The sequence below is a fragment of the Thioalkalivibrio versutus genome (assembly GCF_001999325.1).
In the GTDB taxonomy this organism is placed as follows: domain Bacteria; phylum Pseudomonadota; class Gammaproteobacteria; order Ectothiorhodospirales; family Ectothiorhodospiraceae; genus Thioalkalivibrio; species Thioalkalivibrio versutus.
In genome coordinates this window covers 171,544-215,441 of record NZ_MVAR01000005.1, presented here as the reverse complement: position 1 = coordinate 215,441, position 43,898 = coordinate 171,544, and the positions used below count along the sequence as shown (strand labels likewise).

General features: G+C 67.3%; 33 protein-coding genes and 1 pseudogene (1 of these 34 running past the window's edge). 18 read left to right on the top strand and 16 right to left on the bottom strand.

Annotated features, from left to right (window positions below):
• Window positions 1-32: 32 nt before the first annotated feature.
• On the top strand, window positions 33-2,144 hold the full coding sequence (gene recD / locus B0684_RS02530) for an exodeoxyribonuclease V subunit alpha (RefSeq protein WP_018650268.1): 2,112 nt from the start codon (window positions 33-35) through the stop codon (window positions 2,142-2,144).
• Window positions 2,145-2,402: 258 nt separating this feature from the next.
• Here the strand turns inward: recD and B0684_RS02525 are convergent, their stop codons facing one another.
• Complete coding sequence (locus B0684_RS02525; protein WP_018169567.1) at window positions 2,403-3,050, bottom strand: ERCC4 domain-containing protein; 648 nt, start codon at window positions 3,048-3,050, stop codon at window positions 2,403-2,405.
• A gap of 207 nt (window positions 3,051-3,257) precedes the next feature.
• On the opposite strand from B0684_RS02525, the gene B0684_RS02520 reads away from it, so the two are divergent.
• Window positions 3,258-3,629, top strand: a complete 372-nt coding sequence (locus B0684_RS02520) for a Rossmann-fold NAD(P)-binding domain-containing protein (RefSeq protein ID WP_018169568.1) — start codon at window positions 3,258-3,260, stop codon at window positions 3,627-3,629.
• A gap of 301 nt (window positions 3,630-3,930) precedes the next feature.
• Here the strand turns inward: B0684_RS02520 and B0684_RS02515 are convergent.
• Together B0684_RS02515 and B0684_RS02510 are read right to left on the bottom strand one after the other, a co-directional pair.
• A pseudogene (locus tag B0684_RS02515) lies at window positions 3,931-6,440 on the bottom strand (putative bifunctional diguanylate cyclase/phosphodiesterase).
• Between the two features lie 17 nt (window positions 6,441-6,457).
• On the bottom strand, window positions 6,458-8,041 hold the full coding sequence (locus tag B0684_RS02510; RefSeq protein WP_018650266.1) for a methyl-accepting chemotaxis protein: 1,584 nt from the start codon (window positions 8,039-8,041) through the stop codon (window positions 6,458-6,460).
• A 306-nt stretch (window positions 8,042-8,347) separates the two neighbouring features.
• Here B0684_RS02510 and B0684_RS02505 point away from each other — a divergent pair, with 306 nt between their 5' ends.
• A complete protein-coding gene (locus B0684_RS02505; protein ID WP_018650265.1) occupies window positions 8,348-9,667 on the top strand; it encodes a DEAD/DEAH box helicase in 1,320 nt (439 codons plus the stop codon).
• Between the two features lie 475 nt (window positions 9,668-10,142).
• Window positions 10,143-11,372, top strand: a complete 1,230-nt coding sequence (locus B0684_RS02500) for a methyl-accepting chemotaxis protein (protein ID WP_018145889.1) — start codon at window positions 10,143-10,145, stop codon at window positions 11,370-11,372.
• Window positions 11,373-11,472: 100 nt separating this feature from the next.
• Here B0684_RS02500 and B0684_RS02495 read toward each other — a convergent pair whose 3' ends face one another.
• Window positions 11,473-13,026, bottom strand: coding sequence for a DUF255 domain-containing protein (locus tag B0684_RS02495; protein WP_018650264.1), 1,554 nt, complete (start codon window positions 13,024-13,026; stop codon window positions 11,473-11,475).
• A gap of 115 nt (window positions 13,027-13,141) precedes the next feature.
• Between B0684_RS02495 and B0684_RS02490 the strand changes: the two genes are divergently transcribed.
• From B0684_RS02490 to B0684_RS02470, 5 genes are all read left to right on the top strand, one after another.
• Window positions 13,142-13,606, top strand: coding sequence for a phosphate-starvation-inducible protein PsiE (locus B0684_RS02490; RefSeq protein WP_018169572.1), 465 nt, complete (start codon window positions 13,142-13,144; stop codon window positions 13,604-13,606).
• A 170-nt stretch (window positions 13,607-13,776) separates the two neighbouring features.
• The gene (locus B0684_RS02485) at window positions 13,777-14,565 is read left to right on the top strand and encodes a hypothetical protein (RefSeq protein ID WP_018650263.1); all 789 of its coding nucleotides are present in this window, start codon (window positions 13,777-13,779) and stop codon (window positions 14,563-14,565) included.
• Window positions 14,566-14,652: 87 nt separating this feature from the next.
• Window positions 14,653-15,751 (top strand): peptide chain release factor 2 gene (gene prfB / locus B0684_RS02480; protein ID WP_143592437.1). Its coding sequence is split into 2 segments (ribosomal slippage): window positions 14,653-14,724 and window positions 14,726-15,751, totalling 1,098 coding nucleotides; the frame shifts between segments, so codons are not numbered across the junction.
• 24 nt (window positions 15,752-15,775) lie between these two features.
• Window positions 15,776-17,266, top strand: coding sequence for a lysine--tRNA ligase (gene lysS / locus B0684_RS02475; protein WP_018650262.1), 1,491 nt, complete (start codon window positions 15,776-15,778; stop codon window positions 17,264-17,266).
• 320 nt (window positions 17,267-17,586) lie between these two features.
• A complete protein-coding gene (locus tag B0684_RS02470; protein WP_233123365.1) occupies window positions 17,587-18,447 on the top strand; it encodes a cation:proton antiporter in 861 nt (286 codons plus the stop codon).
• Window positions 18,448-18,501: 54 nt separating this feature from the next.
• On the opposite strand, the gene B0684_RS02465 is transcribed toward B0684_RS02470, so the two are convergent.
• From B0684_RS02465 to B0684_RS02455, 3 genes are all read right to left on the bottom strand, one after another.
• Window positions 18,502-18,972: a PepSY domain-containing protein gene (locus B0684_RS02465; RefSeq protein WP_018650260.1), complete on the bottom strand. Its 471-nt coding sequence runs from the start codon at window positions 18,970-18,972 to the stop codon at window positions 18,502-18,504.
• Window positions 18,973-19,223: 251 nt separating this feature from the next.
• Complete coding sequence (locus B0684_RS02460) at window positions 19,224-21,344, bottom strand: SulP family inorganic anion transporter (RefSeq protein WP_018650259.1); 2,121 nt, start codon at window positions 21,342-21,344, stop codon at window positions 19,224-19,226.
• Window positions 21,345-21,436: 92 nt separating this feature from the next.
• A complete protein-coding gene (locus B0684_RS02455) occupies window positions 21,437-22,015 on the bottom strand; it encodes a hypothetical protein (RefSeq protein WP_018169579.1) in 579 nt (192 codons plus the stop codon).
• 211 nt (window positions 22,016-22,226) lie between these two features.
• On the opposite strand from B0684_RS02455, the gene B0684_RS02450 reads away from it, so the two are divergent.
• Together B0684_RS02450 and B0684_RS02445 are read left to right on the top strand one after the other, a co-directional pair.
• Window positions 22,227-23,708, top strand: a complete 1,482-nt coding sequence (locus B0684_RS02450; RefSeq protein ID WP_018169580.1) for a sensor histidine kinase — start codon at window positions 22,227-22,229, stop codon at window positions 23,706-23,708.
• Complete coding sequence (locus B0684_RS02445; RefSeq protein WP_018650258.1) at window positions 23,705-25,102, top strand: sigma-54-dependent transcriptional regulator; 1,398 nt, start codon at window positions 23,705-23,707, stop codon at window positions 25,100-25,102. Before B0684_RS02450 ends, B0684_RS02445 begins: the two co-directional genes overlap by 4 nt.
• Before the next feature lie 16 nt (window positions 25,103-25,118).
• On the opposite strand, the gene glgB is transcribed toward B0684_RS02445, so the two are convergent.
• Entirely contained in the window at window positions 25,119-27,332 is a 2,214-nt protein-coding gene (gene glgB / locus B0684_RS02440) for a 1,4-alpha-glucan branching protein GlgB (RefSeq protein WP_077276950.1), read from the bottom strand.
• Between the two features lie 88 nt (window positions 27,333-27,420).
• On the opposite strand from glgB, the gene glgC reads away from it, so the two are divergent.
• The 3 genes from glgC to malQ are packed head-to-tail and all read left to right on the top strand — an operon-like array spanning window position 27,421 to window position 31,903.
• Window positions 27,421-28,686 carry a glucose-1-phosphate adenylyltransferase gene (gene glgC, locus B0684_RS02435; RefSeq protein ID WP_018169583.1) on the top strand — a complete coding sequence of 422 codons (1,266 nt, stop codon included), beginning with the start codon at window positions 27,421-27,423 and terminating at the stop codon, window positions 28,684-28,686.
• On the top strand, window positions 28,676-30,424 hold the full coding sequence (locus tag B0684_RS02430) for a glycoside hydrolase family 57 protein (RefSeq protein ID WP_018650256.1): 1,749 nt from the start codon (window positions 28,676-28,678) through the stop codon (window positions 30,422-30,424). The genes glgC and B0684_RS02430 overlap by 11 nt, the downstream gene beginning before the upstream one ends.
• Before the next feature lie 3 nt (window positions 30,425-30,427).
• A complete protein-coding gene (malQ, locus tag B0684_RS02425; RefSeq protein WP_018650255.1) occupies window positions 30,428-31,903 on the top strand; it encodes a 4-alpha-glucanotransferase in 1,476 nt (491 codons plus the stop codon).
• Between the two features lie 78 nt (window positions 31,904-31,981).
• Here malQ and B0684_RS02420 read toward each other — a convergent pair whose 3' ends face one another.
• From B0684_RS02420 to mtgA, 6 genes are all read right to left on the bottom strand, one after another.
• Window positions 31,982-32,572, bottom strand: coding sequence for a hypothetical protein (locus B0684_RS02420; protein ID WP_018169586.1), 591 nt, complete (start codon window positions 32,570-32,572; stop codon window positions 31,982-31,984).
• A 73-nt stretch (window positions 32,573-32,645) separates the two neighbouring features.
• Window positions 32,646-33,161, bottom strand: a complete 516-nt coding sequence (locus tag B0684_RS02415) for an MOSC domain-containing protein (protein ID WP_018169587.1) — start codon at window positions 33,159-33,161, stop codon at window positions 32,646-32,648.
• Entirely contained in the window at window positions 33,158-33,808 is a 651-nt protein-coding gene (locus B0684_RS02410) for a class I SAM-dependent methyltransferase (RefSeq protein ID WP_018650254.1), read from the bottom strand. The genes B0684_RS02415 and B0684_RS02410 overlap by 4 nt, the downstream gene beginning before the upstream one ends.
• A 26-nt stretch (window positions 33,809-33,834) precedes the next feature.
• Window positions 33,835-34,521, bottom strand: a complete 687-nt coding sequence (locus tag B0684_RS02405; RefSeq protein WP_018650253.1) for a zinc metallopeptidase — start codon at window positions 34,519-34,521, stop codon at window positions 33,835-33,837.
• 147 nt (window positions 34,522-34,668) lie between these two features.
• Window positions 34,669-36,981 (bottom strand): mechanosensitive ion channel domain-containing protein, encoded by a 2,313-nt coding sequence (locus tag B0684_RS02400; RefSeq protein ID WP_018650252.1) that lies wholly within the window; start codon window positions 36,979-36,981, stop codon window positions 34,669-34,671.
• Window positions 36,982-37,099: 118 nt separating this feature from the next.
• Complete coding sequence (gene mtgA / locus B0684_RS02395) at window positions 37,100-37,822, bottom strand: monofunctional biosynthetic peptidoglycan transglycosylase (RefSeq protein WP_018650251.1); 723 nt, start codon at window positions 37,820-37,822, stop codon at window positions 37,100-37,102.
• A 236-nt stretch (window positions 37,823-38,058) separates the two neighbouring features.
• On the opposite strand from mtgA, the gene B0684_RS02390 reads away from it, so the two are divergent.
• Genes B0684_RS02390 through B0684_RS02375 form a run of 4 tightly spaced genes read left to right on the top strand, consistent with a single transcriptional unit; the run spans window position 38,059 to window position 39,520 of the window.
• Window positions 38,059-38,388, top strand: a complete 330-nt coding sequence (locus B0684_RS02390) for a hypothetical protein (RefSeq protein WP_018650250.1) — start codon at window positions 38,059-38,061, stop codon at window positions 38,386-38,388.
• Window positions 38,381-38,794 (top strand): thiol-disulfide oxidoreductase DCC family protein, encoded by a 414-nt coding sequence (locus B0684_RS02385; RefSeq protein WP_018169593.1) that lies wholly within the window; start codon window positions 38,381-38,383, stop codon window positions 38,792-38,794. The genes B0684_RS02390 and B0684_RS02385 overlap by 8 nt, the downstream gene beginning before the upstream one ends.
• Window positions 38,769-38,945 carry a DUF2256 domain-containing protein gene (locus B0684_RS14065; protein ID WP_077276949.1) on the top strand — a complete coding sequence of 59 codons (177 nt, stop codon included), beginning with the start codon at window positions 38,769-38,771 and terminating at the stop codon, window positions 38,943-38,945. Before B0684_RS02385 ends, B0684_RS14065 begins: the two co-directional genes overlap by 26 nt.
• Complete coding sequence (locus tag B0684_RS02375) at window positions 38,942-39,520, top strand: histidine phosphatase family protein (protein ID WP_018650249.1); 579 nt, start codon at window positions 38,942-38,944, stop codon at window positions 39,518-39,520. The genes B0684_RS14065 and B0684_RS02375 overlap by 4 nt, the downstream gene beginning before the upstream one ends.
• A 39-nt stretch (window positions 39,521-39,559) precedes the next feature.
• Here the strand turns inward: B0684_RS02375 and B0684_RS02370 are convergent, their stop codons facing one another.
• Together B0684_RS02370 and B0684_RS02365 are read right to left on the bottom strand one after the other, a co-directional pair.
• Window positions 39,560-41,140 (bottom strand): TolC family protein, encoded by a 1,581-nt coding sequence (locus B0684_RS02370; RefSeq protein WP_018650248.1) that lies wholly within the window; start codon window positions 41,138-41,140, stop codon window positions 39,560-39,562.
• Window positions 41,133-43,898: the 3' portion of an efflux RND transporter permease subunit gene (locus B0684_RS02365; RefSeq protein ID WP_018650247.1), read on the bottom strand. It continues 309 nt past the right edge of the window; only the last 2,766 of its 3,075 coding nucleotides appear in the window; the start codon falls outside the window, past its right edge; it ends in the stop codon at window positions 41,133-41,135. The genes B0684_RS02370 and B0684_RS02365 overlap by 8 nt, the downstream gene beginning before the upstream one ends.

Sequence of the window (43,898 nt, the reverse complement as noted above, 5' to 3'; positions counted from 1 at the left end):
ATGGCGGCCGGTCCGGACCGGGAGGCGACGGCATGAGCACGGTGATGCCCACGGGACCCCTGGCGTCGGCGGAGGCCGTGCTCGAGCTGCTGCGCGAGTGGGAAGAGGCGGGCTGGCTGCGCGGCGTGGACCGGGCGCTGGTGCGCTTCCTGCACGAGCAGGCCCCGGCCGCGTCGCCGCTGGCCCTGCTGCTGGCGGCGCTGGCCAGCCATCAGGTCGGGCGCGGCCATGTGTGTCTGGAACTGGACGCATTGCTGCAGGCCCCCGACGCCACGCTGGCCCTGCCGCCGGAGGGCGAGCCGGGATCAAAGCCGCCGCCGCGACCTTCTTCGGTACTGCAGGGGGTATCCGTTGCGCAGGTTGCGGCGGCCCTGCAGGACAGTGGCCTGGCCGGACCGGGCGAGGCGGGTGGAACGCCGCTGGTGTACACCGGGGGGCAGGTCTATCTGCGCCGCTACTGGGAGAGCGAGCGCCGCATCGGCCAGGCCATCCGCGCGCGCCTGGCGGACCGCGAGGCCTGGCAGGGTGCGCTGGACGAGCAGGCGGCGCGGGACTGGCTGGATCATCTGTTCGGACCGCCGGCGGAGGCTGCCACCGATCCGGACTGGCAACGCCTGGCCTGTGCCCTGGCGGCCGGTTCCGGCTTCAGTGTGATTACCGGCGGGCCGGGGACCGGCAAGACCACGACCGTGCTGCGACTGCTCGCGTTGTTGCAGGGGTTGCAGGGTCCGGACGACCCGCTGCGCATCCGCCTGGCGGCGCCGACCGGCAAGGCGGCGGCGCGCCTGAATGCCTCGGTCAGCGGGGCGCTGGATCGCCTGGGGCTGGACCAGCTGCCCGATGGCGACGCGCTGCGTCGGAACCTGCCCGCCGAGGTGGTGACGGTGCACCGCCTGCTCGGGGCGCGCCCGGATACCCGGCACTTCCGCCACGGGGCGCGCAACCCGCTGGCGGTGGATGTGCTGGTGGTGGACGAGGCCTCGATGATCGACCTGGAGCTGATGGCGAGCCTGGTCGAGGCCGTGCCACGCACGGCGCGCCTGATCCTGCTGGGGGATCGCGATCAGCTCGCCTCGGTGGAGGCCGGCGCGGTGCTGGGCGAACTGTGCCACCGCGCCGGGGGCGGGCACTACACGCCGCAGACCGCGCACTGGCTGGAGGCCGTGACCGGGATGGCCGTGCCGGCGGCCATGCAGGATGCGGCCGGTCAGGCGCTGGACCAGCACATCGTGATGCTGCGCGAGAGTCATCGCTTCGGCGCGGACAGCGGGATCGGGCGGTTGGCCGCGGCGGTGAACACGGGCGAGGCATTGAATGGGCCGGACGGGGACGATGCCGTCCGGCAAAAGGTACTCGCTGGGCCCGAGGACCCGGCACTGGTGACGCTCGCGGTGGACGGGCGCGCGGACACGCCGGAGGGCGAGGCGGTGGGTTATGCGGGCTATCTCGAGGGCCTGCGGGCGGCGCGGCCGGCCCCGGCGGCCCCGCGCGCGGCCTGGGAGGACTGGGCGCGCGACGTGCTGGCGGCCCACGGGCGGTTCCAGCTCCTGTGCGCGGTGCGCCGCGGCCCGTGGGGGCTGGAGACGCTGAACCGGCGCGTCGCCGCGGCCTTGCAGGCGCGCGGCCTGCTCGAGGGGGACGCGGGACGGATGGACGGGCCGGGGGCCGGCGGACAATGGGTCGAGGGGCGCCCGGTGATCGTCACGCGCAATGACTACGCGCTGGGGCTGATCAACGGCGATATCGGCATTGCCCTGGCCGTCCCGGCCTGGCTGGCGCGTGGCGAGCCGGAGGCGGACTCGGATGCCACCAAGGGCGAAGACTGGGTGCTGCGGGTGGCGTTCCTGGCCGCCGGGGACGGCGGGCGTGTGCGCTGGGTGCTGCCCAACCGCCTGGAGGCCATCGAGACCGCGTTTGCCCTGACGGTGCACAAGGCCCAGGGGTCGGAGTTCGAGCACGTGGCCCTGGTGCTGCCGGACGCGGACAGCCCGATCCTGACCCGCGAGTTGGCGTACACCGCGATCACCCGCGCCAGCCGCTGGTTCAGCCTGCTGGAGCCACGTGCGGGCACGCTGGTTGCGGCCAGCCAGCGCCAGATCCGCCGTAGCGGCGGCCTGCGGCGGTGGCTGGGGAACGCGTCGTAACGCGTCGTAGAGTGCGTTGAGCATCGCGAAACGCACCGTTCACGGGACAACACCCGCCCTCTTGATGCGATTCGCTGCGCTCATCGGCATCCTACGTCCGTTGCCCGTGTCCGGGGTTGGCAGCATTGTCGGATGCGATGAGCCCCGCGACTCGCATCACCTCGCCAATCGTCCGCTGTCCAGGTCCGGCTTTGGCGGGGGCTTCGCCTGCAAGCAGGCTCCCACAGAGGGTCGTGCGGCTGGCCGCTCGGGGGGTGTTCAGGTGGTGCGGCTGCCGTAGGTGACGACGGATTCGATGCGTTGGGCGCGTTCTGCGTCGAGGCCGTCGGTCTGGGCGAGGGTGGCAGCATCGGCGTTGATGATGTCGCGCACGCTGCCGATGTCGCGCAGGAGGTCGCGGGCCTGGTCGGCCTCGACGCCGGGCAGGCCGCTGACGATGAATTCGGCAGCCTTGCGCCGGGTGTCGGGCTTGGTCGGGCGGTCAGACGGGTCCGGCTCGATCTGTGCGTTCAGCCCCAGCAGGTAGATCAGCATGCCGCTGTTGTCGGCATCGGAGCTGGGCAGGACGCTGATCCCGAGGGCGATCGTCAGGTGGGCCAGGGCGCGGTGGATGTCCAGCGCCTGCTGGTGGAAACGCGGCTCGTAGAGGTCCCCCTCCACGATGTAGACGACCTGCTGGTAGTTGGCCTTCAGCTTGGCGGCGCTCTCCCACAGGGTCTTGTCGACGACGCTGAGCACCATGTCGGTGGCGGACTTGCGCTCGACCACGACGCCGTTTGGCAGCAGGTAGTCGCCGACGTCGAGGTCGGTGAATTCCAGCTCCACTCCCTCCAGGCGTTCGATGCGCTGAATGATCTTGCCCTGCTCGCGGCGGTCTGCGCGGATCGGCAGGTGAACGTTTTCCATGGGGGGGCTCCGGTTGGTTGGCAAACTCAGGGCACTCTAGGGCGTGCCGCGGGCCGCTCCAAATGGCCGGATGGCGGGCGGGGCGGCCCGGTGCACGGGTTGGCGTGCGTGGGCGCCGCACATGGCCTACAGTCGGGGAGCGTGCCCGGCGGATGGCAACCGTGGGCATGCATGGAAACAACAAAAATAGAAAAGGATGGAGTGCATATGTCGATTCAGATTGCAGTGGTGGGGCTTGGCCGGGTGGGCGGCCGCTTCCTCGAGATGTTGCTGGAGTCCGGTCTGCCGGGGATGACGATCTGCGCGGCCTCGGAGCAGGGCGAGACCGAGGGGCGCCGGCTGGCCGAGGCGAAGGGGATCCCGCTGGAGTCGGTTGCGGATCTCGTGGCGCGCGGGGATCAGGTGGACGTGATCTTCGATCTGACCGGGCAGCCGCAGGTCCGCCAGGAGCTGCGCGAGGGGATGCAGAACAGCGGGAACCGCCATACGGTGGTGGCGCCCGAGGTGATGGCGCACCTGACGTGGTCGATGCTGACGCGCGAGGCCCCGCCGGACGTGCACGGCAGTACGGGGTACTGATCCAGCGCCGCGTCGCCGGGGGTTCGATGGCGGCGCGAATGGCTGGATTCGGTCACGAAAGGCCGCCTTCGGGCGGCCTTTTTGTTGCTGGCTGGCGCGCAGGCGTTGGAGGCCAGGCGGAGCGATACGCAAAATGATCGCTCGCTGGTTCGAGCTGATGGTGGGTGTCCTTCCCCTTGATGTCATCCCGGCCGTACCGCAGCGCGGAGCCGGGATCTTCGGTGTCGCGGTGGCCGGCCGGGGGATCCCGGATCACCGCTACGCGGTGTCCGGGACGACGGGGTGGTGTGGGGGCCCCGCTTCAGACCAGGCGTGTCTCCAGGCAGTCGGCGAGGGCGAGAGGCGCCATGGCCCTTGAATGAATCCAGCCCTGGTAGAGGTCGCAGCCGATCGTCCGGAGGAAGTCGCGCTGTGCCTCGGTCTCCACGCCCTCGGCCACNNGTGGCCGAGGTGGACGATGGAGCGCAGGATCATGTCGGATTCCGGGTCCTGGCCGATGTCGGCGATGAACGAGCGATCGATCTTGAGCTTGTCGATCGGCAGCGATTTCAGGTAGGCAAGGGAGGAATAGCCGGTGCCGAAATCATCCAGTGCGACCCGGATGCCCAAGGCCTTTAGCCCGCGCAGTTGATCGCGGGTCAATGCGACGTCCGCCATGGCCACGGTTTCGGTGACCTCGATTTCGAGGTGCTCGGGTGGGGCGCCGGTGGCTCGGAGAGCCCTGCCCAGATGGTCCACCAGGTCATGTTGGCGGAACTGAATGGCGGAGATGTTGATCGCGACGCGGAGGTCGAGACCCGCGCGGGACCACTGGGCGAGCTGCTCGCAGGCCGTGCGGATGACCCAGTCGCCCAGCGGCAGGATCAGTCCGTTGGCCTCGGCGCTGGCGATAAAGCGTGCCGGAGCAACCGGTCCGAGCTCGGTGTCCGTCCAGCGTGCCAGGGCCTCGACGCCGATGATGCGGTTCGAGGCGACATCGAGCAGGGGCTGGTAGTGCAGCTCGAGTTCGTGGTTCTCCAGCGCCTGCTGGAGGCGTTGCTGCAGGCGCTGTTCCTCATGCACCTGGGCGTCCAGGTGCTGCGAGAAGAAGGCATAGGTGTTGCGTCCGGAGTGCTTGGCCTCATACATCGCCATGTCGGCGTAACGCACCAGGGTGCATTCGTCGCGGGCATCGCGCGGGAACAGGGCGATACCGATGCTCCCGGTGGAGGCGAGGTTGCGCGTGTGTTCGGTCTGGAACGGGCTGCCGAAGATGCCGAGGATGCGCTGGGCGACCTGGCCGATGGCCTGTTCGTCCTCGACGTTGGTCAGCAGGATCATGAACTCGTCGCCGCCGAAACGCCCGATGGTCGCCTCCTGGTCCAGGGCGCCCTGAAGTCGGGCGGCCACGGCCTTCAGCAGCTGGTCGCCCTCGTGATGGCCGAAGGTGTCGTTGACCATTTTGAAGTTGTCGAGATCCAGCAGCATGACGGCGATCGGGTGGCCGTGACGTTCGGCCTGGGCGATCCCCTGCGTCAGGCGGTCGTGCAGGAGCCAGCGGTTGGGTAGTTCGGTCAGGCTGTCGTGGGTGGCCTGGTGCTGGATCCGCGCCTCGCGGCGCTGGCGGTCGGTGATGTCGCGGATGAACGCGGTGATGCGGCGGCCTTCGCTGTCGTCGAAAGCATTCAGGCTGATGTCCAGCGGGAACTCGGTGCCGTCGATGCGGCGCCCGCGCAGGTGGGGCACCTGCCCCATGGTGCGGCGGTTGATGGTGTGGGCATGTGCCCGCCGGTGCATGCGGTGGCGTTCGCGCAGGCGTTCGGGGACCAGCCGCTCCACCGGTTGCCCGATCAATTGCTGGCGTGGATAGCCGAACAGGCGTTCGATGTTGCGATTGGCCATCACGATACGGCCGTCCATGTCGGTGACCAGCACGCCGTCGGGGGCCGTCTCCACCAGTTGCTGGTAACGCTGCTCGCGCATCTCGATATCGCGGTGGGCCTGGTGCAGGCGCTGGAGGGGCGAGCGCACGCTTTCCAGGAACAGGCCCTGGTAGATCAGGAGATACGCCGCGAGCTTGTAGATATGGCCGAGTACAAACGGGGTGTCGGTCAGGTCGTCGTAGAACATGAAGAACAGCCCGCTGCCGATGCTGATGACCAGGGCGGCGGCGACCAGGGGCATACCCGGACGTTGCAGCAGCTCACGGCGCAGGGCGAGCAGGGCCAGGGTGGCCAGGTGCAGGCTGATCACCAGCGCCTCCAGCCCCACCTTGATGGGCGTGAGCCCGCTGACCGGGTCGAACAGGGGCGGGACGATTTCCGCATGCCAAAGTCCGATCCACGCCAGCAAGGCGACTAGCAGGAGGCTCCCGATCAGGTAGACATGGCGTGGTGGACCGTCGCTTTGCGAGACCATGGGCAGGGCCACGTAGGCGAGCAACGCCGCCGCCGCGACCAGGCGCGCGGCCAGCCAGAACAACAATGTCTGTTGTGGCGAGTTCGGGGTGATGAAATCCGGCATGGCCGGATAGGTCATCAGGTGCAGGAAATCAAGCAACGCGACCGCCAGGAAGGCGCACGCCAGCAGCAGAGAAGCGGCCACGCGGCGGCGGTCGATTACGTGGTAGCCCACCGCAAACACCAGTACTGCCACAACCACCGCGAACAACTCCGCGCCCGTGTGGAAGGCGGTCAGGTGTTCGCTGGGCAGGATGCGGGGCAGCTCCGCCCCGAGCATCCAGATCGCCAGCGGTAACAGCAATAGCGCCAGCAGAACGCCGGAGGCGAGGGCAATATGTTGCCGCAGGTACCGATCGGATGGGGAAGTCATCTGGGGAGCTTTCCCTTTCAGCGATGTCTTGCCCAGAACTGCCGGGCGAGGCCTTGCAGTCCGGTTGCGAGCTGCGCGACCTCGCGGGCGGCGGTGTCGCTTTGATCGGCCCGGTTCGCGGTGGTGTCGGCGGCGCTGCGGATCGAGTCGACCCCCCGGCGGATCTCTTCCCCGGCGGTCCCCTGTTGTTCCACGGCGGCCGCAATCCGGGTGCTCATGTCGCGGATCTGTCCGACGCCCGAGGTGATGTTTTCGAGTGCCGCCGCCGCCTGCCGGGCCTGTTCGACACTGGTTTCGGCCTGCGTGCGGCTTTGTTCCATGGACGCCACCGCAGCCCGCGCGCGATCCTGGAGACGCTCGATCATCTGCTGGATTTCGGCGGTGGAATCCTGTGTTCGACTGGCCAGTGTGCGCACCTCGTCCGCCACCACGGCGAAGCCTCGCCCCTGTTCGCCGGCGCGTGCGGCCTCGATCGCCGCGTTCAGGGCGAGCAGGTTGGTCTGCTCGGCGATGCCGCGGATCACGTCCAGAACGCTGCTGATGTCCTGGCTGTGGCGTTCCAGTTCGGCCATCACACCCGATCCATCGCGAATATGCTGTCCCAGGTTTTCGATGGCCTGCGTGCTTTCGGCCACGACGCCGCTTCCGGCACCGGCTTCGCGGTCGGTCCGGTCGGCTGCATCGGCCGCACCCTGGGCGCTGCGGGCGACCTCCTGCACGCTGTTCACCATCTGCTGGGTGGCGCTTGCCACCTGCTCGGTCTCGGTCTGTTGATGGTTGCAGGCTTGCCGGCTGTCACCGACCGCAGTGACCAGGGCGTCGGCGGTCCGGGTAAGGCGTTCGGCCGCGTTCCCCATGCGCCCGACGACCGAGCCTGCCTCTGCCTCCAGCATCTGCATCGCGAACAGGATCTCGCCGGCCTCGTCGGTCCGCCCGGTGTAGATGTACTGGCTGACCGGGTTGTTGGCGATGCGGCGGGCGTGGGCCACCGCGCGGCAAAGCGGCGTCAGGCTGGTCCAGACGAGCAGGCCGGCGACCAGCAGGGTGGTCAGGGTGAAGATCAGTGCGGAGCCCCAGGTGATGCCGGTCAGGGCGAGGCTGGCAATCAGGCCCAGCAGCACGCCACCGGCCACCGAGGCGACGGCCCGGGTCTTGATGCCAATGCGTGGCAGACGCAGCGACAGGGGCATGCGCCCCTCGAGCAGGGCGGCGTAGACGGATTCGGCCTTTTCCACCAGCTCGCGTTGCGGCTTGGTGCGGACGGACTGGTATTCGACCGTTTGACCGTCCTCGGTCACCGGTGTGACGTACGCGCTGACCCAGTAATGGTCGCCGTTCTTGCAGCGGTTCTTGACCATTCCCATCCAGGATCGTCCGCCTTGAACGGTCTGCCAGAGGTCCTCGAATGCGACAGGGGGCATGTCCGGGTGACGAACCACGTTGTGATTCTTGCCCAGCAGCTCTTCTTCCTCGAAGCCGCTGATGTCGATGAACTCTGGGTTGACGTAGCTGATGGCCCCCTTGAGGTCGGTGGTGGAGAGGATATTGGCACTCTCCGGGTAGTCCACCTCGATCCCGGTGACAGGCAGGTTGCGTTTCATTTTGTTCCCCTGATGGCCGATCGTTGTTATTTGGGGTCGCGTCGGCCTGACCGGTGCTGCGTTGGCATCGGTTTTTTTGAGATGAAGCTAGCGGATATTCCCGCACAAAACAAATATATATCCGATGGGGTATGGAGCGGTGTCTTTTCATTGACAAAAGGCGTATAGTGCCCGGATCGAACGCCCCGCCCGTCAGCGTCCGTTCATTTGATCCAGAGCCTTCCGGCTCGCAGTGATCCCCCTGATTTCGTTTCCCCCGATGGGTGCTCTGTGTTGAACGAGTGGCGGGTGGCGTTGGAGCATTCCATGACTGATACGACCTTTGCCGACCTCGGGTTGGCCGATACCCTTTTGCGTGCGCTGGAAACCTCCGGGTACCAGCACCCGACCCCGATCCAGGCCCAGGCCATCCCGGAAGTCCTGAAGGGAGGCGACCTGCTGGCCGCCGCCCAGACCGGCACCGGCAAGACCGCCGGCTTCACCCTGCCGATCCTGCAGCGCCTTTCCACCTCGGATGCGCCGCAGGCCGGCAATGGCCGCCCGCGTTGCCTGGTGCTGACCCCGACCCGCGAGCTGGCCGCGCAGGTTCACGAATCCGTGAAGACCTACGGGCGCAATCTGAAGATGCGCTCGATGACGATCTTCGGCGGTGTCAACATGAACCCGCAGATCAAGGCCCTGCGTGATCGCATGGACATCGTGGTGGCGACGCCGGGGCGTCTGCTGGATCACGCCAATCAGAAGACCATCGACCTGTCCGGTGTGGAGATCCTGGTCCTCGACGAGGCCGATCGCATGCTCGACATGGGCTTCATCCGTGATATCAAGAAGCTGATTGCGATGATGCCGAAGAACCGCCAGAACCTGATGTTCTCGGCGACCTTCTCCGACGAGATCCGCAAGCTGGCCAACGGCCTGCTGAACAACCCGGCGGAGATCGACATCGCGCCGCGCAACACGGCCGCCGAGGGCGTGGAGCAAAGCGTGCACCTGGTCGAGACCAGCCAGAAGCGCGAATTGCTGAGCCACCTGATCCGCACCAACAACTGGGAACAGGTGCTGGTGTTTACCCGTACCAAGCACGGCGCGAATCGCCTGGCCGAGAAGCTGTCGAAGGACGGCGTGCGCTCCGAGGCGATTCACGGCAACAAGAGCCAGGCGGCCCGTACCAAGGCGCTGAAGCAGTTCAAGTCCGGTCAGGTGCCGGTTCTGGTGGCCACCGATATCGCCGCGCGCGGCCTGGACATTGACCAGCTGCCGCAGGTGGTCAACTTCGAACTGCCGAACGTGCCGGAGGATTACGTGCATCGCATCGGTCGCACCGGGCGTGCCGGCTCCGCCGGTGCCGCGCTGTCGCTGGTGGATGGCGAGGAGATCAAGCTGCTGAAGGGCATCGAGCGCCTGATCAAGCGTCCGATCGACCGTATCGAGACCGAGGGCTTCGCCACGCCGAAGCCCGCCGCCAATGATGGCAACGCGAATGGCCGTGGCGGTCCGGGTGGCAAGCCGGGCGGTGGTGCCCGCAGCGGCGCCCCGCGCAACGGTCGCGGCGGCAAGCCCGGTGGTGGTCGCGGCGGCAACGGTCGCCCGTCCGCCAACGGCAACCGCGCGGCTCGCAGCCGGTAAGCGGACCCGCTAAAGCAGTACCGCGAACCCGCGGTCCCGAGTCTCGGGACCGCGGGTTTTTTGTGTCTGGGTATCGGGGGTGAGGCGAGCGCCCGCTCAAGGGCTTTATTCACCACGAAGCGCACGAAGAAGGTCAAGGCCAAAGGCGTATCAACACAGAGGACACAGAGAAAGGACGCATTCTGTCTGGAACCTCTGTTAGCCATTGCCGCTGGCCCCACGGCTTGAAACCAAGCGAGCCCCATCCTTCAAGTTGAAAGCCTTTTCATCCTCTCCGTGAGCTCCGTGTCCTCTGTGGCGCGATCGCCCTCGATCTTCTTCGTGCCTTCATGCGCTTCGTGGTGAAACGATTTTTGGCTTGTGGTGGGACCTGGGGTTGACCCGGATCAAGACGATAGGGGCGGGGCGGATGGATACTGTGTCGGGCTCAAGACCGGGATCGGCTGGTCGTTAAGGGACGGAAAGGAGGGCGTCGATGAAGATTGGACCGTTGGGTGGGCTGCGACTGAAGCTGATTATCCTGGTGATCGTGGTGAGCACCGTGCCGTTGTCCATCATGGGCGGCGTGACCTTCCACACCATGAAGGGTGATCTGGCCGCGGGTGTGGACGCGGCGCTGGTGACCCAGTTGTGGTGGCTGCTGTGGGTGCTGTGGATCGTCGCGTTCGTGGTGGCGCTGGGTATTGGCTGGTTCTACGCCAATGTGCTGACGCGCCCCATGGAGCGCCTGGCCGAGGGGCTGGAGGCGATCGGCGAGGGCCGCGCGGATCTCGGGCACCGCGTGGAGGTGACGACCGACGACGAGATCGGGCGCACTGGCGCGGCCTTCAACACGGTGATGGGCCGGCTTTCCGGGCTCATTCGCCAGGTTGCCGACGCGGCGGACGGGATTGCCGCCTCGGCGCGGCAGCTGGATGGGCGCAGCAATGAACTGACGCGTGCCACCCACGAACAGCGCGGTGATGTGGAGCAGGTGGTCACGGCGATGAACCAGATGTCTGCCACGGTGCAGGAGGTCGCCAACAACACGCAGAGCACGGCCGAGAGCGCGGGGCAGGCGACGCGTGCGGCGGAAGGCGGGCGCACCGTGGTGCAGGCGACCCAGGGTGCGATCAACACGCTGGCCGGCGAGATTCGTCAGGCGAACAATGTGATCGTGGAGCTGAAAGGTGACAGCGACAACATCGGCACGATCCTGCAGGTGATCGAGGAGATCGCCGAGAAGACCAACCTGCTGGCGCTCAACGCGGCCATCGAGGCGGCGCGGGCCGGCGAGGCCGGGCGGGGCTTCGCGGTGGTGGCGGACGAAGTGCGCCACCTGGCACAGCGCACCAACGACTCGACCGGGGAGATCCGCGAGATCATTCAGCGCCTGCAGGGCGGGGCCACCCGCGCGGTGCAGGCGATGGAGGTCAGCCAGCAGCATGCGGAGACCTCCGTGGCGAAGGCGGGCGAGGCCGGCGAGACCCTGGAGTACATCCACGACTCGGTGACCGCCATCGACGACATGACCCGCCAGGTGGCCAGCGCGACCGAGGAGCAAAGCCAGGTGGCGGAAGAGATCAACCGCAACATCCACCACATCAACGATATTGCCGTGCGCAATGCCGACGGGGCGAACGAGATGCAGCAGGCGGTGGAGGCGCTGGAGGCCCTGGCGCAGCAGCTACAGGGCGAGGTTGCGGGGTTCCGTCAACAGGCCTAACGGCGGAGCCAGGCACAGCGCAGGTTCGGCTCGCCATCCTGGGAAACCGGGGGGGTGGTGTGACGCCGGATAAGCGACCGCAAGGCCTTGCAACGGGGCTTCAGAAGCCCCGGCGCAGGGCGTCGAAGCCCAGAGCGACGTCGTCGGGGTCGGCACCGGGCTCGATGCGCAGGCGTTCGCGCACCATGTTGCGATCGATGTGGGATTCCTCGATGGCGGCGTCCGGCAGGCGGTAGAGCCACCAGGCCAGCGCCGCCTGGGTGCGGGTCTCGGACCAGGGTTCCAGGTCGGTGCCGATCCGTTCGGCGTGGGCGCCCAGCTCCTCGTTGAAGAACGGTTCCAGCCGGTCCAGTGCCGCGAGCGGGTCGGGCATCTCCGGTCGCTCGCCGTCCAGTGCCTCCGTGGCGCGCGCCAGTTCCTGGCGGGCGATCTCCGGCCAGATCTGCGAGGGCAGGTAGCCCTCCATCGCCGGGCGACCCGCCGCGGTGATGCCGTGCAGGTAGCCCTGTTCGGTCTGCAGGTAGCGATCCAGCGCCGCCAGGGCCTCGCGCGCCCACGCAAGCGTTTCCCGGTCTTCCATTACCCGCGCCATGTTCGCCAGGGCGGCGATGGCCTGGCCCGAGGTGTCGGCGTAGGTGTTGCGGTCGACGCGGGGCGGGTCGGTTTGCGTGCGCGTCTCCGGGTCCAGCTGGTAGTAGTCGCGGTCGGCGTACTGGCTGTTGCCGAAGCGCAGCTGGCGGCTGTCCCACAGGTGGTCTTGCAGGTAGTCGCGGATGCCGCGGGCGATCTCGGCGTAGCGCTCGTCGCCGGTGGTGTCATGGGCCTCGGAGAACAGCCACAGGAACGCCGCGTTCTGGTCCAGGCGCTTGGAGGTCTCCAGTGCCAGGACGGGGTCGCGCTGGTCCGGATCGTGAAAGAAGAAGAAGCCGCCTTCGACCTCGTCGTAGAGGTCCTCCGCGATCTGGTCGAGTAGCCCGGGCATGCGATCCCGCCACCCTTCGGCGGTGAGCAGGAAGCGATAGGTCCAGGGCTGCGGGCGCTTGCTGAGGGTGCCGAAGGTGGCGCTGCCGCTCAGGCGGTCGGCGCGGGCATCGTAGACCTCGTCGAGCATCTCCATGAAGGCTTCAAGATCGTCGATCGCGGCATCGTCCGGCGTGATCTCGCGACCGGTGACCGAGAACATGTCCCGCTGGGCCACCAGGATGTTCTGCAGGTCGCGGGCATTCACGTGACCGGTAAAGCGGGTCAGCATCTCGTCCTCGTGATTCACGATGACCACGAAGGGCAGGCCGCGGCCACCGTAGCGCCGGAACAGATCCGCACGTTCGTCCAGATCGACCAGGACCGGGATGTAGTGCTGGTCGATGGTGTCCACCACGTCGGGGTTCTCCAGGGACTCGTCCTGGAAGTCGCGGCACCAGGTGCACCACTGGCCGTGAAAATAAAAGAAGATGGGCCGCTCGCGTGCCTCGGATTCCTCGAAAAGCTGGCTGTCCCAGTCCTGCCACGCGATCGCGGAATCGGCGGGGTAGTCCTCCGCGGCGGCCGGCAGCGCGAGCGCCAGCAGGGCGAGTCCCGCGACGAAACCGCGTGCGGCGGACCACTGGATGCGGTGCGTAGCGGGCGGGCTTTTGATGTGGAGAGGTTTAGTCATCGCGGGTGCTTCAGATCGTTGTGTCTATGGGTATAGACCAATGGGAGAATTGAGCGTTCGTGCCCGGGGCGGGTGGTAGGATGGCCGGACTTATTGGGGCAATTGTGGTGAATGCATGAACGTCGAACGCGCCGGGCGCCGCGCCCTGCATCATGTCGAAGTGGCCGTGCTGGTGGTGATCGCCGTCGCCACCGTGATCGCGATCCTGCAGGAAATCGCCACCATGGTCTCGGCGATGTGGGTGGGGTTGGCCGACCTGCTGTTGCTGTTCATCTTTCTTGAGGTGCTGGCGATGGTCGGGATCTACTTGCGTTCCGGGCGTCTCCCGGTGCGCCTGCCGATCTACATCGCGATCGTCGCGCTGGCGCGCTACGTGATCATCGACATGAAGGACATGGACGTATGGGAGCTGATCGCGGTGACTGCCGGGGTCCTGATTCTGGCGGGCGCAGTGCTGGTGCTTCGCTACGGGCATGTCCGGCTCCCATATGACGACGAAGGTCGCATCACGCCGGGGATCGAGGACGATCCGGCGAAGGAGCGCGACGTGCCGAAGGGGCGCTACGGGTCCGATCAATGACACGGCCGGGTGCAAGCCGGCGGGTGATTCACCTGCTGCCCGGCCTGTGGGCAGCGCCCGAGGGCGCGGTGGCCGGTGCGCCTCCGCTCTCTGTGCGACGTCTGGCGCGCTGGCTCGGACGGGCGCGGGGCGGGGTCACCGGCACGGAAGCACCAGGGTGGGAGGCCGCATTGGCCGAGCGGCTGGGATACCGGCCAACCGATTCCGGATGGCGAACCTGGCTGGTCCAGCCGGTGCAGCTGACTGCGGGGATGAAGGACCTGGTGGCCTATCCGGTGGATCCGGTGTCGGAGGCCGAGCGCGAGGCCTTGTGGTCGGCTGCACAGCCGGAACTGGAGGCGGCCGGGGCGACCTTGGCGCTGAGCGAAGACGGCTTGTGGGAGTTGCGGATGGACGCCGAGGGCGATGCGTCGGGCCCGCCACCGTCGCTCGGCATGGGGCGCGCCATGGTGGCGCCGTCGATGCAGGGCGATGTGGCTCGGCGCCTGCAGGTACTGGCCAACGCCTTGCAGATGGCCTGGTTCCAGCACCCGGTGAACCTGGCGCGCGAGCGGGAGGGGCGTGGGGCCGTGCATGGCCTCTGGCCCTGGTCGCCCGGGCATCCCGGTGGCCCAACGAGTGTGGGCCGTGTGTGCGGCGGCGGTGTGGTCGCGCACTGGCTGGCGCGGGGCGCCGGCATCGACTGGGCAGCCGACCCGGCGGCCGACCCGGCGGAATCCGGCGATACCGTGGTCGTCGTCGAGGCACTGGAGGCGGCCCCGTCGCTCGAGCGCCGGCTCGAGCTTCTGGAGTCGGTTGCCGACGACGTGGTGGCGCCGAAGCTGCGGGCTCTGCTCCGTGGCGGCCTGGGCGCGCTGGAATTTGTTGATCCGCAATCCACGGCCGGGTCGGGCGCCGGCGCCCTGGTGCTGGAACGCCGCGACGCGCTGGCGTTCTGGCGCCGTCCCCGCCGGCCCTGAAGCCGCTGTCGGGTGTTATACTGCGCGGCTTTTCTCGCCACGTGATCGAACCTGCCGTGTGCGCCACGGCACCCGACGGAAACTGCCATGGAACTGAACGCGCTGTATTCCCTGATCGATGACCTGAAAGGCCGCCTGGAAGGCCTTAGGGGGTATCTTTGACTACCCTGCCAAGGAAGAACGGCTAGAGGAAGTCCAGCGCGAGCTGGAGCAGAACCCGGATATCTGGAATGACCCGGAGCAGGCCCAGGCGCTGAACAAGGAGCGGGCCCAGCTTGAGGGCGTGGTGGTCAACATCCGCGAGATCGGCACCCAGCTGGATGAAAGCCGGGACCTGCTGGAGATGGCCGAGGCGGATGGCGACGAGGAGACGGCGGCGTCGGTCGAGGCCGATGTGGAGGCGCTGACCGCGCGTATCGAGGGCCTGGAGTTTCGCCGCATGTTCTCCGGCGATATGGACGCGGCCAACGCCTACCTCGATATCCAGGCCGGTTCCGGGGGCACCGAGGCCCAGGACTGGGCCAACATCCTGCTGCGCATGTACCTGCGCTGGGCCGAGCACAAGGGCTTCAAGGCGGAGGTCACCGAGCTCTCCGAGGGCGAGACCGCCGGGATCAAGAGTGCGACCGTGCACATCCAGGGCGAGTACGCCTTCGGCTGGCTGCGCACCGAGACCGGCGTGCACCGGCTGGTGCGCAAGTCTCCGTTCGATTCCGGCAACCGCCGGCATACCTCGTTCGCGTCGGTGTTCGCCTCCCCGGAGATCGACGAGAACTTCGAGATCGAGATCAATCCGGCGGATCTGCGGGTGGACACCTATCGCTCCTCCGGCGCCGGTGGTCAGCACGTGAACACCACCGACTCGGCGGTGCGCATTACCCACGTCCCGACCGGAGTGGTGGCGGCGTGTCAGGCCGGGCGTTCGCAGCACAAGAACCGCGAGATGGCGATGAACCAGCTGCGCGCCAAGCTGTACGAGCGCGAGTTGCAGGAGCGCAATGCCGAGAAGCAGGCGGTGGAGGACACCAAGTCCGACATCGGCTGGGGCAGCCAGATCCGCTCCTACGTGCTGGATCAGTCGCGGATCAAGGATCTGCGCACCGGCGTGGAGGTCGGCAACACCCAGGGCGTGCTCGACGGAGACCTCGACCCCTTTATTGAAGCCAGTCTCAAGAGTGGCTTGTAAGTCTATCTATTGCATGGATTTCTGATGACCGAAACCACTGACGAGAACAAGCTGGTCGCGCAGCGCCGCAGCAAGCTGAACGAGCTGCGCGCGGCCGGTCCGGCGTTCCCCAACGATTTCCGTCGCGATGCGCTGGCGGGTGCGCTGCACGCCGCGCACGACGAGACCGAGGGCGAGGCGCTGGAGGCCCAGGGGATTCGCGTGACGGTCGCCGGGCGCATGGTCGGCAAGCGCGTGATGGGCAAGGCAAGCTTCATCCGCCTGCGCGATCAGTCGGGCGACATCCAGTTGTTCGCGCAGCGCGACAGCCTGCCGGAGGGCGTGTACCCGGCGTTCAAGCAGTGGGATCTGGGCGATATCGTGGGTGGCCAGGGCAGGCTGTTCAAGACCAAGACCGGGGAATTGACGGTCCAGCTCGACGAGCTGCGTCTGCTGACCAAGAGCCTGCGTCCGCTGCCGGAGAAGTTCCACGGCCTGACCGATCAGGAACAGCGGTATCGCCAGCGCTACGTGGACCTGATCACCAGCCTGGACAGCCGCGAGCTGTTCCGCACCCGTACCCGGATCGTGCGCTACATTCGCGAGTACTTCGAGGATCAGGATTTCATCGAGGTGGAGACCCCGATGATGCAGGTGATCCCAGGCGGGGCGACCGCGCGGCCGTTCACCACCCATCACAACGCGCTGGATATGCCGCTGTACCTGCGCGTCGCGCCAGAGCTGTATCTCAAGCGCCTGGTGGTCGGCGGCTTCGAGAAGGTCTTCGAGATCAACCGCAATTTCCGCAACGAGGGGCTGTCCACGCGGCACAACCCCGAGTTCACCATGCTCGAGTTCTACGAGGCGTTCGTGGATTATCGCGCGCTGATGGATCGGACCGAGACCCTGCTGCGCGGGCTGTGCGAGGACGTGCTGGGCACGACCACCATTGAGTACCAGGGCGAGAGCTACGATTTTGGCAAGCCGTTCACCCGCATGAGCGTGCGCGAGGCGATCCTGGCCCACAATGCCGAGATCGCGGACGCCGACCTCGAGGATATCGAGAAGGTGCGCGCGCACTGCGAGCGCCTGGAGATCCCGATCAAGGAAAGCTTTGGCCTCGGCAAGCTGTGGACCGAGATCTTCGAGTACACCGCCGAGAACCAGTTGCGTCACCCGACCTTTATTACCGCCTATCCGACCGAGGTCTCGCCACTGGCGCGGCGCAACGACGATGACCCGTTCGTCACCGATCGCTTCGAGTTGTTTGTCGGCGGGCGCGAGATCGCGAACGGCTTCTCCGAGCTGAACGATCCGGAAGACCAGGCCGAGCGCTTCCGCGCCCAGGTTGCGGAGAAGGACGCCGGTGACGACGAGGCGATGCACTTTGACGCCGACTACATCCGCGCGCTGGAGTACGGCCTGCCGCCGACCGCCGGGGAGGGCATTGGCATCGACCGCCTGGTGATGCTGCTGACCAACAGCGCCTCGATCCGCGACGTGCTGCTGTTCCCGCACCTGCGCCCGGAGGCCTGACTGGGCAAGCGGTGATCCGATGAGCGACCTCGCCTGGATCTCCGAGGAGTTCCTTGCGCCGGATGCCGGAGCGGTCGCGCTGATCCTGCTGGGGGCCATCCTGGGTTCCAGCATCCTGGCCGACACGATTGCACGGCGAACGGCGATTCCCCGGATCTCCCTGCTGGTGATCGTCGGCCTGGTGGTTGCCGCGATTCAGCAGCTGGTGCTGGGGCAGGAAGGCGGCCGCCCTCTGGGGGATCTGGCCGAGCCCCTGATCCAGCTGGCGCCTGCGCCAGCTGGGCCCGCTGATTCTGGTCCTCTCGCTTGCCGTGATGGGGGTGGGTGCGCTGGTTGTGGGTGGCGGGCTGCTCCTGCTGGGCTTCCCTCTGGTGCTCGCCCTGACGCTGGCGGCGATTTCGGTGGCCACGGACCCGGCCGCGGTGGAGGAGATCCTGGCGGAAGGACGCCCGCGCAGCCGCGCGGCACGGGTGCTGACCGGCGTGGTCGCGATCGACGACGCCTGGGGCATCCTGGCCTTTGGCCTGGCGATGGCGTTTCTGGGCTGGTTCCTTGCCGGCGATGGTTCGGGGGCGCTGCTGCACGCCGGCTGGGAACTCGCGGGTGCCGTTCTCCTGGGACTTGTCGTGGGACTGCCAGCGGCCTGGCTGACCGGCCGGCTGGAGCCGGGCAAGCCGACCCAGGCCGAGGCTCTGGCACTGGTCTTGCTCATCGCGGGGCTCTCGATGTGGCTTGGGGTGTCGGCGTTGCTGGCGGCCATGATCGCCGGCTTTCTGGTGATCAACCTGTCATTGCACCACAAGCGCTCGTTCAACGAGATCGAGCATATCGAGTGGCCATTCCTGGTTTTCTTCTTCGTGTTGTCCGGTGCGAGTGTGGATCTGCTGGCGCTGGGCTCGGTGCTGTGGCTTACCCTAGCCTACGTGGCGTTACGGCTGGTAGGGCGCTACCTTGGCGGCGTGGTGGGCTGGCGACTGGCCGGGCGCCGGGCCCAGGGGGTGCCGCGCGGGATCGGCCTTGCCCTGACGCCTCAGGCTGGGGTGGCAATCGGCATGGCGCTGCTGGCGGCCGAACGTTTTCCCGAGCAGGCTGGGCTCATCGTGTCCACGGTCGTAACCTCCACCTTGGTTTTCGAGCTGATCGGGCCCTGGATGCTGCGACGGGTCGTGTATCGCGACTGATGAGTGCCGCCGAGCGCGGTGGAGGGGGACCTCTGGCCGGTGAGGGAACACACGTTAGTCACGTTCAAGTGATAACACCGTGAAATCGTTGCCATCGAGTCGGATATTCAGCTCGTCGCCGTCTTCGGTGATGCCCTCGAGTTCGATGACGCCGTCGTCTTCGAACTCGATCTCCTTGAAGCGGAGCATGCCGTGATCCCGCGCGACGGCCGCTGAGCGGAGAATCATCTGGGCGGTCATGCCCGCCGCGTGATCGGGGTCGCGTACGCGTTCTTCGCGAAGCAGATCACCATCCAGATTAAACCGGGTCTCCATGCGCAGCTGTGCGTCGTCCCAGCCCTTGAGGACGAATTCCCGGTCACTTTCTGCCTCCAGTTCCTCGAAGGTGTCGAAACCGTGTTCCTGGCCGATGTCGACGATGGCCTGCATCGACTCGAGCGGGATGGTGTCGGACTGACCGGGGCTGCACGCCGCCAGAAGGACGATGAGCGGGGCGACGGCAAGGGAGAGAAGGCGCAGATTCATGAGTTCGAGACCTGATGGTGGGTTCTGGGGAGTGGCAAGGACCGGCTGCGCGTCAGTATCGCATTGCGCCCCGGGCGCGTCAGGAAAGGTTCTGATCAGGCGGCCCCCACGCAAAGGCCCAATCGCGTGTGCGCCGTCCAGCTGGATCTCCTCGAAACGCGTCAATTCGGGTTCGCCACGGTTTGCATGCTCGCTTTCTGCCGAGTATAGACGGGAAGGCAGGCCTTGCATGGGCGAGTCCCGGCCTCCTTTCACGATGGATTATCGTCGCCTCGAGTGCCGGGTAGTGCCGGGTTGGCGGTTTCCACTCGGTCCGGGGTGCCGAGGGCGCGCTGCTGCAGTTCGGCGAGGGCGACGCGCTTGTTGGGGAAGATGTTTCCGCGGCCGATCTCGTCCAGCAGGCCGGCACGTTCCATGGCCTCGCGGACGGGTTTCTTGAGACCACTGAACATCAGCTTGCAGTCGGCGGCCGCAAGATCGCCGATCAGGGCGCGCACCTTGTCCACACCCGAGGCGTCGATGCGGTTGATACTGTTGCCGAGCACCAGCACCGCCCGGGCATTCGGGTTGCGCGCGACGGCGTCCATGACCGCGTCCTCGAAGTGGGCGACGTTCATGAACACCAACGAGGCATCGAAGCGCAGTACGGTGAAGTGTGGGCCGGCCGGACGCAGGTCGTTGCTGATCGCCCCGGCCAGGGAACCGTCGGGGCGCAGGCCCTGGATCTCGGAACGCGGGCGCACGGTGCCGACCAGGAACAGCAGCGATGACAGGATTACGCCGACGATCACGCCATTGGCGAGATCCGGGGCCATGTACAGCGTGACGAAGAAGGTCAGGAATCCGGCCAGGCCATCGGCGCGGTTGATGGTCCACGACCGCGCCAGGGCCCGGAAGTCGAGCAAGCCGAACACCGCCGATATCACGATGGCCGCCAGCACTGCCTGGGGCAAATGGTAGAGATAGGGGGTCAGGAACAGCATGGTGATCAGCACGCCGATCGCGCTGACCACCGCGAACAGTCCGCTTTGTGCGCCGGAGCGGGCCGCGACCGCCGAGCGCGAGAACGAGCCGCTGACGGAGTAGGACTGGAAGAAGCTCCCGACGATGTTGGCCAGACCCTGGCCGACCAGTTCCTGATTCGGGTTCAGCTTCTCGCGCCGCTGGGCGGCGAGCGCGCGCGCGATGGAGGTCGCTTCCATGAAGCCGATCAGGGCCATCACGAACGCGGCGGGCAGCAGGGCCGGGATGACCTCCCAGTCCAGCACCGGCAGCTGCAGGCTGGGCAGTCCCTGGGGGATCGTGCCGACGACCTGGCCGCCGGAAGCGACAATGATGCGCTCCGCGTCGAAGCCGGACAGCCGCCATGGGCGGCCCTCGGCATCGGCATGCCAGGCGCGGTAGCGCGCCTGGCCGTCTGCGGTCTCGGTGCGCTCCAGGCGCACCTGGTGGGCTGTTATGCGCAGGTCGCTCAGTTCGCGCTTGAGTTGCGACTCGCGGACCTCCAGGCGGGCCACGCGCACCGCCAGGTCGGGTGATTCCTCGCCCGCCTTCTCGGCCTCCTTGAGTGCGCTGTTGGCCTCGCTCAACTCTTCCGACGTGGTACCCATCTCCGTGCGGGTTGCGGCGAGCTCCTGGTACAGGTTGCGCACGTCGGTGGCCTGGATCTGCCCATGCGTGATGCGTTCGTTGTTCTCGAAGCCGGTCAGGGCGCTGAGTAGCGTACCCAGCACGACGACCACCAGCACGCCCGGCAGGCGGGGCATGATCCGTCGCATCACGATGAGGGTGACCAGGGTGCCGGCGCCGAAGGCGATGGTCGGCCAGTGGGCCTCCCCCAGCTGGGCAATGACGCCGGCGAAGTCGGTCAGGAAGGCGCCGGTATCGGGCTTCGGGACATTGAAGAAGGTGTTGATCAGGGAGAGTCCGATGATCAGCGCCGCCGCGTTGGTGAAGCCGACGATGACCGGCTGGGAGACGAAGTTCATCAGGATGCCGAGGCGGAATACGCCCAGCAGAAGGCGCATGATGCCGACCATCAGCGCGAGCAGGATCGAGAGCTGGATAAAGTATTCGGTGCCGGCCACCGCGAACGGCGCGAGCGACGCGGCCGACAGCAGCGACAGCATCGCGACCGGCCCGGTATGCAGAAAGCGCGAGGAGCCCCACAGCGAGCCGACGACCGCCGGGATCGCCGAGGCGTACAGCCCGTACACCACGGGGAGGCCCGCGAGTGTGGCATAGGCCATGCCCTGGGGCACCAGGATCATGGCGACGCTGAGGCCGGCCATGACGTCGGCGCGGACGGATTTCCCGGACATGGGAAACCAGGCGAGAAAGGGAAACAGGCGGTAGATCCGGTCGGTATTCATGTAGACGGGGTGTTCCTTGTTTCGGATTCGGGCGAACGCGTTCGGCCCGGCCGCGATGCGTTGCGGCCGGGTCTGCAACTCGGCGGTGGTGACTAGCCCGCGGAGGGGAGCGCGGCGCCGGACGGCGCGGTCCGGGTGTCGCCCGGCCGCGGTTTGCGGGGTGCGGCGACCATGACCACCGGCAATTCCGCGGCCGTCTCGGTGGCAAGGATCTGGTGGCCGAGGTAGCCCTGTTCGTCGCAGACCAGGAAGTCCAGACGCAGACCGCGACCGAGGACCCGGCGCAGGGCCCGTTCCGGGTCGCCGGTCAGGGCCTCGATGTGAACGCCGTGCGGCAGGGGGCCGGTGTCACGCATGAAGCCGTCGATCAGCGCGCCCGCCTCGGCCTTGCCCAGAAAGGTCAGGACAACCAGCTCGGCATCCAGGCGCTCGCAGCTGTCGGCGGCATAGTCGAACACGGGGCGCGGAGCGAATGGCCCGACGAACAGGCCAATCCGCCGGCGCGGTGCGGGCTGCGCAGCGGCTTGAGGTGCGCCGACCGATGGCGGATTCGCGGTCGGGGTGTCGTTTGCGAGCGCACGATACTTGTCGCCCATCGGTTGCATCTCGGCGAGGTCGGCATAGGCCAGGCCTTCGAGGATCTGTTTCATGGTGTGGCTCAGGGCAGGCATCGATGTCTCCGTTGTGGTTCGTCCACGAAGCCTCTATGCAGATCGCGTGCCACTCTATAAAAACAATGACTTATCCGGCTTGTGGTGGGGTGTTGAGGAGGCGTGTGTTGCACCATGTAACGTTTGACTGGGTGAGGGGCCGCGAATAGCGTTGCGGGCGACCATCCGGGCGTTGCAGAATGTAGCGGTCGCTATTGCAACGAGTAACGTTATGGGGCGCAGTCTGCGCAGCAAGGTCCGCTGGGTGTATGCCGGAGTGGTTGTGTTGGTGCTGGGTCTCGTGCTCGCGCAGTACATCGCGCTTTCGACCATCGAGACGCGCCTGCAACAGGGGGACGTGGTAGCCGAGCTGTTGCAGGACAGTCTCGAGATGCGCCGGTTCGAGAAGAAGTTCTATGGCTCCGGGGAGCATGGGGACCTGGCTGCGGCGCGGGACCATGCCGAGGCGGCGCTGGAACGGGTGCGCGAGAACGAGGCGGCGCTGGCGCAGCATGCGCGCCCCGGCGAGCTCGACGAGTTGCAAGCCGTTCTGGAGCTTTATCGCACGGGGCTGGGCCGGTATCCCGGGCTGGCGGGTGAGCGGCGCGAGCAGCTGGTCGAGTCCATTCGCAACGCCGGCGGCGAGGCCTCGGCGTTGACCAAGGTGCTGAGTCAGCGTGAGCGCGAGAACCTGCGCACCGGGGTTCAGGTATCACGTACGGAATTGCTGCTGGCGACGAGTATCGTGCTGGTGCTGGTCCTTCTGGGCGGCTGGTGGCTGGCGCGGCGGATCCTCGCCCCGCTGCGCTCGGTAGAGGACCAGCTGCGGGCGATCGGGGCGGGGTCGCGCAGGCGTCTGACCGCGCCCAACCAGGATCGTGAACTGGTGTCCTTTACCCACGCCTTCAATGCGATGCTGGATGAACTGGATGCGCGGAGCCAGGATCTGCGCCGTTCCGAGCGGCTGGCGGCCCTGGGGGTGCTGGTATCCGGTGTGGCTCACGAGTTGAACAACCCCTTGGGCAATATCTCCACGGCACTGCAGCTGGTCGCGGAGGAAGGGCGGGGCGGTGATCCGGCCTTGCTGGAAGAGTGGCTGCAGCAGGCCGAGGGCGAGACGGCGCGGGCGCAGAACATCGTGCGCGGACTGCTCATGTATTCGCGCCAGCAGCCTCGGAGCCCCAAACGGGAGGAGTGCCGCTCGCTGAAGACCATCCTGGACGGGGCACTCGATCTGATCCGTGCCACGCTCCCTGCGGATCAGGTGACCATGCGAGTCGATGATGCCCTCCAGGTCACCGTGGACCCCGAGCGGTTGCAGCAGGTGTTCGTGAACCTGTTACGCAATGCCTTCGAGGCAGGGGGCGACGACGTAGAAGTCCACATTGAGGCCCAGCGGGGCCGCCTGGCTGACCTGAGGCCGGGTCCCGGCGGGCATGTGGTCGGCGATCTTGTGGTGCACGGCCAGGATTTGACCCCGGTCGTGCGGATTTCGATCGACGACGACGGCCCGGGGATCCCGGACGCGGCGCTGGATCACGTATTCGAGCCGTTTTACCGCGGACGGGACGAGGGGAGCGGTTCGGGCCTGGGCCTGTTCGTGGCCCAGGAAATCGTCCAGGACCACGGAGGGGCAATCGGCGTCAGTCGCTGCCCGATGGGCGGGACGCGGTTCCAGGTCTGGTTGCCCTGCGAATGCGGGGACCGCGCATGAGTCGCGAGGACAACGGTCATCGGGCGTCTCCGGCTGGCGCATCGCGGGAGGCGCGCCTGCTGGTGATTGACGACGAGCCGATTGCCTGCCGCCAGCTGGAGCAGGTCTTTCGGCATTCCCCGTATTCTGTGACGACCCGCGAGGAGGGGGCGACGGGTTTGCGCGCACTGGAGCAGGAGCGCTTTGACGCGATCCTGACCGACCTGCGCATGGCCGGGGTGGACGGCATGGAGATCCTGCGCCGGGCGCGCGAGCTGGATCCGGACCTGGCGGTGATCATGATCACCGGGCACGCCACCCTGGACTCCGCGGTGGAGGCAATGAAGGCCGGGGCCTTCCACTACATTGCCAAGCCGTTTCGTATCGACGAGGTGCGCGAGGTCGTGGCCAAGGCGGTGGAATTCACCCGCCTGCGGCGCGACAACCGCGCCCTGCGCGATCAAGTGGAGCAGGGCGGGCGCAAGGCGACCCTGGTGGCACAGGACACGGCCATGCAGCGGCTGCTGGAGACCGCGCGCCAGATTGCGCCCACCGACTGCAACGTGGTGCTGACTGGCGAGAGCGGGACCGGCAAGGAGTTGTTGGCGCGCTACATCCATAACCACAGCGCGCGGGCCGAGGGGCCGTTCCTCGCGGTGAACTGCGGGGCACTGCAGGACGAGTTGCTGGCCAGCGAGCTGTTCGGCCACGAGAAGGGCGCGTTCACCGGGGCCACCCAGCAGAAGAAGGGCCTGTTCGAGACCGCGGCGGGGGGCACACTGTTCCTCGACGAGGTCGCGGAAACCAGTCCGGCGATGCAGGTGAACCTGCTGCGGGTCCTGCAGGAACGCGAAGTGCTGCGGGTCGGCGGGCGGACGCCGATCCCGGTGGATGTGCGGGTGATCGCCGCCAGCAACCGGCGCCTGGATCGTGCGGTGGATCGTGGCGAGATGCGCGAGGACCTGTATTTCCGTCTGAATGTGGTGAACCTGCTGCTGCCACCGCTACGCGATCGGCGCGACGATATCCCGCTGCTGGCCTACTACTTCCTCAAGCGCCACGCCCTGTCGATGGGCAAGCGCATCGACGACATCGAGCCGGAGGCGCTGGAGCGCCTGGTCGAACACGACTACCCCGGCAATGTCCGCGAGCTGTCCAACATTATCGAACGCGGGGTGGCACTGGCACGTACGGCGAATCTGACCCTGGCCGATCTGCCGCGCGCCCTGCGCGAGACCAGCGCCCGCGTAGTGCACGAGGACGCGGCCCCGCTGCGGACGCTGGAGGAGCAGGAGGTGTTGCAGATCCGTCAGGCACTGGAGCAGACCGGAGGCAACCGCACCCGGGCTGCGCGGCTGCTGGGCATTGACCGCGTGTCGCTGTGGCGCAAGATCAAGCGTCTGGGCATCGAGTAGCCGAGGCGACGTGATGTCAGTCTGCGACCGGTTCCAGCAGCAGCGCCGCGAGCGGCGGGAGGTGCAGGTAGAGCGTGGCGGGATGGCCGTGACGTTCGAGCGGCTCGGCGTAGGCCTCTGCCGGGCCGCGTGAGCCTCCGCCGTAGACCTCCGCATCCGTGTTCAGGGTGACTCGCCAGCGCCCGGCATGCGGTGCGGGTACCGGATAGGCCGCGCGTTCCATGGGCGTCAGGTTCAGCACCACGACCACCTGGCGTCCCTGATGGTCGCGGCGCACGAAGCTGAGCGTGGAGTGCGCGGCGTCGTCGCAGTCCAGCCAGTCGAAGCCGTCCGGCTCGAATTCGCGGGCGTGCAGGGCCGGGTCTTCGCGGTACACCCGGTTCAGGTCGCGCACCAGAGTCTGCAGGCCCTGGTGCAGGGGGTACTGCAGCACGTACCAGTCCAGCTCGCGATCCTCGGACCATTCGGGGCCCTGGCCGAACTCCTGGCCCATGAACAGCAGCTTCTTGCCGGGGTAGAGCCACTGCCAGCTGTAGAGCAGGCGCAGGTTGGCGTGCTGCTCCCACTCGTTGCCGGGCATGCGCCCGCGCAGGCTGCGTTTTCCGTGCACCACCTCGTCGTGCGAGAACGGCAGGACGAAGTTCTCGCTGTAGGCGTAGAGCTGGCCGAAGGTGAGCTGGCCATGGTGGTGGGTGCGGTAGATCGGGTCCATGCCGAAATAGGTCAGGGTGTCGTGCATCCAGCCCATGTTCCACTTCATGGTGAAGCCCAGCCCGCCCATGGACGGTGGGCGGCTGACACCCGGCCAGGCGGTCGATTCCTCGGCGATCATGGCGACGCCGGGGTGGCTGGTCTGGACGGTCTCGTTCAGGTGACGCAGGAAGTCGATCGCCTCGAGGTTCTCGTTGCCGCCGTGGATGTTGGGCAGCCAGTCCTCGCCTTCGCGGTCGTAGTCGCGGTAGAGCATGGAGGCCACGGCGTCCACGCGCAGGCCGTCGAGGTGGAAGTCCTCGACCCAGCACAGGGCGCTGGAGAGCAGGAAGTTGCGGACCTCGGGGCGCGAATAGTTGAAGATCAGCGTGCCCCAGCCACGATGCTCGCCGATGCGCGGGTCGGCATGTTCGTACAGCGCCGTGCCGTCGAAGCGCGCCAGCGCGAACTCGTCGCGCGGGAAGTGGCCCGGGACCCAGTCGAGGATCACGCCCAGTCCGGCCTGGTGGGCCTGGTCGACGAAGTAGCGAAAGTCGTCCGCGTTGCCGAAGCGCGAGGTGGGGGCGAAAAACCCCGTGCTCTGGTAGCCCCAGGAGCCGTCGAACGGGTGCTCGGTGATCGGCAGCAACTCGAGGTGAGTGAAGCCCAGGTCGCGCGCGTAGGGCACCAGACGCTCGGCCAGCTCGCGGTAGTTGGGCCATTCGCCCTCCGGGCTGCGCTGCCAGGAGCCCAGATGTACCTCGTAGATGCTCATGGGCCGGTGCTTCCAGGCCTCGGGGTCGCGATTGCGCATCCAGTGGTCGTCGTCCCAGGCGTAGCTGCTGGGGGGCTGGATCCGCGAGGCGGTCTCGGGGCGGAGCTGGTAGGCGCGGGCGTAGGGATCGGCCTTCAGGTGCAGACTGCCCTGGTCGCGGTTGCGGATCTCGAACTTGTACAGCGTCTCCGTGGCCAGGCCCGGGATGAACAGCTCCCAGATGCCGCTTCCTGGGTGGACGGTCATCGGGTGGCAGCGGCCGTCCCAGCGGTTGAAGTCGCCGACCACCGAGACGCGCTCGGCGTTGGGCGCCCAGACGGCAAAGCGCACGCCGTGGATGCCGTCGCGGGTGAGCGGATGGGCACCCAGCATGCGGTGGGCATGCCAGTGGCGGCCTTCGGCGAACAGGTGGCGGTCGAATTCGGGGATGTCCGGCGCGAAGGCCCAGGGATCGACCTGCTGTAATGTTGTTGTGCCACCCTCGGGCTGCCAGTCCAGTTGCGGGTGCGCGGGGAGGTCGTCCGCCGACCCCTGCCAGAGGAACAACCCCGGGAACCCGGCAGCCGGTTCCAGCGTCGCGAGACCACCGTCACAAAGTGTGACGGACGCCGCGCTCGCATGTGGCAGCCAGGCCCGGTAGCAGGTGGTTTGTTGATCCAGCGCATGGCGCCCGAGGACGCCGTGGGGGTCATGTAGCCGTGCCTCGGTCAGACGTCGTAACGAATCGGCGACGGAACGGGTGCATTTGTCGGGGGCTGTTGCCATACTCGGATCCAACTCGCATTTCGTATGTGGAACGACGGAATTCGGGTTTACGGTCTCTAGTACAACACGACTAAGCAAGGAAGGGTGCATGACTCCGCAACCGCAACGCTACGTTAGCCGCCTGACGCGGGAGACCCTGGCCCTGATCCTGGCCGGCGGGCGCGGCTCGCGACTGAAACAACTGACGCTGTGGCGGGCCAAGCCGGCCGTGCCCTTTGGCGGCAAGTTCCGCATTATCGATTTCCCCCTGTCCAACTGCATCAACTCGGGCATCCGTCAGGTGGCGGTGGTGACCCAGTACAAGGCGCACTCGCTGATCCAGCACATGCAGCGGGGCTGGAGCTTCCTGCGCGGGGAATTCGGCGAATTCATCGAGCTGCTGCCGGCGCAACAGCGCATCGAGACCTCCTGGTATGCGGGAACGGCCGATGCGGTCTACCAGAACATCGACATTATCCGGCAGCACAATCCGAGCTACGTGCTGATCCTGGCCGGGGACCACATCTACAAGATGGACTACGGCCAGATGATCGCCTTCCACGTGGAGAGCGGCGCGGACATGACCGTGGGCTGCCTGGAGGTAGAGCAAGAGCGCGCCAAGGCCTTCGGGGTGATGGGCGTGGATGCCTCCAGCCGGATTACCTCGTTTGCCGAGAAGCCGGAGGAGCCGGCGCTGATCCCCGGCAGCAAGACCCACTCGCTGGCCTCCATGGGGATCTACGTGATCAATACCGACTTCCTGTTCGAGCAGCTGATCAAGGATGCCGACGACACCTTTTCCAGCCATGACTTCGGCAAGGACATCATCCCCGGCATCATCGAGCGGAATCAGGTGATGGCCTACCCGTTCCGCGACGAGCAGGGCGTGCGCCAGGGCTACTGGCGTGATGTGGGGACCATCGACTCGTACTGGCAGGCCAACCTGGAGCTGATCGGCGTGACCCCGGAACTGAACCTGTACGATTCGGAATGGCCGATCTGGACCTACCAGGAACAGCTGCCGCCGGCCAAGTTCGTGTTCGACGACGAGGACCGGCGCGGCATGGCGATCGATTCCATGGTCTCCGGCGGCTGCATTATTTCCGGCAGTACCGTGCGCCACTCGCTGCTGTTCTCCAACGTGCAGGTGAACGCCTGCGCCACGGTCGAGGACTCGGTGATTCTGCCGAGCGTAACCATTGGCGAGAACTGCGTGATCCGCAACGCGGTGATCGACAAGGGCTGCAAGGTGCCGGACGGGACCGAGATCGGGGTGGACGACGAGGCCGATGCCCGCGACTACTTCGTCTCTCCGGGCGGAGTGCGCGTGGTCACGCCCGAAATGCTGGGCCAGGCCACTCATCATGTCCGCTGAATCCGGCAGTTCCACTGCGCTCGCCACGCAGCCGCCGCAGCTCGATGTGGTGTTGTGCTGGCACATGCACCAGCCGCAATACTACGACTCGGGCGCGGGTGAGTACGTGCTGCCGTGGACCTACCTGCACGCATTGAAGGACTACACCGACATGGCCGCGCACCTGGAGGCCTGCCCCCAGGCGCGCGCAGTGGTGAACTTCGCCCCGATCCTGCTGGAGCAGATCGCCGATTACGGCGAGCGGCTGGAGGCCGGTATTGGCGACCGCTCGAGCTTTGGCGATCCGGTGCTGGACCTGCTGCAGATGGACATCGTGCCGGTGGATCCGGTGCAGCGCCGCGAGATCCTGCGCGTGTGCCTGCGGGCGCATGCCCCACGCATGATCGAGCCGTTTCCGCTGTTCGAGCGCCTGGCGGCCCTGGCGCGCCAGGCGCTGGAGGATCCGGTGCTGCTGGCGCACCTGGATAACCGCTATTTTCAGGATCTGGCCACTTGCTACCACCTGGCCTGGCTGGGCGAGACCGTGCGCCGGGCCTATCCCGAGGTGCAGGGCTGGCTGAAAGTCACGACCGCCTTTAATCGCGATGTCCGGGGCCGGCTGCTGAAGCTGATCCGTGACGAGGTGAAGGCGATCCTGCCACGCTATCGCGAGCTGGCGCAGCAGGGGCGGGTGGAGCTGTCGTTTACCCCGTATGCCCACCCGATCATGCCGTTGCTGCTGGATCTGGATTCCGCTCGCGATGCGATGCCGGATATCGCCCTGCCGCAGGCCCCGGTCTACCCGGATGGCGAGGCCCGCGTGCGCTGGCACATCGAACGTGGGCTGTCGGTGTTCGAGCAGTATTTCGGCTTTCGCCCGCGTGGCTGCTGGCCGTCGGAGGGGGGCATCAGCGAGGCGACCGTGCGCCTGCTGGATGACTACGATATTTGCTGGACGGCCAGTGGCCAGACGGTGCTGGGTAACAGCCTGGCCGCAGCCGGTCAGACGGCCGAATCCAACACCGGATCGGCGGAACAGGAGGGCTGGCTGCACCGCCCTTATCGGTTGGCGGATGCCAAAACCGAGATGTTTTTCCGTGATGACGGGCTGTCCGATGCCATCGGTTTTCGTTATGCCGACTGGCATGCCGACGACGCAGTCGGCGATTTCGTCCATCACCTGGAGAACATTGCCTCTGTGTCGCCCGAGGGTGGCGTGGTGGCGGTGATCCTGGATGGCGAGAACGCCTGGGAATACTACCCGGACAACGGCTTCCATTTCCTGCGGGCGTTGTATGAGCGCCTGGCGGAAAACCCGCGCCTGAACCTGTGCACCTTCTCCGACGTGTGCCAGCGCAGCGGGCCGCGCGCGGATCGCGGCGAGCTGCCGGGCATGGTGGCCGGGTCCTGGGTCTACGGGACCTTCTCCACCTGGATCGGTGATCCCGACAAGAACCTCGGCTGGGACCGCCTGATCGAGGCCTGGACGGCGGTGGATCAGGCGATCGCGCGGCGCCCTGCACTGGATACGCCGCAATTGCGCAAGCAGTTGGCGGTGTGCGAGGGCTCGGACTGGTGCTGGTGGTTCGGGGAGTACAACCCGGCCGGATCAGTCAGCGACTTCGAACAGCTCTACCGGCGCCATCTGGCGCGGCTGTACCAGCTGGCAGATCTGGAAGTGCCGGAGTCCCTGGGCGAGGTGCTTTCGGTCGGGGGTGGTGATCCCGCCGCCGGCGGCACCATGCGCAAGGGACAATAGTCCATGGAGGCGGGCGAAGAGCACTGTAATCCGCTGATGCAGCGCCGCCGGGCCGGTGTGTTGCTGCATCCGGTCTCACTGCCGGGCCCGGGCCCGGTTGGGACGCTCGGGCAGGAGGCCTTCCGGTTTCTGGACTGGGCGCGGGATGCGGGGTTCAGCCTGTGGCAGATCCTGCCGTTGCATCCGCCGCAGGAGGACGGTTCGCCCTACGCCAGTATCTCCGCCTTCGCCGGCGATGTGCGCCTGATTGACCCGCAACGGTTGGCCGCACGGGCGGGGCTGGATGCGGACGATGGGCCGCTCGAGACCCTGCTGAAACAGGCGCGGGAGCGGCTGGGGCAGGCGGGCGAGGGCTGGGCGCAGGCCTACCAGGCCTTCCTTGATGCCCAGGGTCCGGTCTGGCTGGATGATTTTGCCCGTTTCGTGGTCATCTGCGGCCGCGAGGATGGCCGCCCCTGGTGGGAATGGCCGGCCGCATTGCGCGACCGCGATCGGGCCGCCCTGGCGGCCGTGGAGGCCGAAGCGGCCCAGGCCCTGGAGGCCGTGCGCTTCGCCCAGTTCGTCCTGTTCGACCAGTGGCAGGATGTACGCGAGCATGCACGCAAGCAGGACATCCTGATCCTCGGCGACATGCCGATCTTCGTGGCCCACGACTCGGCCGAGGTCTGGGCCCACCGCGACCTGTTCGACCTGGACGCCACGGGGCATCCGCAGACCGTGGCCGGCGTGCCGCCGGATTACTTCTCCGAGACCGGGCAGCGCTGGGGCAATCCGCATTACCGCTGGGATCGTCTTGCCGAGCGCGGATACGACTGGTGGGTGGAGCGCATGCGCTGGACGCTGGAGACAGTGGATGCCGTGCGCATCGACCACTTCCGCGGCTTCGAGGCGAGCTGGGCGGTCCCGGCAAGCGAGCCGGATGCGACTCAGGGCCACTGGGTGCCGGGGCCGGGTGCCGACTTCTTCGAGCAATTGCAGGCTCGTTTGGGTGTGTTGCCGCTGCTGGCGGAGGATCTGGGCGTGATCACGCCGGAGGTCACCGAACTGCGCCTGCGTTTCGATCTGCCGGGCATGCGTATCCTGCAGTTCGCCTTCGAAGGAGGGGAGGACAACCCCTATCTGCCGGCGAACCATGATGAACTGAGTGCGGTGTATACCGGGACCCATGACAACGACACCACGCTGGGCTGGTTTCGCTCCCTGGAGCCGGCCATGCAGGAGCATGTGATCGGGACACTGGATGAGGGCCCGGCCGAGGAGATGCCGTGGCCGCTGATTCGTGCGGCCTGTCGTTCACCGGCCCAGCTTGCGATCCTGCCGATGCAGGACGCCCTGCACCTGGGATCGGAGGCGCGCATGAACACCCCCGGCACAGTTGGTAACGGCAACTGGAGCTGGCGCTTTGGCTGGAACCAGCTGCCCGATGGACAGACCGAGGCGCTGCGTGCGCTGGCGCAGGAGACGGGTCGCCTCGACTGACGGTCCGGCCCGGACATGAAAAAAGCCCGGTCCCTTTGCAGGGGCCGGGCTTTCTTTGTTACCGGGCTGGTTGCGCGATTAGCGCATCATGCCGCCCTGACCACCCTGTTGCTGCTGCATCTGTTGCTGCATTTGCTGCATGCGCTCGATCACGTCGTCGATATCGGCGTTCTCCTGGCGCATGGCGGCCATCAGGTCTTCACGCAGGGATTCCTGCGCCTGGCGAATTTCCTGGTCTTCCGCGACGGCCTGCTGTGCTTCCTGCAGGTTCATCTGCGCCTGCTGCACGTCTTCGGACTGAATGACTTCCTGACGTTGCTCCGCGCTCAGATCGGGGTCGCGCAGCTGCTCTTCGGCTGATTCGAGGGTCTCCAGATCCCGGCGCGGCTGGTAGCCGGCGGCCTCCATCTTGTCCAGCACCAGGTTCTCCAGTTCTTCACCCTTCTGTTCCAACTGGGGGTTGTTCTCGATGGCCTGCTGCTGGGTCTCGGCGAGGGTCTGCTGGAGCTGCTGCATCTCCATCTGCGGGTTGCCGCCCTGGCCACCCTGCATGCCCATGCCGCCCTGACCTTGCCCCTGGCCCATGCCCTGGGCGATGGCGAGTGGGCTGGCCAGCGCGAGCGCGGCGGCGGCAATCAGTCCGGCGAGGGACTGGGAACGAATCTTCATAAAGTTTCTCCTTGTGAATACACGTATATCGTAGTCAATGGCACTTAACCCCAGCTTAACAAGCGTGGCCGAATCATGCGGGACCGCCCGGGTGCCAGCTCACCCGGTCGCCGACGCGAAGGATCCCGGAATGCGCGACTTCAAGGCAAATCCCGCTGTCGAGACCGAGGGCTCGCGCGAGGTTGTCGCCCACTAGCTGGTTGAGATACCCACAGGGCGGGCGTGGCCGTCCGATCTTCAGGACCGCCTCTCCGATCCGAAGAAAGCCACTCTGGCGGGGTATGCGGTACCAGTCGGAGACCACGAGGTTGCGGCGATGTTCCCCGGGGGCGATCGGGCGGCCGCGGCGCTGTGACGCCCGTTGCAGTTCCGGGGCAGTGATCAGTGTGACCGGGCAGCTCTCGACCGCATGCCAGTGCCCGCGATGGGTGGCGTAGCGGTCGCCCCGGAGTCCGCTGCCGGCGATGGCCTCGATGGACTCGATCGAATCCATCGGGTCGCCAGCCGCGGCACAGACGTGGATTGCCTGCAGGTGCGCGACGGGCAGACCGAACCATTCCGGACGCCAGGCACGCAGTCGGTGGATCATTGCGGGAGGTCTCCTGTGCGGCTGAACAGGGCTATATCGGGGGCAGGCAGGTCCAGTGTGCCTCCCAGGCGGGTGGCAATCCACTGGAGTGTGGCCGGGCCGTAGAAGGCGACATGGGTGGGGTCGCGGCGATAGTGCCAGCGACGAAAGCCGGCCGCCGCAGGGGGCCATTCGGTCATCACCGCCAGGACCCCGCCGGGGCGCAGGCCCGCGACCATGGTTCCCAGCGTGTTCAGGGGCGTGTGCAGGTGTTCCAGGACCTCGGTGCAGGTAAGGATGTCCCAGCCGTCGCCGGGCGGATCGGGTTGTGCGGGGGTAAAGGCCGGGTCCCAGAACGCCATCGTGTAGCCCCGGTCTTGTAGCAACCCGGCGAGCACGGGTTGCGGACCGCAACCCCAGTCGAGTCCGTGGGCCGGGGGTGGCCGCGCCTTGACCAATGGTTCGATCAGTCGCTGCAGATGGGCGCGGTAGCCGGGATCATCCGGCCGGTTCTCGTGGGTTCGGTAATACGCCCGCTCCACCTCGCGGCGGGGCCAGGCGTTGCGTTCCAGCGCGATCACGCCGCAGTGCTGACAGCGGCGATAGTCTCCGGGCGAGGCGTCGCCGATGCCGCGGTGGTGAAACGGCCGGGTGGACTGCCCGCACAACGGGCAGGCGTCCGGGGCGGGAACGGTCATCGGCGCAGGTACCGGAACCACGAGGCGATGTTCAGCAGGCTCATCAGCGACTGCGACAGGTAGGTATAGGCCGCCGCCTTCAGGATGCGTTCGGCATGTGGGTAGTCGGGCGGGTGCAGGTAGTTGCCCTCGCGCAGCATCGGCATGGCACGGCGGAAGCTGGCGTCGAACTCGGTGGGCAGGGTGACGAAGTGGACCAGTGCGGCCAGACCCATGGACAGCACCCCGGCCAGGAAGAACAGGATCCCCGGCGCCGGGTGTCGCGCCAGTAGTGTAATGAACGGAATGGCGACCAGTAGCCAGGCGCCGATTTGCTGGCCGTAGCGCGTCATTCCGACCAGCGTGCTGCGCATGCGCAGTGGCGCATAGCCCTGGGCGTGCTGTACGGCGTGGCCGACCTCGTGGGCGGCCACGGTAATCGCCGTCAGCGAGTGGCCGTCGTGGTTCTCCGGTGACAGGCGTACGGTGCGCGAGGCAGGGTCGTAGTGATCGCCGTCCTTCGTGGTTTCCACCTGGACCTTGTGCAGTCCGTGGCGGTCCAGCAGCTCGCGCGCCAGCTCCGCGCCGGTGCCATCGTAGCGGTCCGCCGGGCGGTGGTATTTCTTCATGGTGTGGCGGACCCACCAGCCGGGTGTCCAGGCAGCGAGCAGGAGCAGAGGCACAAGCAGGATCAGGAGACGCATGCGCTCATGATCTCCCGAAGCCCGAGCCGTCGGAAAGAGCCAGCGTCTCCCTGGGGCCTTGGGAGCGGGGTCGCCCGCGAAGCCCCTGCCCGGGAGTTGCCGCGGCAGGGGGGATTCGAGTGCGCGCCCCGCTCACGGACAAGCGCTTCAGTCGTCGGCCTCGTCGTAGTCGCCCTTGTGCTTCGGATTTGGGCGCGCCCGCCGGTCATCCGAGTAGTCGTCGCCATCCTGCTCGTTGGCGGGTTTCTCCTGCAGAAGCCGTAGATTGGCTGCCGGGGCGCCGCCGTCCTTCTCCTGACCGAAGTAGATGGTCTGGTGCGGGAACGGGATCTCGATGCCGGCGGCGTCGAAGTGCTTCTTGACCAGGCGGTTGAACGCGCGGCCCAGGCCGAACTGGGTGCCCGGCAGGGTCTTGATCCGGACCCGCACGTTGACCGAGCTGTCGGCCAGTGCGGTGACACCGTGCACCTCCATCTCGTCGAGGATGTTGGGTCCCTGGTCGGGATCCTGCTGGAGTTCCTTGAAGGCCTCGCGCAGGCGCACGATGACCTCGTCGATGTCCTCGCGATAGGCGACGCCGTATTCGCCGACGTGGTAGGCGAACTCGCGCATGTAGTTCGCGACCGCATCCACCGACGAGAACGGGATCAGGTGGTAGGTCCCGGAGAGGTCGCGTACGCCGAGCGAACGGATGGTCAGGCGTTCCACCACGCCCGTGGTGCCGGCCACCGTGACGATGTCGCCGACGTTGATGGCGTTCTCCAGCTGGATGAAGACGCCGGTGATCACGTCCTGCACCAGTTTTTGCGCCCCGAAACCGATCGCCAGGCCGAGGACACCGGCACCGGCCAGTAGCGGGCCGATGTTCACGCCGATCTCGGCGAGCACGATCATGGTGGTCATCACGATCAGCACGATGGCCATGGCGTTGCGGAAGATCGTCAGCAGGGTGGTCTCGCGGGCGGTCGGCCCGCCGCCACCGGTGTTCGGGTTCATGCGGTGCTCGACCCAGCTGGCAAAGACCAGCCAGATGGCCAGCACGCCCAGCAGGATCAGCGCCACCGAGATCGCGGTGCCCAGCACCGCCATGCCCATATCCGAGGCCAGCCATGTGGTCAGACTGAACGCACCCCAGGCATCCGCGACCACGGCCAGCACGACCAGCAGGATCACCAGACGCATCACCTTCAGCGCATTGGGGATGTAGGAGTTCAGGCGCAGCTCCAGCGACGGGAACTTCTCCCGGGTCTCTTCGGGCACCCGAATCCGGCGGCCGATCAACTGGGTCAGCAGGTTGGCGACGAAGATGCCCACGAAGATGGCGAGCAGGGTCTGTCCGGTCGCCTTGGCCATGAAGGGGAGCGCATCTTCCGGCCGGGTGATGCTGACCACGGCCAGGGCCAGGAAGTAGATCAGGGCGATCCAGTGCCAGAAGTTCGCCAGCAACGAGATCACGATGCGGGTGAAGGCGTACTGCGCCCTGTTGGCCAACCTGATCAGGCGGTCATGCACCCGGGTGCGGTTCTGCAGGATGATCACGGCGGCGTAGAGGAAGGCCGTTAGCATCACGATCAGCCCCAACGAGCGCCCCGCCTCGGAGGAGATCTGGTTGTTGGTGATCGGGACCAGCAGCAACAGGCCGTAGCCGATATACCCCACGATGCGGGCCAGCCAGGCGTTCCAGTAAGCGGCCTCGTCCCCGGCCATCGGCAGCAGGCGCAGGCCGTGGTAGCGAGTGGCGAAGATCAGGCGCAGGGCCGCCTTGGTCACCTCGATCAGCAGGAATGCGTTCAGGAACAGCGAGTGCCGGGTGTTCATCTCGCCCGAGTCGCCCAGCACGAACAGCGCCAGTGCATAGCCGGCCAGCCAGGCGAGGATCACGACGAGGAAGTCGATCGCCGCGGCCAGGACCACGGCCGGTAGCGCCCGCATGAGCCGCATATGCTCGGCCGCATTCAAGGCCCAGCGATCAAGTCGGGTGAACAACGGTGCGCCCAGCCTTCGCAGTATCAGGAACACCACCACGGTGAACACGATGACGAAGGCGAGATCCAGTACCGCCAGCCCGAACACGGTGGGCTCGACTCCGCGCACGCGCTCGGCGATATCCACTGCGATGTCGTTCAGGGCCCGGACCTCGGCCACGGTGCCTTCGGCCAGCGACTGGGTGAGCTGGGCAATCTGGCGCGCCACGGATTCGCTGTCGCCGGTTTCGACCGGCAGGTCATCCGTGGCGGCGTCCTCCGCGCTGGAGCCGTCGCCGGAGCGCAGGGCCTCGAGCAAGTCTTCGCGGGCCTCCTCGTTCTCCAGTGCGTCGATGAGCATCTGGCGCAGATCGCTGCCGGAATCCTGCTGACCGGTGCCCTGTGCGGACGCGGCCCCGAGGGGCTGGATCAGTAGGAGCGCGAAAAGCACCAGCAGGCGGGAGAAGTCGATACGCGGCGCGCGCAGATGGGTCACGGCAAACCTCCATGTCTGGGAGGGACATCCTTGCGAGCCCCCGGTACGGTCAGTCAGTCCGAGGCAGTCTAAAGGCTGGAAGTTCCGTGCCACAATTTCGGTGGCCTGCGCACAGGCTTTATTCCAGCAGCATCGGATCCAGCCAGGCGATGCCGAGCTGGGCCATCTGCTGCTCGACCCAGACGATCCGCCGGTCAAGGTTGGGTCCCGGGCGGACCGGGTTCATGCGGCCGGGGCTGGGCAGGATGGCGGCCAGGCGCGCGGACTGGTGGCGATCGAGCTCGGTGGCGGAGATCCCGAAGTAGTGTTGGGCGGCGTTCTCGATGCCGTAAACGCCGGGACCCCATTCCGCCAGGTTGAGATAGATCTCGAGGATGCGCCGCTTCGGCCAGAGGGTCTCCATGCCGAAGGTGAACCCGGCCTCCAGCGTCTTGCGTGCCCAGGAGCGGCCGTGCCAAAGAAAGAGGTTTTTCGCGGTTTGCTGGCTGATGGTGCTGGCTCCGCGCAGGCGCCCGCCGCGTGCATGATCGCTGAGCGCCTGGCGCACCGAGCCCCAGTCGAAGCCGCGGTGGTTGGGGAAGTGCTGGTCCTCGGCTGCGATCACCGCCAGCATCAGATGGCGGGGCAGGTCGTCCAGGCGTTGCCAGTCCGGACGCCGGTTGGAGGCGGTTTGCCAGTCGGTCGCCACCACCATGGCCATGCCGTAGGGCGGGTCGACCCGGGCGAAGAGCACCACCAGGGCGAGCATTGCCCCGATCCCCAGCGCCAGCAGAAACGCGACCAGCCCGCCGGTCCAGTAGAGCAACCGGCGGAGCGGGCGGCGCTTGCGGCGCGTGGCCACTACGGTCTCGCCTCTTGGCGGTGGGCGTGCGGGTGGATGACTGTCCGGAGACGGGGATTCATGGGCTGAAAGGATAACGCCTGCGCTCGCCGGGCGGGATGGGGCGTGCCCTTTCTTCTCTTCTGGAAGCACGCGCGGCGAACTGTTTTGCCGTTTCGTGGCCCAAAGGCGAAGGGGTGAGGAGGACGACCCCGGAATTTGCCTTAACAAGCCAACCGTTCGCGAAGGAGAGAGCCATGGATGTATTGCCCTATCGCTATGTCACCCCGAGCGGCGAGGCCGTGTCCTTCGACTTCCGTCTGCATCCCGAGACCGGTTCCGCGGTGCGGGTGCAACAGTTGCTGGATCGCCTGACCGACACGCTGGACAGCGAGATCGGCGTGCTGGGCGATACCTGCAATGGCGACGTGCTGCAAGCGCTGGCAATGGCCCTGGCCGTGCGCACGGAGATGATCCCGGCCAACCCCGAGATGACCCAGGATCTGGCGCGTGATGTTGTCGAGCGGGCGCTCAGATCCCTCGATGGTGCCCGGCACCAGCAGACCGGGCCGGTGGGGCATGCCTGAAAACCACCAGGACCAATATTCCGAGGCCCCGGGACGACCGGTGGTGTTCTTCGACGGCGGCTGTCCGCTTTGCCGGCGCGAGATCGGCCACTACCAGCGGCTCGACACCGCGGGCGCGATCGATTGGCGTGATATCCATGCCGATGCCACACCGCTCGACGCCTGGGGGATTACCTGGGATCGTGCGATGCAGCGCATGCATGCCGTAAGCGCCGACGGGCGCATTCGCAGCGGCGCCTGGGCCTTCGTGCTGGTCTGGCGGCACCTGCCATATTACCGCTGGCTTGGCGGTGTGCTGCATCGCCTGCCCCCGATCGTCTGGCTGATGGATCGCGTCTACAACGTGATTGCGCGTTATCGCTGGCGCTCGCGCTGCGACGATGGGGTCTGTCACCCGGACCGCTAAGGTGGCCCACGCCAAGCCGCATTTACCGGAGAAGACCTGTGCGGTATGCGGCCGCCCGTTCGCCTGGCGGCGCAAATGGGCCCGGTGCTGGGATGAGGTTCGCTACTGTTCGGACGCCTGCCGGCGTCGCCGTTCGGGGAAGATCGCGTGACGACGCGCTTTGTCGTTCTGGTGTTCTGGATCGCCGCGCTGGCGGTGCCTCTGCCCCTGGTGGCGGGCGATCTGGCGGATGAACGCGCGATCGTCGCGCAATTACAGGAACCCCACCGCATCCTGCTGATGCGCCATGCCCTGGCGCCCGGCATCGGTGACCCGTCGGGCTTCGATGTCGATGACTGCGCCACGCAGCGCAACCTGTCGGCTGAAGGACGCGCGCAGGCGCGCGCCAGTGGGGAGCGCCTGCGCGCGGCGGGCCTCGAGTCGATCCGGGTGTTCGCGGGTCCGTGGTGCCGCAATGTCGATACCGCGGCGCTCCTGGGGTTCGGCGAGCCCGTGGTGCTGGAGGCAATGGGCTCGGTGTTTCGCACCAATGCCCCGCATCGCGAGCGGCGCATGCGCGCGTGGCGCGAACACCTGGCGGAAGAACACCGGCAGACGGCGGGGCCGGCGGTCTACGTGACCCACCGGGCCAATATCATGGAGCTGAGCGGCCGCAGCCTTGGCGCCGGGGCGATGCTGGTCGCCGAGATCGACGCGCAGGGCAATGCCCGGCCGGTGGATCAATAGCCGCGCGACCCGAAGGCGCCGGGTCGTGTGCAAGCCGGCTTACAGACGGATCTCCACGCGTTCGGCGCCGGGGGCGTCGATGCCGCGATGGAGCAGCAGGGTGCCGCTGGCGTTCAGCAGTTCGGTGGTGAGCTGACGGAAACGCACGACCGTCTCGGTCAGGTTCAGGCGGCTCTCCAGCAGGTCGCGCTGGGCCTGGGAGACGGCCAGCGCGGTCCCGGCGCCGACGCGGAAGCGCGTCTGTTCCACCCGCAGGAGTTCTTCCTGCAACTCGACGGTCTCTTCCTGTGCCTGAATCTGTTCGCGGATGCGGGCGGCGTCGAACCAGGTGCCGCGCACGTCCTCGATGGCGAGTTGCTCCAGGTTGGCCAGGGTTTCCCGGATCTGCTGGCGGGTCAGCCGGGCCCGGGTGTGTTCGGCCTCGGCGGCGCGGTTGCCGATCGGCATCTCGAAGCGCAGGCCGGCCGCCAGGTCGTAGCCGTCGCCCTGGCGGTCGCGCCAGGTGCGGCTGAAGCTGTCCGCGTAGCCCGACTGGCCCAGGGTCACGAAGAAATCCAGGCGCGGCAGCAGGCCGTTGCGGGTGCGCACGACCTCCAGTTGGTCGCGCTGGACCCGCAGTCGCGTTTCGTTGAGATCGGCGCGGTGGTCGCGGGCCAGCGCCACGTAGGCATTCAGGGGTTCCAGCGTGTAGCGTTCCAGGCCCGGCTCGGAGCTCGCCTCGAGCCGGGTATCCCACAGGCCGCCGTCGCCCTGGAGCAGTCGCGCGAGGCCGTCCTGCGCGCGGGCGCGTTCGGCGCGGGCGTCGATCAGGCCCTGACGGCGCAGCGCCACCTCGGCACGGGCCGACACGGCCTCGGTCTCGGGGCGGTCGCCGGCGGCGATGCGCCGCTCGGTCTGGTCGAGCTGCTCGCGGGCCACGGCCAGGGCCTCCTCGAAGATGGCGATCCGTTCGTCGGCCAGCACCAGATCCCAGTAGCGTCCCTCGACGTCGGTGATCAGCTGTTCGACGAAGCCGCGGACCTCGTACTCCGAGGCCTCCACGTCGAGGCCGGCCTGGCGCAGGCGCACCAGGTTGGACTCGATACGCCCGCCCCGGAGCAGGGCCTGAGTCAGGCTCAGGCCCGCGCGGGTGGTGAACTGGGGTGCCTCCACGCGCGAGCTGGAACTGCGCGAGCTGCGTACGGAGACCGTCAGGTCCGTACCGGTTGGCAGCGACTGGCTCAGACCCGCCTCGCCAAAGCGCCGGGTAGTGGTTACTTCATCGGTTTCGCCGATCTGTTCCAGCTGGCGCACGCTCTGGTCGCGGCTGATCTCCAGCTCGGCGAACAGCTCGGGGTCGAACACCGCGCGTTCCTGTGCCTCGAAGATGCCCTGGATCGCGGTTTGCAGGCGCTCGGCGCGCAGGCCGCGGTTGCCTTCCAGCGCGCGGGCGACGGCCTCCTCCAGGGACAGGGTCTCTTCCGCCACCGCCTCGCGTTCGAACGGCCGTGCGTCCGTCAGTGCATCCGCGGGCAGGGACAGGCGCAGCCCGTCGGAGGCATCCGGCGTTTCAGAGGCGTGGGCCGGGAGGGCCAGCGCCAGCGCGAGCGCGACGAGGAAGGGCAGGGGAGTTCTAGGCATGATCCGTGGCGACTCGGTAGACGGGTTGCGGGTGCTCGCCCCGGCGGTGGAACAGCAGGTAGAGCGTCGGGATCAGCACCAGGGTGATCAGGGTAGACGAGAGCAGCCCGCCGATCACGACCCGGGCCATCGGGGCCTGGGCCTCGCCGCCGTCGCCCATGCCGATGGCCAGCGGCGACAGCGCCAGGATGGTGGTCAGCGTGGTCATCAGGATCGGGCGCAGGCGCTCGCCCGCGGCGGCCACGATGGCCGCTTGCAGTTCCATGCCGTCTTCGCGGTGGCGCCGCGCCATGCGGTCCACCAGCAGGATCGCGTTGTTCACCACGATCCCGACCAGCAGCAGGATGCCGATCAGCGACTGCACGTTGAGCGTGGTGTCGGTGATCAGCAGCGCGCCGGTTACACCAATGATCGCCAGCGGGATGGAGAACATCACGATCAGCGGGTCGCGCAGGGACTCGTACAGGCTGGCCATGACCATGTAGACCAGCAACGTCGCGAGCAGGGTGCCCAGGAGCAGTTCGGAGAACGCGGCTTCCTGCTCCTCGATGTCGCCGGTGACCGAGAAGTCGATCTCCTCCGGCAGCGGGATATCGGCCAGCGCCGCACGCACGTCGGCGGCGACCTCGCCCAGCGAGCGGTCGCCGATGTTCACGAACAAGGTGCTGATGCGCGCCTGTTCGCGGCGCTGGATGCTGTCCGGGCCGATCGCCGTATCGAACGTGACCAGGCTGCGCAATGCCACGCGTTCGCCGTCCTCGCTGCGCACGGTCAGGTTGAGGAGGTCGTCCAGCGAGCTCCGGTCGGCGTCGCGTAGTTGGACCCAGATGCGCGTCTCGTCGCCGCCCGCGCGCAGCTGGCCGGCGCCGGAGCCGCCCAGGGCGGTTTCCAGGGTCTGGGCGATGGTGCGCACGTCCACGCCGAGGTCGGCGGCGCGGTCGCGGTGGATGCGGGTGGCGAATTCCGGCTGCCCGCCGTCGGAGCCGACGCGGGTGTCGGTGACGCCGGGGACGTCCGCCAGCGCGGTCTCGAAGCGCTCGATGACGGCGTTCATCGTGGGCAGCTCGAAGCCACGTACCTCGATGGACAGGCTTTCCTCGTCGGCGCCGCGCCCGAAGCCGCGGAAGAAGATCCCGCTGGAGGCGCGCACGCGGATCTCGACCCCCGGCGGGCTGCCCAGCGCGTCGCGCAGGGCCGCGGCGATCTCTTCGGAGGAGCGGCTGCGGCTGTCGCGCGAGCCGACCATCACGCGCATGTTGCCGGAGGCGGGCGAGGAGGCGCGGAACGCCGAGGCGCCGGAGCTGGAGACCAGGTTTTCCAGTTCCGGGACCTCGTCGTGGATGATCGCCTCGAGGCCGGACATCGTGGCGTAGAGCTCTTCCAGGGGTGTGCCGGGCTCCATGGCGACATGCACGCGCAATTCGCCTTCGTCGGTGGCGGGCAGGAATTCCGTGCCCACGCCGCGCAGCCCCGCCAGGGCGATCATCAGCAGCAGGAGGCTGATGCCGATGACCATCCACGGCTGGGCCAGGGTGCGCCGCAGCAGCCCCTGGTAGCGTTGCTCCATGCGCGCGAGGGCACTGGTGTCGCGCTTGGGCATCGGGGCGCGGGCCATCAGCATCGGGACCAGGGTCAGCGCGACGATCAGCGAGCCTGCCAGGGCAAAGGCGACCACCGCCGCCAGCGGCTTGAACAGCTGGCCGGCCAGTTCCTCGGCGAAGAACAGCGGCAGGAAGATCGCCACGGTGGTCAGGGTGCTGGCGACGATGGCGGGTGCGACGCGCCCGGTGCCGCTGATGGCGGCCTCGGCGGCGGTCTGTTCGGCATGTTCCTCGCGCCGTCGCGCGATGCTCTCGATCACCACGATGGCGTTGTCCACCATTAGCCCCACGCCCAGCGCGATCCCGCCGAGTGTCATCAGGTTCAGCGAGTAGCCGCCGAAGTAGACCAGGCCGAAGGTGGCGATCACCGCCAGCGGGATCGCGGTGGCCGCCACCAGCGTGTAGCGGATGTTGCGCAGGAACACGAGCAGCACCAGCACGGCCAGGGCACTGCCGTAGAGGATCGACCGACCGACGTTGGTGATGGAGTTGCGGATAAAACCGGCCTCGTCGGTGACGGCGCGGATGTCGATCTGGGGGAAGTCGCGGTTCAGGCGCGCCAGTTCGGCGTGGACCGCCTCGGAGACCTCGACGGTGTTGGCGTCGGCCAGCTTGCGCACGGCGAGCTGCACGCCTTCCTCCTGGTTGACCCGGAACCGGCGGGTAACGCGCTGGTGGGTGTCGCGCACGTCGGCCACCTGGTGCAGGTAGGTCACACCGTCCTCGCTGCGCTGCACGATGGTGTCGCGGACCTCGTCCACCGAACGGAACTCGGCCGGGGTGCGCAGGCGGTATTCGCGGCGCCCGTCCATGATCGGGCCGCCGGGGGTGATCACGTTGGCGTCGCGGATGCGGTTGCGCAGGTCGTCCAGGCCGAGGTCGATGGCCTCGATGCGTTCCGGGTCCACCTCCACGCGGACCTCGCGCTCCAGGCCGCCGAAGGTATCCACAGCTGCCACGCCGGGGATGCGTTCCAGACGCGGGGCGATACGGTTGTCGATCAGGGTGCGCAGGTGGATGGCGTCCAGTTGCGAGCCGATGCCCAGACGCATGATGGGCGAGTCCTGGGTGTCGAACTGGCGTACCAGCGGGCGATCGGCGTCATCGGGCAGGCGGTCCTCGATGCGCGCCAGGCGATCGCGCAGGTCGTCCACCGC

Bases quoted from the DNA above. Each gene is read 5' to 3' on its own strand.
- B0684_RS02520 (WP_018169568.1), top strand. From the start codon at position 3,258: ATGTCGATTCAGATTGCAGTGGTGGGGCTTGGCCGGGTGGGCGGCCGC.
- B0684_RS02405 (WP_018650253.1), bottom strand. From the start codon at position 34,521: ATGCGTCTCCTGATCCTGCTTGTGCCTCTGCTCCTGCTCGCTGCCTGG.
- glgC (WP_018169583.1), top strand. From the start codon at position 27,421: ATGACTCCGCAACCGCAACGCTACGTTAGCCGCCTGACGCGGGAGACC.
- glgB (WP_077276950.1), bottom strand. From the start codon at position 27,332: ATGGCAACAGCCCCCGACAAATGCACCCGTTCCGTCGCCGATTCGTTA.
- B0684_RS02500 (WP_018145889.1), top strand. From the start codon at position 10,143: ATGAAGATTGGACCGTTGGGTGGGCTGCGACTGAAGCTGATTATCCTG.
- B0684_RS02490 (WP_018169572.1), top strand. From the start codon at position 13,142: ATGAACGTCGAACGCGCCGGGCGCCGCGCCCTGCATCATGTCGAAGTG.
- B0684_RS02430 (WP_018650256.1), top strand. From the start codon at position 28,676: ATGTCCGCTGAATCCGGCAGTTCCACTGCGCTCGCCACGCAGCCGCCG.
- B0684_RS02420 (WP_018169586.1), bottom strand. From the start codon at position 32,572: ATGAAGATTCGTTCCCAGTCCCTCGCCGGACTGATTGCCGCCGCCGCG.
- B0684_RS02415 (WP_018169587.1), bottom strand. From the start codon at position 33,161: ATGATCCACCGACTGCGTGCCTGGCGTCCGGAATGGTTCGGTCTGCCC.
- B0684_RS02465 (WP_018650260.1), bottom strand. From the start codon at position 18,972: ATGAATCTGCGCCTTCTCTCCCTTGCCGTCGCCCCGCTCATCGTCCTT.
- B0684_RS02525 (WP_018169567.1), bottom strand. From the start codon at position 3,050: ATGGAAAACGTTCACCTGCCGATCCGCGCAGACCGCCGCGAGCAGGGC.
- B0684_RS02495 (WP_018650264.1), bottom strand. From the start codon at position 13,026: ATGACTAAACCTCTCCACATCAAAAGCCCGCCCGCTACGCACCGCATC.
- B0684_RS02460 (WP_018650259.1), bottom strand. From the start codon at position 21,344: ATGAATACCGACCGGATCTACCGCCTGTTTCCCTTTCTCGCCTGGTTT.
- recD (WP_018650268.1), top strand. From the start codon at position 33: ATGAGCACGGTGATGCCCACGGGACCCCTGGCGTCGGCGGAGGCCGTG.
- B0684_RS02445 (WP_018650258.1), top strand. From the start codon at position 23,705: ATGAGTCGCGAGGACAACGGTCATCGGGCGTCTCCGGCTGGCGCATCG.
- B0684_RS02455 (WP_018169579.1), bottom strand. From the start codon at position 22,015: ATGCCTGCCCTGAGCCACACCATGAAACAGATCCTCGAAGGCCTGGCC.
- B0684_RS02450 (WP_018169580.1), top strand. From the start codon at position 22,227: ATGGGGCGCAGTCTGCGCAGCAAGGTCCGCTGGGTGTATGCCGGAGTG.
- B0684_RS02390 (WP_018650250.1), top strand. From the start codon at position 38,059: ATGGATGTATTGCCCTATCGCTATGTCACCCCGAGCGGCGAGGCCGTG.
- B0684_RS14065 (WP_077276949.1), top strand. From the start codon at position 38,769: ATGGGGTCTGTCACCCGGACCGCTAAGGTGGCCCACGCCAAGCCGCAT.
- B0684_RS02505 (WP_018650265.1), top strand. From the start codon at position 8,348: ATGACTGATACGACCTTTGCCGACCTCGGGTTGGCCGATACCCTTTTG.
- B0684_RS02385 (WP_018169593.1), top strand. From the start codon at position 38,381: ATGCCTGAAAACCACCAGGACCAATATTCCGAGGCCCCGGGACGACCG.
- lysS (WP_018650262.1), top strand. From the start codon at position 15,776: ATGACCGAAACCACTGACGAGAACAAGCTGGTCGCGCAGCGCCGCAGC.
- B0684_RS02510 (WP_018650266.1), bottom strand. From the start codon at position 8,041: ATGAAACGCAACCTGCCTGTCACCGGGATCGAGGTGGACTACCCGGAG.
- malQ (WP_018650255.1), top strand. From the start codon at position 30,428: ATGGAGGCGGGCGAAGAGCACTGTAATCCGCTGATGCAGCGCCGCCGG.
- B0684_RS02370 (WP_018650248.1), bottom strand. From the start codon at position 41,140: ATGCCTAGAACTCCCCTGCCCTTCCTCGTCGCGCTCGCGCTGGCGCTG.